Origin of the sequence: Pseudomonas sp. FP2335, assembly GCF_030687535.1 — a bacterium.
Taxonomy (GTDB): Bacteria; Pseudomonadota; Gammaproteobacteria; order Pseudomonadales; family Pseudomonadaceae; genus Aquipseudomonas.
The window spans coordinates 749,099-806,769 of sequence record NZ_CP117437.1 but is presented as its reverse complement, the minus strand read 5'-3'; the positions used below and the strand labels follow the sequence as shown (position 1 = coordinate 806,769).

At 63.0% G+C, this 57,671-nt stretch carries 48 protein-coding genes (2 of these 48 running past the window's edge); 30 read left to right on the top strand and 18 right to left on the bottom strand.

Annotated elements, in window-relative coordinates; translation table 11 throughout:
- On the top strand, nucleotides 1–2,137 hold the 3' portion of the coding sequence (locus PSH81_RS03330) for a cation-translocating P-type ATPase (protein WP_305392010.1). The gene continues 65 nt to the left of window position 1, outside the view; the window shows 2,137 of its 2,202 coding nt (coding positions 66–2,202); its start codon lies off the left edge, out of view; it ends in the stop codon at nucleotides 2,135–2,137.
- Nucleotides 2,134–2,535, top strand: coding sequence for a Cu(I)-responsive transcriptional regulator (gene cueR / locus PSH81_RS03325; RefSeq protein WP_192300160.1), 402 nt, complete (start codon nucleotides 2,134–2,136; stop codon nucleotides 2,533–2,535). The genes PSH81_RS03330 and cueR overlap by 4 nt, the downstream gene beginning before the upstream one ends.
- Before the next feature lie 163 nt (nucleotides 2,536–2,698).
- Here the strand turns inward: cueR and PSH81_RS03320 are convergent, their stop codons facing one another.
- Together PSH81_RS03320 and PSH81_RS03315 are read right to left on the bottom strand one after the other, a co-directional pair.
- On the bottom strand, nucleotides 2,699–3,598 hold the full coding sequence (locus PSH81_RS03320; RefSeq protein ID WP_014716761.1) for a PA4780 family RIO1-like protein kinase: 900 nt from the start codon (nucleotides 3,596–3,598) through the stop codon (nucleotides 2,699–2,701).
- Nucleotides 3,599–3,722: 124 nt separating this feature from the next.
- Nucleotides 3,723–5,000: an acetyl-CoA C-acetyltransferase gene (locus PSH81_RS03315; RefSeq protein WP_305392009.1), complete on the bottom strand. Its 1,278-nt coding sequence runs from the start codon at nucleotides 4,998–5,000 to the stop codon at nucleotides 3,723–3,725.
- A gap of 116 nt (nucleotides 5,001–5,116) precedes the next feature.
- Between PSH81_RS03315 and PSH81_RS03310 the strand changes: the two genes are divergently transcribed.
- The 4 genes from PSH81_RS03310 (at nucleotide 5,117) to PSH81_RS03295 (ending at nucleotide 11,028) form a co-directional block, all read left to right on the top strand.
- The gene (locus PSH81_RS03310; RefSeq protein WP_226455691.1) at nucleotides 5,117–6,460 is read left to right on the top strand and encodes a 3-oxoacyl-ACP reductase; all 1,344 of its coding nucleotides are present in this window, start codon (nucleotides 5,117–5,119) and stop codon (nucleotides 6,458–6,460) included.
- A 2-nt stretch (nucleotides 6,461–6,462) separates the two neighbouring features.
- Nucleotides 6,463–7,311: a MaoC/PaaZ C-terminal domain-containing protein gene (locus PSH81_RS03305; protein ID WP_226455690.1), complete on the top strand. Its 849-nt coding sequence runs from the start codon at nucleotides 6,463–6,465 to the stop codon at nucleotides 7,309–7,311.
- Between the two features lie 291 nt (nucleotides 7,312–7,602).
- A complete protein-coding gene (locus PSH81_RS03300) occupies nucleotides 7,603–9,168 on the top strand; it encodes a collagen-like triple helix repeat-containing protein (protein ID WP_305392008.1) in 1,566 nt (521 codons plus the stop codon).
- A gap of 174 nt (nucleotides 9,169–9,342) precedes the next feature.
- Nucleotides 9,343–11,028, top strand: coding sequence for a ShlB/FhaC/HecB family hemolysin secretion/activation protein (locus PSH81_RS03295; RefSeq protein WP_305392007.1), 1,686 nt, complete (start codon nucleotides 9,343–9,345; stop codon nucleotides 11,026–11,028).
- Nucleotides 11,029–11,080: 52 nt separating this feature from the next.
- Here PSH81_RS03295 and PSH81_RS03290 read toward each other — a convergent pair whose 3' ends face one another.
- Genes PSH81_RS03290 through PSH81_RS03280 form a run of 3 tightly spaced genes read right to left on the bottom strand, consistent with a single transcriptional unit; the run spans nucleotide 11,081 to nucleotide 11,979 of the window.
- Entirely contained in the window at nucleotides 11,081–11,488 is a 408-nt protein-coding gene (locus PSH81_RS03290) for a response regulator (protein WP_192300166.1), read from the bottom strand.
- Nucleotides 11,489–11,543: 55 nt separating this feature from the next.
- A complete protein-coding gene (locus tag PSH81_RS03285; RefSeq protein ID WP_192300167.1) occupies nucleotides 11,544–11,741 on the bottom strand; it encodes a Flp family type IVb pilin in 198 nt (65 codons plus the stop codon).
- A 46-nt stretch (nucleotides 11,742–11,787) separates the two neighbouring features.
- Nucleotides 11,788–11,979 (bottom strand): Flp family type IVb pilin, encoded by a 192-nt coding sequence (locus tag PSH81_RS03280; protein ID WP_192300282.1) that lies wholly within the window; start codon nucleotides 11,977–11,979, stop codon nucleotides 11,788–11,790.
- Between the two features lie 323 nt (nucleotides 11,980–12,302).
- Between PSH81_RS03280 and cpaB the strand changes: the two genes are divergently transcribed.
- Genes cpaB through PSH81_RS03240 form a run of 8 tightly spaced genes read left to right on the top strand, consistent with a single transcriptional unit; the run spans nucleotide 12,303 to nucleotide 19,744 of the window.
- The gene (cpaB, locus tag PSH81_RS03275) at nucleotides 12,303–13,244 is read left to right on the top strand and encodes a Flp pilus assembly protein CpaB (RefSeq protein ID WP_192300168.1); all 942 of its coding nucleotides are present in this window, start codon (nucleotides 12,303–12,305) and stop codon (nucleotides 13,242–13,244) included.
- Between the two features lie 20 nt (nucleotides 13,245–13,264).
- Complete coding sequence (locus tag PSH81_RS03270; RefSeq protein ID WP_305392006.1) at nucleotides 13,265–14,482, top strand: type II and III secretion system protein family protein; 1,218 nt, start codon at nucleotides 13,265–13,267, stop codon at nucleotides 14,480–14,482.
- Entirely contained in the window at nucleotides 14,479–15,669 is a 1,191-nt protein-coding gene (locus PSH81_RS03265; protein ID WP_226455686.1) for a pilus assembly protein, read from the top strand. The genes PSH81_RS03270 and PSH81_RS03265 overlap by 4 nt, the downstream gene beginning before the upstream one ends.
- Nucleotides 15,666–16,940, top strand: a complete 1,275-nt coding sequence (locus tag PSH81_RS03260; protein ID WP_226455685.1) for a CpaF family protein — start codon at nucleotides 15,666–15,668, stop codon at nucleotides 16,938–16,940. Before PSH81_RS03265 ends, PSH81_RS03260 begins: the two co-directional genes overlap by 4 nt.
- A 12-nt stretch (nucleotides 16,941–16,952) precedes the next feature.
- Nucleotides 16,953–17,837 carry a type II secretion system F family protein gene (locus PSH81_RS03255; protein ID WP_305392005.1) on the top strand — a complete coding sequence of 295 codons (885 nt, stop codon included), beginning with the start codon at nucleotides 16,953–16,955 and terminating at the stop codon, nucleotides 17,835–17,837.
- A 1-nt stretch (nucleotide 17,838) separates the two neighbouring features.
- Complete coding sequence (locus tag PSH81_RS03250) at nucleotides 17,839–18,723, top strand: type II secretion system F family protein (protein ID WP_305392004.1); 885 nt, start codon at nucleotides 17,839–17,841, stop codon at nucleotides 18,721–18,723.
- Between the two features lie 11 nt (nucleotides 18,724–18,734).
- On the top strand, nucleotides 18,735–19,448 hold the full coding sequence (locus tag PSH81_RS03245; RefSeq protein ID WP_305392003.1) for a tetratricopeptide repeat protein: 714 nt from the start codon (nucleotides 18,735–18,737) through the stop codon (nucleotides 19,446–19,448).
- Between the two features lie 20 nt (nucleotides 19,449–19,468).
- The gene (locus PSH81_RS03240; protein WP_305392002.1) at nucleotides 19,469–19,744 is read left to right on the top strand and encodes a DUF3613 domain-containing protein; all 276 of its coding nucleotides are present in this window, start codon (nucleotides 19,469–19,471) and stop codon (nucleotides 19,742–19,744) included.
- Here the strand turns inward: PSH81_RS03240 and PSH81_RS03235 are convergent.
- Together PSH81_RS03235 and PSH81_RS03230 are read right to left on the bottom strand one after the other, a co-directional pair.
- Complete coding sequence (locus PSH81_RS03235) at nucleotides 19,741–20,520, bottom strand: response regulator transcription factor (protein ID WP_305392001.1); 780 nt, start codon at nucleotides 20,518–20,520, stop codon at nucleotides 19,741–19,743. The genes PSH81_RS03240 and PSH81_RS03235 overlap by 4 nt on opposite strands.
- A gap of 116 nt (nucleotides 20,521–20,636) precedes the next feature.
- Nucleotides 20,637–21,122, bottom strand: a complete 486-nt coding sequence (locus tag PSH81_RS03230; protein WP_226455681.1) for a prepilin peptidase — start codon at nucleotides 21,120–21,122, stop codon at nucleotides 20,637–20,639.
- A gap of 72 nt (nucleotides 21,123–21,194) precedes the next feature.
- Between PSH81_RS03230 and PSH81_RS03225 the strand changes: the two genes are divergently transcribed.
- Nucleotides 21,195–21,635 carry a TadE/TadG family type IV pilus assembly protein gene (locus tag PSH81_RS03225; RefSeq protein WP_226455680.1) on the top strand — a complete coding sequence of 147 codons (441 nt, stop codon included), beginning with the start codon at nucleotides 21,195–21,197 and terminating at the stop codon, nucleotides 21,633–21,635.
- A complete protein-coding gene (locus tag PSH81_RS03220; protein ID WP_305392000.1) occupies nucleotides 21,632–24,364 on the top strand; it encodes a PAS domain-containing sensor histidine kinase in 2,733 nt (910 codons plus the stop codon). Before PSH81_RS03225 ends, PSH81_RS03220 begins: the two co-directional genes overlap by 4 nt.
- On the opposite strand, the gene PSH81_RS03215 is transcribed toward PSH81_RS03220, so the two are convergent.
- The 6 genes from PSH81_RS03215 to pbpC all read right to left on the bottom strand — a co-directional run bounded on the left by PSH81_RS03215 (nucleotide 24,361) and on the right by pbpC (nucleotide 31,261).
- A complete protein-coding gene (locus PSH81_RS03215; protein ID WP_226455678.1) occupies nucleotides 24,361–26,364 on the bottom strand; it encodes a pilus assembly protein TadG-related protein in 2,004 nt (667 codons plus the stop codon). The two genes, PSH81_RS03220 and PSH81_RS03215, sit on opposite strands and share 4 nt — an antisense overlap.
- 165 nt (nucleotides 26,365–26,529) lie before the next feature.
- The gene (locus PSH81_RS03210) at nucleotides 26,530–27,087 is read right to left on the bottom strand and encodes a DUF4136 domain-containing protein (RefSeq protein WP_192300181.1); all 558 of its coding nucleotides are present in this window, start codon (nucleotides 27,085–27,087) and stop codon (nucleotides 26,530–26,532) included.
- A gap of 45 nt (nucleotides 27,088–27,132) precedes the next feature.
- A complete protein-coding gene (locus PSH81_RS03205; protein WP_192300182.1) occupies nucleotides 27,133–27,735 on the bottom strand; it encodes a DUF4136 domain-containing protein in 603 nt (200 codons plus the stop codon).
- 24 nt (nucleotides 27,736–27,759) lie between these two features.
- The gene (locus tag PSH81_RS03200; protein ID WP_226455677.1) at nucleotides 27,760–28,509 is read right to left on the bottom strand and encodes a methyltransferase; all 750 of its coding nucleotides are present in this window, start codon (nucleotides 28,507–28,509) and stop codon (nucleotides 27,760–27,762) included.
- Nucleotides 28,502–28,810, bottom strand: a complete 309-nt coding sequence (locus PSH81_RS03195) for a MazG-like family protein (protein ID WP_305391999.1) — start codon at nucleotides 28,808–28,810, stop codon at nucleotides 28,502–28,504. The genes PSH81_RS03200 and PSH81_RS03195 overlap by 8 nt, the downstream gene beginning before the upstream one ends.
- Before the next feature lie 159 nt (nucleotides 28,811–28,969).
- On the bottom strand, nucleotides 28,970–31,261 hold the full coding sequence (gene pbpC, locus PSH81_RS03190; protein WP_305391998.1) for a peptidoglycan glycosyltransferase PbpC: 2,292 nt from the start codon (nucleotides 31,259–31,261) through the stop codon (nucleotides 28,970–28,972).
- A 245-nt stretch (nucleotides 31,262–31,506) separates the two neighbouring features.
- Between pbpC and PSH81_RS03185 the strand changes: the two genes are divergently transcribed.
- Nucleotides 31,507–31,800, top strand: a complete 294-nt coding sequence (locus tag PSH81_RS03185; protein ID WP_017738360.1) for a hypothetical protein — start codon at nucleotides 31,507–31,509, stop codon at nucleotides 31,798–31,800.
- Between the two features lie 135 nt (nucleotides 31,801–31,935).
- Here PSH81_RS03185 and PSH81_RS03180 read toward each other — a convergent pair whose 3' ends face one another.
- Nucleotides 31,936–36,831, bottom strand: coding sequence for an alpha-2-macroglobulin (locus tag PSH81_RS03180; protein WP_305391997.1), 4,896 nt, complete (start codon nucleotides 36,829–36,831; stop codon nucleotides 31,936–31,938).
- A gap of 313 nt (nucleotides 36,832–37,144) precedes the next feature.
- On the opposite strand from PSH81_RS03180, the gene PSH81_RS03175 reads away from it, so the two are divergent.
- A complete protein-coding gene (locus tag PSH81_RS03175) occupies nucleotides 37,145–38,482 on the top strand; it encodes an MATE family efflux transporter (protein ID WP_305391996.1) in 1,338 nt (445 codons plus the stop codon).
- Between the two features lie 57 nt (nucleotides 38,483–38,539).
- On the opposite strand, the gene speA is transcribed toward PSH81_RS03175, so the two are convergent.
- The 4 genes from speA to PSH81_RS03155 all read right to left on the bottom strand — a co-directional run bounded on the left by speA (nucleotide 38,540) and on the right by PSH81_RS03155 (nucleotide 42,771).
- Nucleotides 38,540–40,453: an arginine decarboxylase gene (speA, locus tag PSH81_RS03170; RefSeq protein ID WP_192300185.1), complete on the bottom strand. Its 1,914-nt coding sequence runs from the start codon at nucleotides 40,451–40,453 to the stop codon at nucleotides 38,540–38,542.
- Between the two features lie 144 nt (nucleotides 40,454–40,597).
- Nucleotides 40,598–40,969: a translation initiation factor Sui1 gene (locus PSH81_RS03165; protein WP_005784408.1), complete on the bottom strand. Its 372-nt coding sequence runs from the start codon at nucleotides 40,967–40,969 to the stop codon at nucleotides 40,598–40,600.
- A 195-nt stretch (nucleotides 40,970–41,164) separates the two neighbouring features.
- Entirely contained in the window at nucleotides 41,165–41,701 is a 537-nt protein-coding gene (locus PSH81_RS03160; RefSeq protein ID WP_226455674.1) for an NUDIX hydrolase, read from the bottom strand.
- A 2-nt stretch (nucleotides 41,702–41,703) separates the two neighbouring features.
- Nucleotides 41,704–42,771 carry a DUF2333 family protein gene (locus PSH81_RS03155; protein WP_192300187.1) on the bottom strand — a complete coding sequence of 356 codons (1,068 nt, stop codon included), beginning with the start codon at nucleotides 42,769–42,771 and terminating at the stop codon, nucleotides 41,704–41,706.
- A gap of 300 nt (nucleotides 42,772–43,071) precedes the next feature.
- On the opposite strand from PSH81_RS03155, the gene PSH81_RS03150 reads away from it, so the two are divergent.
- The 12 genes from PSH81_RS03150 to PSH81_RS03095 form a co-directional block, all read left to right on the top strand.
- A complete protein-coding gene (locus PSH81_RS03150; protein WP_192300188.1) occupies nucleotides 43,072–44,742 on the top strand; it encodes a PleD family two-component system response regulator in 1,671 nt (556 codons plus the stop codon).
- 53 nt (nucleotides 44,743–44,795) lie between these two features.
- Nucleotides 44,796–46,757: a methyl-accepting chemotaxis protein gene (locus PSH81_RS03145; protein ID WP_226455673.1), complete on the top strand. Its 1,962-nt coding sequence runs from the start codon at nucleotides 44,796–44,798 to the stop codon at nucleotides 46,755–46,757.
- Between the two features lie 175 nt (nucleotides 46,758–46,932).
- Entirely contained in the window at nucleotides 46,933–47,388 is a 456-nt protein-coding gene (aroQ, locus tag PSH81_RS03140; RefSeq protein ID WP_017738538.1) for a type II 3-dehydroquinate dehydratase, read from the top strand.
- 24 nt (nucleotides 47,389–47,412) lie between these two features.
- Nucleotides 47,413–47,880 (top strand): acetyl-CoA carboxylase biotin carboxyl carrier protein, encoded by a 468-nt coding sequence (gene accB, locus PSH81_RS03135; RefSeq protein ID WP_305391995.1) that lies wholly within the window; start codon nucleotides 47,413–47,415, stop codon nucleotides 47,878–47,880.
- Nucleotides 47,881–47,897: 17 nt separating this feature from the next.
- Nucleotides 47,898–49,259 (top strand): acetyl-CoA carboxylase biotin carboxylase subunit, encoded by a 1,362-nt coding sequence (gene accC, locus PSH81_RS03130; protein ID WP_010213490.1) that lies wholly within the window; start codon nucleotides 47,898–47,900, stop codon nucleotides 49,257–49,259.
- Nucleotides 49,260–49,522: 263 nt separating this feature from the next.
- Entirely contained in the window at nucleotides 49,523–50,401 is an 879-nt protein-coding gene (gene prmA, locus PSH81_RS03125; RefSeq protein ID WP_226455671.1) for a 50S ribosomal protein L11 methyltransferase, read from the top strand.
- 30 nt (nucleotides 50,402–50,431) lie between these two features.
- Nucleotides 50,432–51,679 (top strand): DUF3426 domain-containing protein, encoded by a 1,248-nt coding sequence (locus PSH81_RS03120; RefSeq protein ID WP_305391994.1) that lies wholly within the window; start codon nucleotides 50,432–50,434, stop codon nucleotides 51,677–51,679.
- Nucleotides 51,680–51,864: 185 nt separating this feature from the next.
- Entirely contained in the window at nucleotides 51,865–52,878 is a 1,014-nt protein-coding gene (gene dusB / locus PSH81_RS03115; RefSeq protein WP_192300193.1) for a tRNA dihydrouridine synthase DusB, read from the top strand.
- Nucleotides 52,875–53,195, top strand: a complete 321-nt coding sequence (gene fis, locus PSH81_RS03110; RefSeq protein WP_002555375.1) for a DNA-binding transcriptional regulator Fis — start codon at nucleotides 52,875–52,877, stop codon at nucleotides 53,193–53,195. The genes dusB and fis overlap by 4 nt, the downstream gene beginning before the upstream one ends.
- Nucleotides 53,196–53,277: 82 nt before the next feature.
- On the top strand, nucleotides 53,278–54,885 hold the full coding sequence (gene purH, locus PSH81_RS03105; protein ID WP_192300194.1) for a bifunctional phosphoribosylaminoimidazolecarboxamide formyltransferase/IMP cyclohydrolase: 1,608 nt from the start codon (nucleotides 53,278–53,280) through the stop codon (nucleotides 54,883–54,885).
- A 166-nt stretch (nucleotides 54,886–55,051) separates the two neighbouring features.
- Nucleotides 55,052–56,344, top strand: a complete 1,293-nt coding sequence (gene purD / locus PSH81_RS03100; protein WP_305391993.1) for a phosphoribosylamine--glycine ligase — start codon at nucleotides 55,052–55,054, stop codon at nucleotides 56,342–56,344.
- A 104-nt stretch (nucleotides 56,345–56,448) separates the two neighbouring features.
- Nucleotides 56,449–57,671: the 5' end (the start) of a hybrid sensor histidine kinase/response regulator gene (locus PSH81_RS03095; RefSeq protein ID WP_226455667.1), read on the top strand. 1,549 nt of this gene lie beyond the right edge of the window; the window shows 1,223 of its 2,772 coding nt (coding positions 1–1,223); it begins with the start codon at nucleotides 56,449–56,451; the stop codon falls past the right edge of the window.

Sequence of the window (57,671 nt, the reverse complement as noted above, 5' to 3'; positions counted from 1 at the left end):
CGTCGAGCGCGCGCTGGGCAAGGTGCCGGGGGTGCAAAGCGTCAGCGTCAACCTGGCCAACGAGCGTGCCCACGTCGAAGTGGCGGGCCAGATGGACCCCGGTGTGTTGATTGCCGCCGTCGACAAGGCCGGCTACACCGCCACCCTGCCGCAGAGTGAAACCGCTACCGAAGTCGATCAGGCCCAGCGCCTGCAGCGCGAACGCCTGTCGCTGCTGCTGGCGATTGCCCTGGCGCTGCCGCTGGTGCTGCCGATGCTGGTGGAACCCTTCGGCCTGCACTGGATGCTGCCCGCCTGGGTGCAGTTCGCCCTGGCCACCCCGGTGCAATTCATCTTTGGCGCACGCTTCTATATCGCCGCGTGGAAAGCCGTGCGCGCCGGTGCTGGCAATATGGATTTGCTCGTGGCCATCGGCACCAGCGCCGGTTACGGCCTGAGCATCTATGAATGGCTCGGCGCCCACCCCGGCATGGCGCCGCACCTGTATTTCGAAGCCTCGGCGGTGGTGATCGCCCTGGTGCTGCTGGGCAAATACCTCGAAAGCCGCGCCAAGCGTCAGACCGCCAGCGCCATCCGCGCCCTCGAAGCCTTGCGCCCGGAGCGGGCGATTCGGGTCAATGGCGGGCGTGAAGAAGACGTCGCCATCAACGCGCTGGCGCTCAATGACCTGGTGCTGGTCAAGCCCGGCGAACGCTTCCCGGTGGACGGTGAAGTGGTGGAAGGCCAGAGCCACGCCGACGAAGCGCTGATCAGCGGCGAAAGCCTGCCGGTGCCGAAGCAGCCAGGGGACAGCGTTACCGGCGGCGCCATCAACGGCGAAGGCCGCCTGCTGGTGCGCACCACCGCCCTGGGCGCCGAAAGCGTGCTGGCGCGGATCATCCGCCTGGTGGAAGACGCCCAGGCCGCCAAGGCGCCGATCCAGAAACTGGTGGATAAAGTCAGCCAAGTGTTCGTGCCCGCCGTGCTGGTGCTGGCGTTGGTCACGTTGGTGGGCTGGTGGCTGTACGGCGCATCACTGGAAACCGCGATCATCAACGCGGTCGCCGTGCTGGTGATTGCCTGCCCGTGCGCCCTGGGCCTGGCTACACCTACCGCAATCATGGCCGGCACCGGCGTGGCTGCGCGCCATGGCATCCTGATCAAAGACGCCGAAGCCCTGGAGCGCGCCCATGCAGTCAGCGCCGTGGTCTTCGACAAGACCGGCACCCTCACCTCCGGCACGCCAAAAATCGCTCATCTGAGCGCCGTGGATGGCAACGAAGCCCTGCTGCTGCAACAGGCCGGGGCGCTGCAACGTGGCAGCGAACACCCGCTGGCCAAGGCCGTGCTGGACGCCTGCAACGAACAAGGCCTGGTGGTGGCCGACGTGAGCGCCAGCCAATCCCTGACCGGGCGCGGCATCGCCGGTACTCTCGATGGTCGGCAGTTGGCCCTGGGCAACCGCCGCCTGCTCGAAGAAAGCGGCTTGAACGCCGGTGACCTGGCCGAGTCCGCCAAGGTCTGGGAGGCCGAAGGCCGCACCCTGTCCTGGCTTATCGAGCAAGGCGCGCAACCGCGTGTGCTGGGGCTGTTCGCCTTTGGCGACACGCTCAAGCCCGGCGCACTGGAAGCAGTCAACCAACTCAAGGCGCAACACATCAGCAGTCACCTGCTCACCGGCGACAACCGCGGCAGTGCGCGCGTGGTGGCCGAGGCGCTGGGCATCGACGACGTGCACGCCGAGGTGCTGCCCGCCGACAAAGCCGCCACCGTCACCGAACTGAAAAAAACCGGCGTGGTGGCCATGGTCGGCGACGGCATCAACGACGCCCCGGCCCTCGCCGCCGCCGATATCGGCATTGCTATGGGGGGCGGCACCGACGTGGCCATGCACGCGGCCGGCATCACCTTGATGCGCGGCGATCCACGCCTGGTGCCGGCCGCGCTGGAGATCAGCCGCAAGACCTACGCAAAAATCCGCCAGAACCTGTTCTGGGCCTTTGTGTATAACTTGATCGGCATTCCACTGGCAGCATTCGGCCTGCTCAACCCGGTGTTGGCCGGTGCGGCGATGGCGCTGTCGAGCGTCAGCGTGGTCAGTAATGCCCTGCTGCTGAAAACCTGGAAACCCAAGGACCTGGAGGATCACCGCCCATGAACATCGGCCAAGCCGCACGCCAGAGCGGGCTCAGCGCGAAGATGATTCGCTACTACGAATCCATCGGCTTGCTCAAGGCCGCCCACCGCACCGACAGCGGCTACCGTGTGTACGGTGCCGACGACCTGCACACCCTGGCGTTTATCAAACGCTCGCGGGACTTGGGGTTTTCTTTGGAGGAGGTCGGCAAACTGCTGACCCTGTGGCAAGACCGGCATCGGGCCAGCGCCGACGTAAAAGCCCTGGCGCGCCAACACATTGATGAGTTGAATCAGAAGATCATGGAACTGGGGCAGTTGCGCGATACCTTGCAGGACCTGGTGGAGCACTGCCATGGCGATCATCGGCCGGACTGTCCGATTCTCAAGGAGTTGGCTTCGGGCAGTTGCTGCACCTGATGGAATCTACCTGAATACATACAAAACCAAATGTGGGAGCGGGCTTGTGTGGGAGCGGGCTTGCTCGCGAAGACGGTGTGTCAGTCAACGATATATTCACTGATCCACCGCATTCGCGAGCAAGCCCGCTCCCACATTTTTTAGATCTACGCGGGCCTTGAGATCACTGCATCCAAGGCGGCGGCGGTGGCTCGTCCGGCACTTTGCTCGGTGGTGCATCGTCCGCCGCGCGGATCGCCTGCCGACGCTCTTCATCCAGCCGCGCCGCTTCGATCTCGCGGATCACGCCGCCCACGTCCGCCAGTTCTTCCGGCTCATCGAACTCGCCGGTCAACACACTGGCCGGGTGCAACGTGCCGGCTTCGTAAAGCGCCCACATTTCCTTGGCGTATTTGGTCTTTTTCAACTCCGGGGCAAAACGCCCGAAGTACGACGCCATGTTGCCCACATCCCGCTCCAGCATGCTGAACGCGTGGTTGTTGCCCGCCGCATCCACCGCCTGGGGCAGGTCGATGATCACCGGGCCGGTCGGCGTGAGCAGTACGTTGAACTCGGACAAGTCACCGTGCACCAGGCCGGTACACAGCATCAGCACGATCTGCGAGATCAGGAAGGCGTGGTATTCACGCGCCTGGTCCGGCTCCAGCACCACGTCATTCAGGCGCGGTGCCGCATCGCCGTACTCGTCGGCCACCAGTTCCATCAACAGCACGCCTTCCAGGAAGTCGAACGGCTGGGGCACGCGAACGCCCGCACCGGCCAGGCGGAACAACGCCGCCACTTCAGCGTTCTGCCAGGCATCTTCGGTTTCTTTCTTGCCGAATTTGGAGCCCTTGGCCATGGCCCGGGCCTGACGACTGTTGCGGACCTTGCGGCCTTCCTGGTATTCGGACGCCTGACGAAAACTTCGTTTGTTCGCCTCCTTGTAAACCTTGGCGCAACGCAATTCATTGCCGCAGCGCACCACATAAACAGCTGCTTCTTTACCACTCATGAGTGGGCGCAGCACTTCGTCGACCAGACCGTCTTCGATCAGGGGTTCAATGCGTTTAGGAGTCTTCATCAGCTTTTATTGTGGGTCCTTTATTACCAAATACGCGTATGGCACTCGTTATACGGCAATCGGCCCGCCGGTGGGAGAGGCGACTGACCGTTGATCACTTAAGAATGCATCAGATATGCCAGTTTCAGCGCTCAATGATCGCTGTAACCCCCTGCCCGCCCGCCGCACAGATTGAAATCAGCCCACGCCCCTTGCCCGCCGCGTCCAACAGTTTGGCCAGGTTGGCGACGATACGCCCACCCGTGGCAGCAAACGGGTGCCCGGCCGCCAATGAACTGCCCTTGACGTTGAGCCGGCTGCGGTCGATCGCGCCGAGGGGGGCATCAAGCCCGAGGCGCGTCTTGCAGTAGTGCGCATCCTCCCACGCCTTGAGCGTGCACAACACCTGGGCAGCGAAGGCTTCGTGGATCTCGTAGTAATCGAAGTCCTGCAGCGTCAGGCCATTCCTCGCCAGCAAACGCGGCACCGCATACACCGGCGCCATCAACAGGCCTTCGGCACCGTTGACGAAATCCACCGCCGCCGCTTCACCATCGCGCAAATACGCGAGGATCGGCAGCCCACGCTCTTTAGCCCAGGCCTCGCTGCCCAACAATACCAATGAGGCACCATCTGTCAGAGGCGTGGAGTTGCCCGCCGTGAGCGTAGCTTTTTCGCCACGTTCGAACGCCGGCTTGAGCGCGGCAAGTTTCTCTAGGGTCAGATCCGAGCGCAGGTTGTTATCGCGGGTCAGGCCGAGGAACGGCGTGAGCAAATCGTTGTGCCAGCCTTCGGCGTAGGCGGCCGCCATGTTCCGGTGACTCTCCAGCGCCAGCTGGTCTTGCTCGGCGCGGGGGATCTGCCAGGTCTGCGCCATCAGTTCGCAATGCTGGCCCATGGACAACCCTGTACGTGGCTCACCGTTGCGCGGCAGTTCCGGCTTGAGGTGATGGGGGCGCAGTTGCAACAGCACTTTAAGCTTGTCCGCCAGGGATTTGCTGCGGTTGGCTTGCAGCAGAATCTTGCGCAGCCCTTCGTTGACGCCGATGGGCGCGTCGGACGTGGTGTCGACCCCACCCGCAATCGCGCACTCGATCTGGCCCAGGGCGATTTTGTTGGCCACCAGCAACGCCGCCTCAAGCCCGGTGCCGCATGCTTGTTGAATGTCATAGGCCGGGGTTTGCGGCGACAGGCGCGAGCCGAGCACGCATTCGCGGGTCAGGTTGAAGTCCCGCGAATGCTTGAGCACCGCGCCGGCGGCCACCTCGCCGATACGCAAACCGTGCAGGTTGTAACGCTCGATCAGGCCTTCCAGCGCAGCGGTCAGCATCGCCTGATTGCTCGCCGTGGCGTAGGGACCATTGGAGCGGGCAAAAGGGATGCGGTTACCGCCAATGATCGCTACACGGCGCAATTGAGTCATGAAAATCTCCCTGCTGGAAATGGGTGTAATCCGTCAGCCTAGCCTAGGCTGATCGAACGACTAGCGCGTTTTGATGGTCAACTCTTCTTTGAACCACAGTTTCTGGAGAGCGTTCCATGCCTGACCGTTATATCGACTTCGCCAATTCAGGCCTCGGCCATCGTCTGGTCGCCGCCCTTGGCCTGCCGTCACCGGTACGCCTGGAACGCTGGCAGGCCGGGCGTCTGCGCCCGGTCGACGGCGCCTTGTTACTCGGCGGTGGCGGGTTGGTGGACAAGGTGCAGGCATTCGCGCACAAACTCACCGACGCCATTTACACCTACGGCACCGAAACCTCGACATGGATCCCCGGACATGGCCCGAAGATCAAGGCCGTGGTATTCGACGCCAGTGAGCTGCAACACACCGACCAACTCAAGCAACTGCGCGAATTTTTCCAGCCACTGCTGAAAAACCTCGATAACAGCGCGCACCTGGTGATCCTCGGTCGTGCGCCAGAGAGCTTTCTCAACCCATTCGCGGCCAGTGCCCAACGCGCCCTTGAAGGCTTCAGCCGGTCCCTGGCCAAAGAGTTGCGCAACGGTGGCGTGCTGCAATTGCTTTACGTCGGTGACGGCGCCGAAGACCAACTGGAAGGCGCGCTGCGATTCTTCCTCTCACCCAAAAGCGCATACATCTCGGGCCAGGTGATCCGCCTGGAAGCCTGCGCCACGCCGGTCGAGGACTGGACCCGCCCGCTGGCCGGGCGCACGGCGCTGGTCACCGGAGCCGCCCGAGGCATTGGCGCGGCCATCGCCGAGACTCTCGCCCGCGACGGCGCCGAGGTGGTCCTGCTCGATGTGCCCCAGGCCAAGACCGACCTCGACGCTCTGGCCGCACGCCTGGGCGCGCGTAGCGTCGCGCTGGACATCTGCGCCGACGCCGCCGCCGACCAGTTGGTCGAGCAACTTCCCACCGGCCTCGACATTCTGGTGCACAACGCCGGTATCACCCGCGACAAGACCTTGGCCAACATGACCCCGGACTTTTGGGACGCGGTGGTGGCGGTCAACCTGAACGCCCCGCAAGTGCTGACCAAGGCGCTGATCGACAGCGGCACCCTGCAAGACCACGCCCGCGTGGTGCTGCTCGCCTCCATCAGTGGCATCGCCGGCAACCGTGGGCAAACCAACTACGCCGCGAGCAAGGCCGGCTTGATCGGCCTCGCACAGGCCTGGGCGCCGCTGCTCAAGGGCCGTGGCATCAGCATCAATGCCGTGGCGCCGGGCTTCATTGAAACCCAGATGACCGCGCATATCCCGTTCGGCCTGCGTGAGGCCGGGCGTCGCATGAATTCGCTGGGCCAGGGCGGCCTGCCGCAAGACGTCGCCGAGGCCGTGGCCTGGCTTGGCCAACCGGGGTCCGGCGCGGTCAGCGGCCAGGCGCTGCGGGTGTGCGGGCAAAGTCTTCTGGGAGCGTAACCATGGATTGGCAAACCTTAGGCAGCACTCCGTTTCTGCCACCGCTGTACTGGCGTGCGGCGCTCAAGCGCAAAATCAGCGGCGACACCTTGCCCGCCCTGGGGCTGCGCTGCCGGGTCAGCGTCGACCCTACGCACGTGGCGGCCTATCGCAGGGTCTGCGGCTTTGCCGACAGCCCGATCCTGCCGGCGACGTACCCGCATATCCTGGCGTTCGGCCTGCAGATGCAGTTGCTCACCGACACAAGGTTCCCCTTCCCGTTGCTGGGCCTGATTCACCTGGGCAACTGCATCCGTATCCACAGGCCCTTGGGCGGCATCAGCGACCTGACCCTCAGCGTACACACGCAAAACCTCAAGCCTCACCCCAAGGGTGCGACCTTTGACGTGGTGACCACCGTCGAAGATGCCCTGGGCCTGCTGTGGGAAGCCGAAAGCCGCATGCTCTGCCGAGGCGTGAAGACTGACGGCAACGCGGCGGACGACGCCCTGCCCACGCCCACCCCCGTCAGCGAACTGACACGCTGGCCCGCCCCTGCCGACGTCGGTCGGCGTTATGCCAGGGTGTCCGGCGACTACAACCCGATCCACCTCAGCGCCCTGACCGCCAGGCTGTTCGGGTTCCCCCAGGCCATTGCCCACGGTCTGTGGAACAAGGCGCACGCCCTCGCCGCCCTCGGTGAGCATCTGCCCGCGGCCAATATCGAAATACACGTCGAGTTCAAAAAACCGGTGCGCTTGCCCAGTGAAGTGCGGTTATTCACCAGCGCAGCCGGTTCCAGCGGTGAATGGGTGTTGAAAGGCAGCGAAGAGATTGAGCACATGCTCGGCAAGTGGCAACCAATCGCCTGAAACAAACCGATAAATTGTATATATACACCTTAAGTGATAGCGGACTTCATAAAGTCCGCCCCTTCATTCAACCCCATGTTTTTTAATATATATACATCCTCCCCTTACACCCTTCGTATTAATCGCCAAGTACAGACTTGCCCTCCCTATATAAATCGTTAATACCAAGTTGAGCATTGCGCGAAAGTTGCCCCAGGCCTGTGATGATTCCACGGACAAACCCATCGCTATCCAAAGAAATAGCGAGTGTTTGAAGACAACTCAGGTTGTACAGGTGCAAGGAACTCAATCATGAAAACTCAAGTAGTGTTTTGGAAAGCAAGTACCGCACTCGCCCTCGCCGTAGCACTGACACTCGGCGGCTGCAGCAGCGGCGGTGGTGGGCATCACAGCGGCGGCTCGTCCTCCACCGACGATACGACTGCCGGCACAGGTGGCACTGGCGGTGGTACTGGCGGCGGCACTGGAGGTGGAACTGGTGGCGGCACTGGCGGAGGTACTGGAGGAGGCACAGGTGGCGGCACAGGCGGCGGCACCACCGGTCCTGGCACTGGCACCGGCGGCACGACCACGCCATTGGTTACCGCAACCGTCGTCGACACCGTGGGCACTACCGTGACCGGTGCCGGCACCGCTGTCGAAAGCCTCGGCACCCAACTGGGCAACCTGCCGATTGTCGGCGCTACCGCCGGCGGCCTGGTGACTGCCACCGGCACCGCAGTGGGCAGCATCGGCACCGGTTTGTCGGACGGCTTGGGCACGCTCGGCACTGACAGCAACGCACTGGGCACGACCCTCGCCGGGGTCGGCAACGGTGTCTCGGACCTGGGTGATGGCGTGAGCACGACCGGCACCAACGTTGCCACCTTGCTCGGGCGCGTGCCCGTGGTCAGCGGTGTCGCGCCGGTGGTCGGCGGGGCAGTCGACAATGTCGGCAACGTCGTGACCATGCTCGGCGACACCCTGAGTACCGCCAGCACCACCGGCCCACTGGGTTCGGTCACCAACGCCGTCGGCGCCAGAGTGCTGGTGCCCGTGGTCTCGCTGGTGGAAAAAACCACCGGCCAAGTCGGCACCGCGACCGGCCTGAACAGCCCTGTCAGCGGCCTGCTGAATAAAGTCGGGAGTACCGTCGACGGTCTCGGCAATCAAGTCGCCAGTGCGGGCGGCACTGGCAACCCAGTCACCGGCGCGGTGGGCAGCGTGCTCAATGGCGCAGGTACCGTCGTCGCCAGCGCCGGGGGCTACGTCAACCCAACCGGCGGCACGGGTGGCGGCACGGGGACAACCAACCTCGGCCTGCCGGAACTCATCGGCGGCGTGATCGCCGGCGCCGGCAACGGCCTCAATGCCGGCAACACCAATGGCCTGGTCAGTGCGGCGGGCATCACGGGCGGCAACGCAGGCGGCAGCGTGGCATCCCTGGGCACGCTGCTCGGCGGCAGCGGCGTACCGAACAGCGCAGCGGGTGCGCCAGTGGCGGCACTCACCACCAGCGTGGGTGGCGCGCTCAACCCGGTCACCAGCGGCGTCACCAGCCTCACGCAGAACGTCGGTAGCGCCACTGGGCTCGGTGCTCCGGTCAATGGCCTGGTCACCAACGTCGGCGGGGCTGTGAGCAACCTGGGCGGCGCCATCGTCGGCACCAATGCCAACCCGGTCACCAATGCCTTGGGCGGCACCGTGAACGCCGTCGGCAACACCGTGGCCTCGGTGGGCGGCGTGGTCACAGGTGGCACCAGCGGCGGTGGGTTGCTCGGTGGCGGCCTGAACCTGGGCGGCAGCGCATCTGCCAGCGCCAGCGCCGGTACGAGCAGCAACGGCGGCCTGCTCGGAGGCCTGATTGGCAAGAAATAGAATTGCACCTGGCCGATTAGACGGCCTCCCCTACAGCGCCTACGCTTGGTTGAGACGAGAGACCCAGTAAGTCTCTCGTCTTTTTTAGCGCCAATGAAAGGCACCCGAACCGCGCCCCCAGAGCCCGGCGGGAATCTGCGAAACGCTGCAGCAGTTTTGACCATGGAGTGTCCTATGCGCGCTTTCACGCCGTTGTTGTTGCTCACCCTCAGTGCCTACGCCCACGCCGATACCCTGCCCAGCTTCCTCAATAGCAACGACACCATCCGCAACCTGCCCGTGCCCAACCTTCCCGCCGATGCCTATCGACCGAACACCCCGCAGACCCAGTTGCCGACGCCCGCAGCCAGCGAAGCAAAACCCTTATTGATGGACACCAAAGTGACCATCCGCAAACTGCAGATCGACGGTGGCACGGTCTACCCGCTCAAGGAACTGGCCCAGGCGTTCGAGCCGCTGATTGGCCACGAAACAGACCTGGCCCACCTGATCGAAGCCACCCGCAGCATCACCCGGCGCTACCAGGCGGACGGCTACCTGCTGTCCTACGCGTTCCTGCCGGAACAACATTTCGAAGGCGGCCTGGTGCACGTGGTGCTGGTGGAGGGCTATATCCGCGATTACCAAGTGCAGGGCGACATCGGCTCGGTGTCGGCCTACGTCACCAAACTCGCGGACAAACTCAAGGCCGAACGCCCCCTCACACGCAAGACCTTCGAGCGTTACACCACGCTGATGGGCGCGATACCGGGCGTGACGCTCCAGGCGCAAGTGCCGCCACCGGGCACCACCGACGGCGGCACCCGCATGCAGATCACCGCCAGCCGCAAGCCGTTCACCACCAGCATGAGCCTCAACCAGGCCAGCCGTGGCGGCCTGCAAGCGCTGCTCAGCGCCACCAGCAACTCCCAGACGTCCATGGGCGAGCAGTTGACCGTCAGTGGCCTGTTCCCGCCGGGCGACGACAACGAACACTACTACCGCGCCGCCTACAGCCAATTCATCAACGCCGAGGGCACCCAACTGGCACTTTCGGGCGAACGCTACCGCGCCGACCCAGGCACCAACCTGCAACTGGGCGGCGGTTTCGAGCTCAAGCCGCACCAGGCCATCGACCGATTCTCCATTGGTTTGAGCCACCCGCTGATCGCCTCGCCGACCGAGTCGTTGAGCCTGGGTACACGCTTGTACGGCGTCGACCAGAAAACCCGCTATCAACTGGTGGGTTTCCCCAATCGCTTCGATGTCGAAACAGACCTGCGTGCCCTGGCCTTCGAAGGCGACTGGCGCAAGGCCGACAGCGACCAACTGCGCATCCTCAGCGCCGGTTTGTACCAAGGCATCAACGGCATGGGCGCCAAGACCCGCAGCGATCTGCAAGGGCTAAAACCCGACCTCGACTTCTTCCGCCTGCGCCTGTCCGGCGTGCAAAGCAACAAGCTGTTCGCCAGCAACTTCCAGGGCGTGCTGTCGGGGGCGTTCTACTGGAGCGACGACACCCTGCCCGACAGCGAACGCGCCACGTTCGGCGGGCAGAATTTCGGCCGAGGTTACCCGGATGACCAGGGTTCCGGCGACAAGGGCTGGGGCGTGGCCTACGAGGTCAACTACAGCTACAACCGCGCCGGCGACTGGGTGCGCATCCTGCAACCCTACGTGGTGTTCGACCGCGCCAAAACGTGGTTCAACGAAGTGCCGGTCAAGGGCAATAACCTGTCCTCGGCGGCCGTCGGCCTGCGCTTTGGCGACAGCAAGTACTACAACATTGCGTTGGAAGCGGCCAAGCCGATGTCGGACGTCGCGCTGGACAGCTTTGATCGGCGGCCGCGCTATACCTTGAGCTTCAGCTATCAACTCTGAACGGCAGGGTTGTAAACCTGTGGCGAGGACGCTTGTTCCCTCGCCATTGAGGTCAGAGATGGCGTTTCTGGAGAGGAAACAGATTGTTGAGGGTATCGATCAAGCGCACCAGATAGATCGGCTTGCGAAACAAATCCAGCACTTGCAGGCGCAGCATGTCACTGACGTCATCCATTTCGGCATGACCCGACATCACGATCACCGGCAGGTGCTGACGGTCGGTGTGTTCGCGCAGGCGCTTGATCAGGGAGATGCCACTTTCCTCGGGCATGCGCAGGTCGGTGATGATCAGCGCGATGTCGGGGTTGAGGGTCAGTTCCTGTAGCGCGAAGGTCACGGAGGTGGCGGTGAAACAGACAAAGCCCTCATTTGCGAGGGATTCGGCGAGTTCGATCAGGGCGTCTTCTTCGTCGTCCACCAAGAGGATTTGTTGCCTGGAAGACGAGGCAGGGAGGCTCATGGAAAAAGATCCTGACACTAAGAATGTACTCAGGTTAGTCGCGTCAATAAAATGATCAAGTCGACAGCAGGCTCGTTTCGATCAGGTTGAACAATACCTTCACACGGTCGCTGATCGGGGTCATGAAAATACCGATCACCGCCGCGCACATCGCCGCCACAATGGCGTACTCGATGCCGGAGGCGCCGTCCCTGGCGCTCACCATTACTTGCACTTTCACGTACGCGCTGCGAATGCTGTCTTCGATGTGCATGTAGAGCTCCGTCAAACTAAAGAGGAGAACGCAACGCATTAAAATATCAAGTACCGATCCCGGTTTGTATGGAAGTAAAGATAGCCTTCACCTTGGTGCTGATCGGTGACATGAACGCCCCGATGACCGCCGCACACATCGCTGCAACAATCGCATATTCAATACCGGAGGCCCCTTCCCTGCCATACGACAGGATCTGGATTTTGATGAACACCTTGCGAATACCGTCAAGGAACATATTGAACATATGACTTCTCCTTTGCGCAGGAAGCGCGATGTAGCGGGCTTGCAACATGATCTTGCTATGCCTCAAGAGCATTGTCGGCAAATCCACTCCCAACAACTGTAACAAGCGACTAATCACAAAGTATTAGTCAGTTTCATGGCGCCAAACCCCCTGTATTTGTGTGGCGACGCATAATATTCAGACGGATTAATGGCGTTTTGTCCTAGCTCTACTACCTTCAAATAGCGAAATAGTCAGAAGCCCAGAATGCACTGATTGCGTAGTCGCTGGACGGACCCGATGGCAGGCCCGGCAGCAGGAAAGGGAGAGCCTTTATGAGCAGTCGTATCAGCATGATTCTGGCCGTGATATTGCTGCTCGGCGCGCTGATCGCCGGGTATTGGGGCCTCGTCCTGAGCCGGCCGGAGCCCATCACCGCCGTCGCGCCACCTGTCATTAACAACGCCCCCGTGGCTCCCGTCGAAGACCCGACCCGCCTACCCGTGGTCGTACTGATCCATGACGTGCCGCCCTTCGTCGCGCTGACCGCCGCCGACCTGAGCGTGGAAAAACTCAAGACCGTGCCCGCCGGCAGCCTGACCCGCCTGGACCAAGCCGTCGGCCGCGCCCCATGGCGCGCCCTGGAAGCCGGCACCTGGCTGACCGAAGAGAGCTTCAGCGCCGGCGGCAACCTGTCCCGCATGATCCGCCCCGATGAGCGCGCACTGGCGGTCGCCGTGGATGAAGTGACCGGCGCCGGCGGCCAACTCAACCCGGGTGACTACGTTGACGTGATGCTCTATCTGCGCCAGGAAAACGGCAACCCGCAACCCTCCGCACAAACCATCATCCCGGCCCTGCGCCTGCTGGGCGTGGGTGATCAGCTGGGGCTGACCAACGACGGCAAACCCGGCTCCCCGGTACCCGTCACCCAGGAAGACAAGGCCAGGCAACAACAAAACCGCGCCAGTGCGCGCACGGTGTTGCTGGCGGTGCCTGAACAGTTGATGACCCGCCTGGTCCTGGCCATACAAGCCGGCAACCTGCGCCTGGCCGTACGCAGCGCCGACGAGCAGCGCCTGAGCCACTACTGGAGCGGCGGCACCGACGCCATGGCCAACCTCGACAGCGCCAAGCGCGATCTCTACCAATTCAACCAACTGGCGCTCACCACGCCGCCCCTCGGCAACTTCAACCGGCCCGCCACCACGGGCGCCCCGCGGCGCTCTGGGGTCGAAGTCATACGCGGCAACCAGATCACTCAACAAACGCCCTGATAGCGCTAAGGATGCCTTGAATGAGCAGTCGTTCCATGCCGAAGTTTTCGCGAGTGTTCTGGGCCGTCATCACCCTCAGCCTGCCCGTCGCGGCCGCCCAGGCGGCTTCCGCCAACTGCGCCAGCCTGGGGCAGTTGCCCGCCACGCTGGAGGTGGGTGAAGGGCTGCAACAGGCCATACAGTCGCCGGTCGCCATTACCCGGCTGGCCGTCGGCGATCCGAAAATCGCCGACGTACACGTCAACGGCAACCAGGCCTTCCTGCTCACCGGCGTCGCGCCCGGCGCCACCACCCTGATGATCTGGACCGCCTGCTCGCCCAACCCGCGCCAGACCATGGTGTTCGTCAAAGGCAAGGCCACTTCGGCGTTGACCAGCCAGTCGCTGTCGCCGTCGGATGACCCTTCGTTGCCCAGCCAGGTGCAGACCGACATCCGCTTCGTTGAAGTCAGCCGCACCAAGCTCAAGGAGGCGAGCACCAAGTTCCTGGGGATCGGCACCAACTTCTTCGTCAGCAGCCCGAGCATCGTCTCGCCCTCGGAGAGCGTGTTCAAACTGCCGGTGAGTACCGACAATTTCAACGTCGGCTTCGGCGGGGGTCGAGTCAAGGCGATGATCAATGCCCTGGAAAGCAGCGGCTTCGCCTACACCCTCGCACGCCCCAGCCTGGTGGCCCTGAGCGGCCAGAGCGCGACCTTCCTGGCCGGCGGCGAAGTGCCGATCCCGGTGCCCAGTTCCGGCAGCGACAGCATCTCCATCGAGTACAAGGAATTCGGCATCCGCTTGACCCTCACCCCCACGGTGATCGACCGCAACCGCATCACCCTCAAGGTGGCGCCGGAAGTCAGCGAACTGGACTACAGCAACGCCATCGCGATCCAGGGCATCCAGGTGCCCGCGCTTACCGTGCGCCGCACCGACACCAGCGTGTCCCTGGCCGATGGCGAAAGCTTCGTGATCAGCGGGCTGATCAGCACCAACAACCGTTCGACCATCGCCAAGTTTCCCGGCCTGGGTGACATCCCGATCCTGGGTGCATTTTTCCGTGACTCCAACATCAGCCGCGAAGAAAAAGAGCTGCTGATGATCGTCACCCCGCACCTGGTCCAACCCCTGGCCGCCAACGCGCAACTGCCTTCGCTGCCAGGGGAAAAACTGCGCAGCTATGACCCGAACTGGTATCGCCTGTTCTTCCTCGAAAACGGTAATTTCGACCGACGCACGGGACTGTCCCAATGAGTGAAAGCCTGAGCCAGACCTTCCTTGCAATCACCCGCAACGGCACCGACCTGGAATGGCTGCAGGGTGCCCTCGCGCCCCTCGGCCAAGTGGTCAGCGCCGGCAGCGGCAGCCTCGACGAATTGCTGGCGTTGGTAGACGTGACCTTCGCCAACCTGGTGTTCATCGGCCTGGACCGGGAAAACGTCAGCAACCAGTGCGCTCTGATCGAAGGCGCCCTGGAGGCCAAGCCCATGCTGGCCATCGTGGCCCTGGGCGACGGCATGGACAACCAACTGGTGCTGAACGCCATGCGCGCCGGGGCCCGGGACTTTGTCGCCTACGGCTCGCGTTCCAGCGAAGTGGCGGGGCTGGTCCGGCGCCTGGGCAAACGCCTGCCCGCCGTGGCCCACACCAGCCACCTGGGCGGCCTGACCGTGCTGTACGGCACCCAGTGCGGCACCGACGGCGCCATGCTGGCCGACCACCTGGCCCATGTGGTGCAGAAAAGTGGCCAGCAAACCCTGGTGCTCGACCTGGGCTTGCCACGGGGCGACAGCCTGGCGTTGCTCGGCCTGGAAAGCTCGTTCCACTTTGGCGATGCCCTGCGTCACCTGCGCCGCCTCGACGCCACGCTGATCAACAGCGCCTTTACCCAGGCCGAGGATGGGTTGCGGATCCTCGCCTACACCGACGGCGACGATCCCCTGGAACAGACCAGTGCCGCCGAGCTGTACATGCTGCTCAGCGCCCTGCGCCAACACTTCCAGCACATCGTGGTGAACCTCACCGGGCAGCCGGACAGCGACGCCCTGCGCACCGTTGTCAGCCACTGCGACAAGCTCTTGTGGTGCACCGACCAGAGTGTGCTCGACTGCCGTCGCAACCTGGCGGTGCTCAATCGCTGGCGCGAAAAGGGCATGAAACTCGAACACGGGCGGCTGCTGATCGACCGCTACATCAAAGGCGCCGCGCCCGAGGCCGAAGCCTTGGGCAAAACCTTCGGCCTGGAGGTGATGGCCATATTGCCGCTGAGTGCAGAGATCCGCCTCAACGCCAAGAATCAGGGCCAAAGCCTGTTCACCCTGGCCCCGCGCGAACCCTTGACCCAAGGCTTGCGCAACCTCGGCGAGCGCTTGGCCAAGCGCTCCGAAGGCCTTGAGAAACCCACCGCCAACTGGCTGACCCGTCTTTGGAGCACCAAATGAGCGGCGACAAACTGTTCGGCGGGCCGGGCGGGCGCAGCGCCGTCGGCAACACCGACCATGACGGCCTCAAGCTGGTACTGCACCGCTACATCATCGATGCCATCGAGGAGTCGGGGCGCAACCTGCTGGAAGGCACACGCCAGTCCCTCGCGCAGTTTGTGATCGACAAGGTCAGCGAATACATCACCCGCATGCACCTGGCGATTTCCCGCTACGAGATGGAACGCCTGGCCGAAGAGATCGTCGACGAACTCACCGGCTTCGGCCCGCTGGAAGTGCTGCTGCGCGATGCCTCCGTCACTGAAATCCTGGTCAACGGCCCCCATCGGGTGTTCGTTGAGCGCGAGGGGTTGCTGCACCAGAGTGACCTGCGGTTTATCGATGACCATCACGTGGAACGCGTCATGCAGCGCATCCTCGCGCCGTTGGGGCGGCGCCTGGATGAGTCCTCGCCGATGGTCGATGCGCGGCTGCCCGACGGCAGCCGGGTCAACGCGATCATCCCGCCGATTGCCCTGGATGGGCCGTGCCTGTCGATCCGGAAATTCCGCAAGGACATGCTCAAAAGCAGCGACCTGGTGGCGATGCAAACCATCGACCAGCCGATTTTCGAGTTCTTTCAGGGCGCGGTGGGCAAGCGCTGCAACATCCTGATCAGTGGCGGTACCGGCACCGGCAAGACCACCTTGCTGAACATCCTCAGCCAACTGATCAACCCCCATGAACGGCTGGTCACCATCGAAGACGTGGCTGAACTGCAACTGGGCCACCCCCACGTGGTACGCCTGGAAACCCGCCCGCCGAATGCCGAAGGCCACGGCGAAGTAAAGGCCAGCGACCTGATCCGCAACGCCCTGCGGATGCGCCCGGACCGCATCATCCTTGGCGAGATCCGTGGCGTCGAAGTGCTCGATGTGCTCACCGCAATGAACACCGGCCACGACGGCTCGATGAGCACCGTGCACGCCAACAATGCCCAGGACGCACTGCTGCGCCTGGAGACGCTGGTGGGCCTGACCGGGCGCCTGATCGCGGAAAAAACCTTGCGCCAGATGATCTGCGCGGCACTCGACGTGATCATCCAATTGTCACGCCTGCCCGACGGCCGCCGCTGCGTCACCGAAGTGGTGGAAGTGGTCGGCGTGCGCGATGACATCTACGTCACCAATACCTTGTTCCGCCTCGACAAGCGCACCGGCTACGGATTCTTGCGCGAGGCCATCAACCCCGCCGGCGACAAGCTGCGCCGCGAGAGCCACCTGCCGCACTAGGAGGCGTGCCCCATGCTTGGTCCGATACTGCTCGCGCTGACCTCCCTGGCCATGTTGTTGCTCGGCGTGCAGTTGATGCGTCGCGGGGTACGTCAGGCCCAGACCGACCGCGTATTGGAGCGTCTGGCCCACGGGCAGCCGCAAACCCAGGAAAGTAACCCACTGCTCAACAGCCTGGAGCGCGCCTTTATGCGTGCCGGCCTGGGCAAGCCGACCGAACGCCTGGGGCTGTGGCTGAGCTTGTGGGCGCTGGGCGTAGTGCTGGGGTTGCTCGCCTTCGAATGGCTGGGATTGCTGGTGATGCTACTGGGGCCGCCGCTGATCCTGCGCTTCTACATCTCACTGCGCTATCAACGGCGCTTGCAGCGCATGATCGAACAGCTACCGCAGTTGCTCGATCACGCGGTGCGCAGTCTCAAATCCGGGCGCACCCTGGCCGATGCGGTGCTCAACGCTATCGACGCCAGCGATGACCCACTGCGCACCGCCATGGGCCGCATCAAGCGCAATGTGCTGCTGGGCGTCAGCCTGCCGGAGGCCACCCACGATTTCGCCGAGCTGTATGAACAGGATGAATTGCGCCTGTTTGCCCTCGGTTTGAAGGTCAACCATCGGTATGGCGGCAACGCCAGCGAGCTGCTGGAAAACCTGATCAAGATGATCCGCGAGCGCGACCAGGGTGCGCGCCAACTGCGCGCAATGACCGGCGAAACCCGGGTCACCGCGGTGGTCCTGGCGTTGTTGCCGGTCAGCGTGGCGGGCTATTTCCTGCTGACCAACCCGACGTATCTGGTGGGCATGTGGGCCGATGACAGCGGCCAATGGTTGCTGATCGGCGCCTTCAGCATGCAGGTCATCGGGTGCGTGGCGCTGTGGCGCATGCTGAGGAGCGTCTGAGATGGCCGTGATGATCAGCATCGCCCTGTTTTTCGCGGCACTCGCGCTGCTGGTCATCAACCTGCTCGCCCATCGTCGCCAGCAGCGGCTGGTCAGCCAGCGGCTACAGGGCAACACCGTACGCGATGACAAGATGGGCCAGTTGCTGCGTCAGTTGGGCAATACGCGCATCGGCCAGCGCACCATCAGCCTGGACAACGAAACCCAGACCCTGCTCAACCGCATCGGCTGGAGAAAGGCCAGCCAGCGCTCGATGTTCGCCGCCTGCCAGGTGGGCGCGCCGATTCTGTTGCTGGGCCTGACGATCCTGGTGCAAAGCCTGTTTTTCCCGGACGTCGCCCATGTCTGGCCGGTGCCGTTTCTCGGGTTTGCCGCCGGTTACCTGCTGCCCAAACGTGTGCTGGCCTCCGTCGCCAAACGGCGCCAGGAGCAGATCGCCCAGGAGATTTCGACCTTTATCCCACTGCTGCGCATCCTGTTCGAGTCCGGCATGGCGGTGGAGCAAACCTTGCGGGTCATGTCCAACGACTCCCAGACCTTGATGCCGGTGCTGACCGCCGAGTTGCGCCTGGTGCTGGCACGGGTGGACTCGGGCCTGGAGCTGGGCGAAGAACTGAGCAAAACCAGTCTGATGCTCAGCGTGGATGAGTTCACCGACACCTGCACCATCCTGCAACAGCTGCTGTATCAGGGCGGCGGTGCGATGAAATCGTTGCAGGCGCTCAAGCAACTGCTCGATGACCGGCGCCTGACGCGCATGCAGGAATTCATTTCCAAGATGTCGGCCAAGATGTCGGTGGTGATGATGGTTTTTCTGTTTCCCGCGCTGCTGATCGTACTGGCCGGCCCGGGGTTTATCGCCATATCCAAGGCCATCGGCACTTGAGAGGACGCACCATGAAATTACTGTTTGCCGCCTGCAGCCTGCTACTGATCAGTGGTTGCGCGAACATGGGCCAGGCTCCCTGGGCCGGGTTCGCCGGCACCGGCAGTTGCACCAAGCCCAACGCCGACCAGGAGCTGTCGCTGAACCTCGCCGACGACATGGCCAACGACGGCAAGCTGCACGCCAGCCTGGCCAATCTGCAGAACCTGTCGGACAACCTGCCGCAGGTGCGCCTGCGCAAAGCCAAGGTCTACCGCTTGCTGGGGCGCAGCGAGGCCGAAGGGTTATATCGCGGCCTGCTCGGCACGTGCCTGGCGGCCGAGGGCGAGCACGGGCTGGGCCAACTGGCGGTGGCCAAAGGGGATAACGGCCAGGCCATGGAGCATTTGCAGCGGGCAGCCAGGTTGTCGCCCATCGACGAGAAAATCCGCAATGACCTCGGCGTGGTCTACCTCAACCAGTTGCGCCTGGAGGACGCGCGCTTCGAATTCCTCACCGCCATGGAACTCAACCAGAGCAGCTCACTGGCGGCAGTCAACCTGGTCACCCTGCTGATCTATCAGGACAACTGGACGCAGGCGTCGCAGTTGGTCAGCCGCTTTGGCTTGAGCCCGGAGCAATTCACCCAGGCCCAGCTCCGCGCCGAACAACTCAGGCGCTCGGCGCCCCGCGCCAGGGATCAAGTGGCAACCGTCAGCGACGCACGGCAAGTGCCCGTCAAATAAGTATCCGAGGGAGTATTCAGATGACACTCAAACCGTTCGCCCACCTGCTGCTGGCCACCCTGCCCCTGAGCGCACTGGCCATCGAGCCCGGCCCGTCATCGCCTTATCAACAGCAGACCGAAGGCTGGCTGCAGATGCAGGTCACCGGGCAATTGGCTTCGTCCACAGCGCAAAAAGCCTCCCCGGCGGAACGCGAGCAGGCCATGCAACGTTTGATCGAAAGCTACAAGCACCCCATTCCCGAGTACTACGACCAGAACCAGGGTGGCGCCGCGAAGAGTGGCAGCAGTAACTAGTGGGCGCTCACGCGCTGGCGGATCGACGCGCTGGCGGGTGACAGCGCGAGCGCCAGTTGCGTGCGGTTGTGCATGTGGGTCAGGCGCAGCACCTGGGACACGTAGAGCTTCACCGTGTTTTCGGTGATGCCCAGTTCGCAGGCGATCTGGTAGTTGGTCTGGCCCTTGCCGACCAGGCGCGCCACATCCAATTGGCGCGGCGACAGTTGCTTGAAGATCACCGGCATTTCGGCGCCTTCGACGTCGTCGCCCAGGGCTTCATCAGTGGCGGGTTGCGGGCCGCTGCGCACCTTGTCGAGGTCGTGGTAAAGGTCGTCGATCGACGCGGACAGGAACTGCAATTTCTGATTCAACTGCCCCAGTTCCAGATCCTTCTGGCGCTCATGCAGCGCGGCCTCCTGGCGTTGCAGGCCTTCAAGCAGTTCTTCGAGGTTGATCGGTTTCTGATAGTAATCGGCGATGCCCGCCCGCAGCGCCTTGATCACGTCCTGTTTGTCGGCACGCCCGGTCAGCATGATCGCCTCGAAGGCGCGGCGTTTGCCGGCAAGGCGTTGCAGTTCCTTGACCAGCTCGATGCCATCCATTTCCGGCATGTGCAGGTCGCACAGTACCAGGGCGATTTCAGCGTCTTCACGGAACCGCGCGATGGCCTGCCGCCTTGAATCGCAAGGCACGCAACGGTAACCGCTGCTTTCGAGGTATTCGCACAACTCTTCCACGATCAAGGGCTGATCGTCGACCACGAGGACTTTCATCTGAGAGATAAGCTTGTTCACGCGCTACTCCATGCCTGGCCAAGCAAAAATCGGTTCAAAACGGTACAACCGCGTCTATTTCGCACATCCTGGCTATAAACGTAGACGCACTTTCCGACTATGTACATAGAGCTACGCTACGTTGCGATCAGTGGGTTCCAAAGCCAGGCGAGGGTAAATCCGGCCAACAAAAATGGCGCGAAGGGCTGTTTTTTTGACTGGTGCGGGCCGAGGTACTCAAGGGCATTTCTAAGCCCTTGATTCATCAGCGGCCACAATTTTGGCGCCAACAGCAGCCACACCACGCTGGCCAGGCCGGCACCGACAAACGTGCCGAGCAAGTACGTGCAATTGCTCGCCAGGCCCAGGGCCGCCAGCAGTTTTACATCCGCAGCGCCAAGACGCCCCAGGGCATAACCGGGCAAGGTGAACACCACGGCAAGGGCAAATGCCCAGGCACCCTCGGCCGGCGTCGCGCCCAGCCAGGTGGAACCGCTCCACACCAGGTAAACCAGTGCCAGCACGAAACCGCCGAGGGTCAGGCGGTTGGCGATCTGGCGTTGACGGGTATCTTGCACGGCGCACAGCGCCAGCCAGGCAAACACGATGAGGCTGTGAATCACGTAAAAAAAATCCCTTTTTACTGAATGACTCTATGCTGATATCAGGTAGTCGTTGTCAGGGTAGACGCAGTCATGAGAAAGGGCCTCCCCAGAAAACAGAAAGGTGCCGCCGCGCTTGAGTTCGCGATGGTGTTCATGATCTTTTTTGCCGTGTTTTACGGTTTGGTCAGCTACAGCCTGCCGTTGCTGTTGCTGCAATCGTTCAACCAGGCCACGGCCGAGGGTGTCAGGCGCAGCGTTGCACTGGACCCCACCACCCCCGGTTACTCCAGCGCCGTCACCGCACGTGCAGTGGCGACCGCCCAGGCTCAATTGCAGTGGCTGCCTGCCGCGTTCAAATTCGTCCCGGGCTATGTAACCGCCACCTACTCGGCCGGCAACCTGTTGACCGTGCAAATCAACTACCCCTCCGACAACCTCAAAAGCGTCCTGCCATTCCTGGTGCTGCCGGGCTTCGGCACCGTGCCCAACCTGCCCACCACGCTGTCGGCCCAAGCGAGCCTGCAATTTTGACCTCGGGGGAAAAGTTCTTCGACCGCCTGCTCGGCCGCCCGCCCGAGTCACACCTGCCCACGGCGCACGTCCCCGTCAACGCCGGTTTGCAGATTGACCTGGACAACCTCGGCCGCGTCCTGCAAACCCACGGTCCGCTGCGTCATCGCCTGGTCAAACACACCGCCGAGCAACATCCCGAACCGCTGGTGGACTACCTGTGTGCCCACAGCGCCGTGGTGATCGAGGGCAGCCCCGCCGATTGGCAGGGCCAAAACCTCGACCTGGATTTCAATGGCTTCGCTGGACGCCCCCTGCAAACCCGTGGCTGGATCCAGCCCAGCGGCGACGGCTGGGTTTTGCAGCTGTTGGACATCGGCGACTTGATCGGCCACCGCGAGCACGCCGAAGCCCGCGAGCAACACCAGTTGCTCAGCGCCCAGGTCAGCGAACGCTTGCGCGTGTGCAGCCTGACCCGGCTGCCGGAAGTGGTGCAGGACAACCTGCAAAGCATCGCCCAACACTTTCAGATTCCCTGTGTCGCCATCGCCCTGCTCGACGAACAGGACCTGGGCTGGCGGGTCCACAGCCAATACCGCACGTTTGACGCCCCGGTGCTGTGGCACGATGGCCAGGCACTCGGCGCGGCCCTGGACAGTTTGGGCGGCACCGCGCCGTTGAGCCTGACCCTCACCCACGGCCACAGCGAGCATCCGCGCCTGCAAGGCATCTTTGCGAATGCCGAGGGGTTCCTGGTGCCCTATCGCGATGACCATGGCGTCGCCGCCTGGCTGCTGTGCGGTTTCTACCACGCCCAAGACACCTTCGAGCGCGACTGGCTGCAACTCACCGCAGCCCTCGCCGCGCCCCTGCTCAGCCGCCTGCGCGAACAGCGCCATCAACAGCAACTGGATCGCCTCGAAGCCCTGCAAGGCCTGCTCGGCACTGGTTGGTGGGAACTGCCCAACCTCAGCGACGACATCCAACTGGCGCCCCAGCTGCAACAGCACCTGAACCCCGACGAAGCCACCACACGCCACACCTTGAGCGACTGGCTGCGGCTGTTTCACCCCGCCGACCGCGAGGAACTCGCCAGCCGCCTGCACGACTTGCAGACCCTGAGCAAACCGCTGTCGACCAGCGTGCGCCTGCATCGTCTCGACGCCGCGCAAAACCCCATCTGGTATCGCGTCCAGGGCCAGGCCCTGGGAGTCGGCAACCATCGGCGGCTGGTCGGCTTCATGCTCGACATCAGCGACATCAAAAACCAGCAACAGCAAGCCGCTGCCGCCCACGCCCGGCTGGACAACCTGATCGCCAGCTCACCGGCAATCATCTATGTACAGCGCTACGTCGAAGGCACCCTGCAACCGCTGTTTTTCAGCGACAGCCTGCTGCCGTTGCTCGGCCGTACGCTCGCCGAATGCACGGCCGCCAGCCTGATCGAATGGCTGCACCCCGACGACCGCGACCTGTATTTCGAACGCACCCGCCAACTGCTGCGCGAAGGCAATGTGCGCAGCCGCTATCGCGTGCAGGACAAGCAAGGCAACTATCACTGGCTGCTCGACGAAGCCAGGCTGCTGCGCGACGACCTGGGCCTGCCGGTCGAAGCCGTGGGCCTGTGGCTGGATGTGACCGAGGCAACCCTGGCGGCGGAGCACGTCAAGCAAAGCGAGGAACGCTATCGCATCCTGGTAGAGGACTCACCGGCGATGATCTGCCGCTACCGCCCCGACCTGACCCTGACGTTCGGCAACACCCCGCTGGCCAACTATCTGGAGTGCCGCCCGGAACAATTGCCGGGGCTGAACCTGGCGGATTGGCTGTCGGCCGAACAACGCGACAGCTTTGTGCAGCGCATTGGCCGACTGACGCCGGAGTTCCCGGTCAGCACCGCCGAAATCAGCCTGCAACTGCCGGGGCGCGAACATGCCTGGTGGGTATGGTCAGACCGCGGCGTGTTCGATGAGCAGGGCGCGCTGGTGGAAGTGCAGGCTGTGGGCCGCGACAACACCGAAGTGCGCCGCTCCCAGCAACAACTGACCCAGAGCGCCAAAATGGCCACCCTCGGCGAAATGGCCACGGGCCTGGCCCACGAGATCAACCAACCGTTGAACGTGATGCGCATGGCCATCGTCAATGTGCTCAAGCGCGTGCGCGATGGCGATGCACAAATCGACTACCTGACCGAAAAACTGCAACGCATCGACACCCAGGTGCAGCGCGCGGCGCGGGTGGTCGACCATATGCGCGTGTTCGGCCGCCGCTCGGAAGTCGAGCAGCACCCCTTCGACCCGGCACAGGCGGTGGAGGGCACGCTGTCGCTGCTCAGCGAAGGCTTGCGCGGCAAGGGTGTGGAGCTGCGCCTGACACCGCCGGACTTCACGGTGCAGGTCAAAGGCCACGTCGACCAGTTGGAACAGGTGCTGATCAACCTGATCGTCAACGCCCGCGACGCGTTGCTCGGCCAGCGTGAAAAACAGCCGGAGCTGCGCCCCTGGATCGCCATGCACAGCGAGCATGACGGCCGCCACGTGCGCATCTGGGTCGAGGACAACGGCGGCGGCATCGACCCGCGCCTGCTGGAGCGGATCTTCGAACCCTTCTTCACCACCAAGCCGATTGGCGTAGGCACCGGCCTCGGGTTGTCGGTGAGCTACGGGATTGTGGAAAACATGGGCGGACGCCTGAGCGTCAGCAACGGCGAGCACGGCGCCCGGTTTTGCGTGGAGTTGCCGCTGGCCTAGTTCACCAGCGCCGCCTGGCCATGGGGGCGGCAACTGAGGTTGGCACCGACTTCGACCTGGTTGAGGTTGATGCCAAGGGTGTTCAGCAGGCCGTTGACCAGTGGGTCGACGACTGGGCTCAACACATTGCCGATCAGCCCTCCCAGCGTGGTATTCAAATCATTGAGCAACGTTGCGCTGGTCACCAGCAAGCCACCCAGCAGGTTGAAGCCGGTGGGTTTGTAAACCTGGAACTGAATGCCCGCCAATGTCGTCTTGAGCGAGCCCACCAGACCGGTGGTCGAGAATGCGTAGTAGAGCGCCGGCTGCTTGATTTCCGGCGGTTGATTATAGGTGTGAGCACCGAGGGCCGCAGTGGTCGTCCCCACAGTACTGTTGATACTCAGCCCGATCCCGCCGCCATAAAACGCCTTGCGTGTCGCGGGGTCACACGTGGTCGGCCCGAGCCCCAGCAGCGGTTTGAAGCAGGTGATCGCGCCGATGTCGACCACCGGTAACGGCGGCACAGGACTCAACGGCGGGCTGGAGGCCAGTGAGTTGATCAACGTGGGAGTCTGGCCGATCTTGACGGTGACTACCGAGGCGTTGGATTGGGTAGTCAAGGTTTTGGTCGCGTCGCTCACGCAGGTGAACCCGGTGACATAACTTTCAGCACTGCCCAATTCCAGAATCACATCCACGCCAGTGATAGGGGGGTTGGAGGCAGAGGACAGCACTTTCAGGTCTGTACGCTCGCAGTAACCACCCAATACACACAACAACGATGACACGGTCCCGCCCAGGTTCAGGCTCAACAAATTATTCAAAACGTCAGAAAGCGGACCGAGCAACCCGTTCAAGACCAGGTTCACTGGCGCCGTGTCGAGGAGTGGCAGCCCCACCGTCAGCCCAACGCTGACTTGCGCCGTGCGCACATAAATCCGCGTCGTCGCATCGGTTTTGTTCTTGGCGTACGTGGGATCGCCAATCGCCGACAACTGCGGCGGCTGGATCACTTTGATCTTGAGATTCGTCGTGACCCCGGGCAGCGTCACCGGCACGTCGGCAACCACGGCACTTGTCTTGTTGGCCAACTGCACAAACGCCTCGATCAACTGGAAGGCATTCACCGTGGTATTGAGCCCCGCGGACACCGCGCCGGTCTGCACTTGCATCAAGCTGCCCAACGTCACGTCCAGGTTGCCCACCAGCGCACTGATCTTCGCCGCTCCCGCCGCAGCCGCCACCGAGGCGGTGCTGCCTCCGGCCTGCAACACCGTGACCGCTGCATCCACCAACTGACCGAGCTTGAGGTTCTTGGCCAACAACTCATCGTAATTGCCTGCCTGCACCCCCACGTTCAGCGCCAGTTGGTTCAGGTAACTGAGCAGGTTTATATCGGTGCCCACCAACCCTTGCCAGCCCGCCAGGCCCACTGACAGGTTGCCGCCCAGCAGCTTGCCGAACAGCAGGTCCAGGGCGTCCGACTTGCTGGAGTCGACCGTCAGCACCGTCGACTTGATCGTCAACTGCGCCTGCGGCGGCAGAATCTTCGGCGCGGCGACGGCCCTGGCGGTCAATTGGGTCATCACGTTGTAGGCGTTGCCATTGACCAGCGTCCAGACGCCACCCGCAACGCTGGTCAACACCGGGCGGGAGGCGGTCACCTGGATGGCATCGGTCTTGGTGGAGTCCTGGCTGAACACGCGCAGGTTGCTGGCATTGGTGCTCAGCACGCCGCAGCGCACGTCCAGCGCACTGCCGGGGGGAATGACATAGCCGTTGCGCGTGGCGCTGGCGCCGGCAAAGGTCGGCGCGGTGTTGGTGGCCGGTATGCAATTGCCGTTGCGCTGCACCGCTTCCAGCGCGGCCATGTCGGCGATGCCTTGCAGCTTGCGCTTCTCCAGGTACAGCCGCCCGCTATCGACGACCAGCAACAGAAAGACCAGCGCCAGCCCCAGGGTCAGGGCCGCCATCAAGCCAATCGCACCACGCTGCCTGGAACGAAGTCGGGGAGACATCGAGCACTCCTTTAGCGCTTACTCTCCGTAGTGCAGTGGAGTGTAGACAAGGCGTTGCGGCCGCGCCGGCCAGTCGCCACATTGGCGACTGACGGAGATTGTGGGGGCGTGCACAAAGCTAGGTGTGGGAGCGGGCTTGCTCCCACAGGGGGATTGCGGTGTTGGTTAGTGCGGCGGGTAGTTGGAGAGAATTTTAGTCACCGTCGCGCGGATGGCATTGCTGCGATCCTGGGGATTCGGCGTGCTGCTCATCATCTGCTCGTCGCTGCCGCGCCACACCAGCTTGCCGTCCTTGCCGTCGAGCAGGTCGATCTGGAGGGTTGCCACTTTGTAGGTGATGTTGCGCGTTTCGTTGTACATCGGCGCGCCCCAGTAGCCGTTCCACGGGCCGCCCCAGGCGCCGCCGTAGTTGGTGGTGACTTGTTGCTGGCGGTCTTCGACGATCAGGTAGGCCTGCACCTTCAAGTCAGCCTTGGCGCCAGCCGCCGCCGGACGCAGGCCGCGCTGGTCGAGTTGTTCGCCGACGGCCTGGCGGATGCGTTGTTCGGTGAGGTCGCTCTTGATCCGCGGGTCATCCGGACGGTATTGCAGTGCCGGGTCTTTCCAGGCCCAGCTGCGGTACGCGCCGAAATCACGGCTGGCGTCAAAATCGTGGTTGACCTGGCTGGTCTGGCAACCGCCCAGCAGCACTACAAAAGCGAGCGTTGCGATACGACGAAACATGAGTGTTCTCCAAAATAGACCGGGGCCTGTCATTGAGCTTAGCGCTTAACGTGGCGGATAAGCGCTCATCGCCTTCTGCACCGCCTTGCGCAGCCCATCGGCGCGTTCGCTGAGGCTACCCTGGCTGGCGGTTTCCGCGCTGGTGCTCCACACCGGCTGGCCGCTGCGGGCGTCGAACAGGTTGACGCGCACCACCGCCACCGTCACTTCATAGGTGCGCACGATCGGTGCCGAGTTGTACATGCCGTAGCCATTGCCATAGCGGTTGTAGCCACCATAGCCGTAACCATAGTCATCCTGGACTTGCTTGAGGCGCTTCTCCAGGCGCACGTCGGCGCTGACCAGCAGGTCCGGCGGGCGATTGTCGTGCAGGGGGCGCAAGCCGCGCTGGTCGAGGGCGCCGCTGACCGCTTCGGCAATCTGCGCCGAATCGGCCCAGGCCGTGCCCGCCGGCAGCTGGCCGTTGCGCCAGGCCCAGTTGCGGTAGGCGCCATAGTCGCGCACCGGCGCCGGGTAGGCACTGGCATCAAAGGTATTGGCCGCCTGGGCCGGGGCCGGCGGCATCGGGGCCGAGGCGGCCACGTAGGGATTGGGGCTGGAACAGGCGCCCAGCCCCAAAGACAACAGGATCAAACAGAGACGACGCATTTCGACCTCCGCAGACTGGGCCGCTTAAACCGGACGGCAGATCCAGTGCAAATAACGCCCAAGTCCGGCAAAGCTTGGGTGACGACGGTGAGCGAGTTCCATCTCCAACAAGTCCTGCAGATTCGCGCGGGCCTGGAATTCCACCGGCATGTAGTCGTGGAACACCCGCACGCCACTTTGGCTTTCGACCTGCCAAAGGCCTTCGAGTTGCGCCGCCAGTTCACGCGGGTCGAGCGGCTGTTGCGGGGTGAGGCTCTGCTTTTCCCCGGCCATGTCGTTCTTGCGCATCTTGCGGAAGTGGCCTTTGAGCAGGTTGCGGTAAATCAGCGCATCACGGTTGTAGAACGCCAGGGACAACCAGCCGCCGGGCACCGTGAGTTGGTGCAGCACCGGCAGGATCGCGTGGGGCTCGGCCAGCCATTCCAGCACGGCGTGGCACAGCACCAGGTCATAGGGTTCGGTGAGTTGGCCAAGCAAATCCTGCCACGGCGCGTGAATGAACGTTGCGCTCTGCCCGGCCTCGGCGAAGCGTTGGCGCGCGCCTTCGAGCATCGGCTCGGCGGGTTCGGCCAGGGTCACTTGATGGCCCTGCTCGGCCAGCCACAACGACATATGGCCCAGGCCCGCGCCGATGTCCAGCACGCGCAATGGGCGCTTGGGCAGCGCTTCGGTCAGGTCGGCCTGGAGCACCGCCAGACGGATGGCCCCCTTGGCGCCACCGTAGATTTTCTCGGCAAAACGCGTGGCCAATTGGTCGAAATGTCGGTCACTCATGGGCAAACCGCCGTTCGCTGTCGGCCAGTTTGGCGCGCACCACCTCGTTCATGTCCAGGCCCAACTCGCTGCACAGCAACAGCAGGTACAACACGATATCGCCGACTTCCTGCCCTGCATGGGCGAGTTTGTCGGCAGGCAGCTGGCGGGATTGCTCTTCGCTCAGCCATTGGAAGATCTCCACCAGCTCGGCCATTTCCACGCTGGCGGCCATGGCCAGGTTTTTCGGGCTGTGGAACTGCTTCCAGTCGTTGGTATCGCGGATGCGGTGCAGGCGTTCGGTGAGGTGTTCGAGGTTCATGCGTGAGGCTCCTGAAGGTGAGTAGCTTCGGGGGGATTGGCCTTGAAGGCAAGTGAATCTCCGGGTGTTCTTGAGGACGCCTTCACGAGCAAGCCCGCTCCCACACTTGAAGGTATTCACAGATCAAAATGTGGGCGCGGGCTTGCTCGCGAAGGCGATTTAGTCGACGACACTGAACTCAAGCCGGGCAGTCTGCCCCGCCTCATCCAGCACACTCAACTGATACCGCCCCAACCGCTCAAAGCTGGCATTGATAAAGTCCTGGTTGGCACTGTCCCCCAACGGCTCGCCATTGAGAAACCACCAACGCCGCCCACTGCCGCCCAACGCCGAGATTTTCAGACGCAGCGCCTGCTGGCTGGCAGCCGGCAAGCGCAGTTGATCACCCTCGCGCACGCCTACAATCGACAACGGCGACGACGCGGCCAATACCGGCGGCGGGCAATCGGGATCGGCGGCCGGGATGCGTGCTTCGCGGCGCTCGACCCGTGGCAACCATGGCTCCAGCGGCGCCGGCCACAAGGCGATGCTTTTCGCCTCGGCACCAGGGCAATGGGCGTCGACCCGCAGGCCCTTGGCGTTGACCCACACGCTCTCCATCAACCCCACGCTCAACGGTTGATCCAATGCCTGCAAGGTCGGCGGTGTGGTGTTGTCCAACGTCCAGGCAAAACGCTGGCGCCGGCAATTGGGATCGCTGCGGCCCAGCGGCTGGCCCAGCGGCCAACAGATCGCAGCCACGCCAACATTCGCCGGCACCGGTTTGACGGGCGCACTGATGCCGCGCTGGCTGTCGCGGTTGGTCAGCACATCGTGCACCTGCAGCATCAACGGCGCCGCCGAGGCCAGGCCGAACTGCCCGGGCACTGGCGTGCCGTCCGGTCGGCCGATCCACACACCAATCAAGTAACGCGGCCCCACACCAATCGCCCAGGCATCACGAAAGCCATAGCTGGTGCCGGTTTTCCAGGCCAGCACCGGGCGCTGCACCAACTCGGCACGCGGGTCGCGGTCGGGGCGTGCCTGGCCACTGAGGATACGTCGCACAATCCACGCCGCACCAGGGGACAACATCGGCCGCTCCCTGAGAACGTCGCCTGGCTGCAAGCGGATGGTCGCGCTCTTGCCATCCCGGGCGAAGGCGCTGTAACCGCTGACCAGATCCTCCAGACGACTGCCCGCGCCGCCAAGAATCAACGCCAGATTGGGCTCGGCCAGCGCCGGCAACGCCAAGGGCACGCCGCCGATACGCATTTGGGCGGCGAAGCGCTTGGGCCCGTAGGCTTCCAGCAACTGCACCGCCGGCAGGTTCAGCGAACTGGACAACGCCGTACTCGCAGGCACCGCGCCGGTAAAGCCCATGGAAAAATTGCCCGGCCGGTAATCGCCGTAACGGCGGGGGACGTCTTGCAACAGCGACTCGGAGTGGATCAAGCCGTCATCCAACGCCATGCCATACAGAAACGGTTTCAACGTGGAGCCTGGCGAACGCAACGCGCTGATCATGTCCACATGGCCAAAGCGCTTGGCATCGTTGATGTCCACCGAGCCGACGTAGGCGCGCACGGCCATGCTTTCTTCTTCCACCACCAGGATCGCGGCGGAGGTGTACTCCGGCAAACGGGCGCGCCAGCCCAGCAGCAGGTCTTCGAGACGGCGTTGCAAGGTGGCATCCACGGTGGTGCGGATCAGCGGCGGGCTGTCCGGACGGTTCAGGCGGCGCGCGAGCAAGGGTGCCAGGCTCGGCTCCAGGCGCGGGGCGAGCAGCAGCGGTTCCTCCAGGGCTTCGTCGACAGCGGTCTGCGGCCACACCTGAAACTCGGCGAGGCGGCGCAGCACCTTGTCGCGGGCTTGCTGGGCGCGTTGCGGGTGACGGTCCGGGCGCAAGCGGCTGGGGGCCTGGGGCAGTACGGCAAGCAAGGCCGCTTCGGCATGGGTCAAGTGCGCCGGGGATTTTCCCAGGTAGGCCCAACTGGCCGCCGCCACGCCTTGCAACGTCCCGCCAAACGGGGCGCGGTTCAGGTAGAGGTTGAGGATTTCGTCCTTGGAAAGGTGCCACTCCAACTGCGCCGTGCGCCACAACTGGCGCAACTTGCCGTGGAAGGTGCGCGAATGCGGATCGAGCAGGCGTGCGACCTGCATCGACAAGGTGCTGCCGCCGGACACTACCCGTGTGCCGCTGAGGTTCTGCCAGGAGGCCCGCACCAGCGCCAGCGGGTTGACGCCGGGGTGTCGGTAGAACCAGCGGTCTTCGTAGGTGAGCAGTGCGTCGAGGTAATACGGCGAGACTTCGCCGGTTTGCACCGGGTAGCGCCACACGCCGTTGGCATCGGCGAAGCGCCACAAGGGCGTACCGTCTTCGGCGAGTACGACGCGTGCCAGGTCATCCTGAGGGAGCGGCAAGGGCCAGATACGGTCGGCCAGCCACAACAGCGCGATCACCAACACCACAACCCCCAAGCTCCAGCGCAGTAACCGTGGGAGCGGGCTTGCCTGCGATAGCGGTGGGGCGGTTGGTAAATTTTTCACTGACCCACCGCTATCGCAGGCAAGCCAGCTCCCACATGGGATTGTGGGTATCCGATACTAAGCAAACCCATTATTTAACCTGCAAACCTCTATGCTTATAGGGAACTAGCCTGGCGCAATCACAACCAAAGGCACAGATACGCCCACCTTCTCATCAGGACACACACATGCAGGTAGAAAGCTTCTTCGAATGGCTGGGCCAAGCGCTCGGTTCGGTCATCCGCTTTATCGTCGATGGGCTCAGCGGATTGTTCGGGGCCTTGACCAACGCTGGCGGCAACTTTGTCGAAGGCCTCTCACGTACGCTGGGCATGGACACTTCGATCATCAGCATCCTCACGCTGATCATTGGCCTGCTGTTCCTGTATTCGGCGGTGCGGGCGTTTATGCGTGCGTCGATCATCTTCGGGATTATCTGGTTGCTGCTGGGGCTGTGGCTGCTCAGCTGGGTCGTGCACTGATCCCCCAAACAACCAGCCCCCCTGTGGCAGCGGGCTTGCTCGCGAATGCGGTATGTCAGTATCAGATGTACTGGCTGACACTCCGTCTTCGCGAGCAAGCCCGCACACATTCAGGCCCCATTTCAAGTTGAGATCTCAGCGGCCCTTGATCACCAAGTCCGCCGGGGTCTCGCCCACCGCCTGCCAGTTCGGCCGGTACATCGACTCCACTTGCGGCGGCGGTACGCGGTACGTGCCCGGCGTCACCGCTCGTGCCAGATACAGCAAGTGCGTGGTGCCGGAACCGTCCAGGTTCAGCGCGGCCACATAACGGTCATCGCGGAACTCCTGATGCTTGAGCGACGCGTTCTGCATCGACTCACGCCATTCCTTCACCTGGCTGCTGGCGTTTTCCAGGCTGGCAGCGCTCTGTGCCAGGTTCTGGTTTTCCAGTTCCAGGCCGGCGGGCAGCAGGTCCACCACCAGGGCGTCCGGCACACGTTGCTTGGCGCTGACGGCCAAGTGCACCAGCACCAGGTCGCCGCTGTTGAGGCTGCGCAGGTTCAGCGGCTGGCCGTTCATGCCCAGGTATTCACGGCGGATGCTCAAGTTGTCGCCACCTGGCGCCGGTGGCACCTGTGGGTAACCTGAAATCGTCAGTTGCTGGTAAACCGGCACATCGCCCTGATTGGTCAGGCTCAGGTTGCTTGAAAGCAGCTTGCCCTCCAGATCCAGGGTCGACTGCTGGTTATTCAACTCGTGGCGTCCAGCACTGCCATCCAGTAGCACTTTCCAGTCCGACTCCGGCTTGGCAAACCCCAGGCGCCCGGCGAGGAACAGCGAATTACGCTCCTGGGTCGACAAGTACGGGCTCGCTGCCAACTGATCCGACAGCGTGAACAAGCGCTCCTCACGCTTGCCCTTGGCCAGGTCGTTCTCCTCCAGCAGCGCCAGGATCATCGCTTGATCACGCAACGGGCTGCCGTAGTCGGCCAGCCATTCATTGGCATTGCGCTGCGCCGCCAGACCGGCCAGCAACGCCTGGTCCGCCCGTGGCTGGTCGCCCATTTTCTGCAACGCAATCGCCAGTTGCACCAGCGGCAACCCGGAGCGCGCATCGCTGCGACGCTCGAAGATGCTGCGCAACGCGCCCAACGGCGCCTGCTGGCTGCGCGCCAGGACCATGCCGGCGTAGGCCTGCACGGCGAAGCGGGTGTGGTCGGCGTTGTCGCTGTAATCGACGTCGATCAGGTTGCGTTCCTGCACATAACGCAGCAGTCGCTCGCTGGCCTTTTTCAAGGCCTCCTGCGGCACCGCGAAACCCTGATCGCGGGCGCGCAGGAGGAAGTCGGTGACGTAGGCTGTCAGCCAATATTCTTCTTCGCCGTCAGCCCCCCACAATCCGAAGCTGCCGTTATAGCGCTGCATGCCCAGCAAGCGCTCGATGCCGATTTCGATCTTGCGCTTGCGCTCGGCATCCGGCTCGCCCTTGATCGCCAGGCGCTTGAGCAACGTATCGTCGGCGTACAGCGACGGGTACAGGCCGCTGGCGGTCTGCTCCAGGCAGCCATAAGGGTAGGCCTTGAGCGCGCTGATCTGCGCGCCAAGGTTCAACGGCGGCCGGCTCGACAGGCTCAACAGCGCCTCGCGCCCCGACGCATCGAACTGATCCAGGGTGCCCGCTGGCAGGCTCCACGGCTGATCCTTGAGTACCGCGCGGTAATGCTTGAGCAATGCCGGATACGCCGGACGCACGCCCAGGGTCCATTCGCGAGTGAACGGCGGTAGATTTTCACCCGGCAGGTCGAGGCCATTCACGGTGACCTTGACCTTGCCCTGCCCCAAGCCGCCCCAGGCTTTTACCGGGATGCGCAGGGTGGTGCGCTGGCCTTGTTTGAGTTCGACGTTTTGTGCGCCAGGGTTGACCAATTCCAGCTGCCCCTCGACGCTCAATTGCACATCGAGCTTCTGCGCCCGGCCCGACAGGTTGGACAGGTCCAGCGCCAAGGTGGTCTGGTCGCCCCCGGCAAGGAAACGCGGCGCCGACAGCTCGGCGATCAGCGGCGCGGCAATCACTGTCTTGGCTTCGGCCATGCCATAGCGATCATCGCTCCAGGCCTGGGCCATCAGGCGCAGTTCGCCGTTGAAGTCGGGGATGTTGACGCTGACTTCGCCCTCGCCCCGCTCATTCAAGGTCACGGGTGCGCTTTGCAGGGCGACGATGGTGAGGCTGGTGTCCGGGCGCTTGCCGCCCTTGGCCAGCGCAGCGTCACCACCAAAGGCCAGGCTGGCCAGGCGGCCCTGGCCAGCCTCGATCAACTGGCCGTAGATGTCGAACTGGTCCACGCCGTAAGCCTTGCGACCGAACAGGCTGGCATACGGGTCCGGCGTCGGGTATTCGGTGATATTGAGGATGCCCACATCCACCGCCGCGACCAGCACGTGCACCTGTTTCGGCACGCTGCCATCGGCATTCTTGGCGGCGACTTTTACCGTCAGCGCTTGCTTGGGACGCATTTTTTCCGGCGCGCTGAGGGTCACGCCGAGTTTGCGCTGGGTGCGATCCAGCGGCAGGTGCAGCAGGCCCACGGCCCGTTTGGGGGTGATATTGGCTTTGCGCTCGCCGGGACGAATCACCAGGGCACTGACGTACAAATCATGGCGCGACCATTTCGGGTCGAGCTTCACGGCGAAGCTTTTGCCTTCGGCCGGCACGTCGATTTCCTGCCACCACAACGGCCCTTCGGCGGACTCCACCAGCAGGTAGCCCTTGCCGGCGGCAGGCGGGGTCACGGTGACGTTGGCGGTATCGCCGTCGCCATACGCCGGTTTATCCAGCGCCAGCTTGACCTGATCGGGGCGTACGGCGCCGCCTTCGGTGTTGTCCTGGGCCTGGTAGCCGGCCCAGAAGCGCAGGCTGCTGACCAGCCCGGTCTGCGGGTCTTCGACCTCGACGCGGTAAGGGCCCCACTCGACCTGGAAGCTGACCTTGGCGGTGTCGCCCGCCTGGATGTTCAAGGTCTGTTCGTCGAGGTTGAGGAATTTTTCGTTGAAGTGGTAACTCCAGCCATCGTTGTCGGAGTAGTTCCAGTAGTAATCGCGACGCTCACGCACCAGGCGCACTTTGAGGTTTTGCGCGGCGAGCTTCTGCCCTTGCGGGTTGGCCAGCAGTACTTCGAATTCTGCCGGGCCATCGCCGTTGGTTTCCTTGCCGTCAAACAACCCGCGCAGGCCCGGCAGTTGTTCGGCCGGCCAGATCGGCTGCACCAGGCGCCGGGTGATCGGGCGCCCGCCGGACTCGTGCAGGCTGGCTTGCACGATCAGTTGCAGCGGCGACTTGGCGTCGGCCCATTTGCTTTCCAGGGTCAGTTCTTCCTGACCCTTGGCGTCGAGCACGCTTTCGTCGAGTTCGAAATCCTGGCTCAGTTCTTCTTCGGTGACAGAGCCAAACTGATAGCCCGGCAGCGCCTTGACCGCTTCGCGCAACGGCCGCACATAGATTTGCCCGCTGACGCGGTTGCCCGATGCCGGGGCGCCGTAGAGGTAGCGGCCACTGACCTGGATGACCGGGTTATCGGCCGGGCTCAACGCCGTGTCGCTGCCCTTGAGTTCCAGCGCCAGGCGCTCGGGCAGGAAGTCTTCGACGAGGAATTCATACAACTGCGGCTTGCCGTCCCCCAGGTCGAACACCAGCTGCCAGCGCCCGGTCGGCGCTTCGCCAGCCAGTTGCAGTGGGTATTGATAGAGGCCGGACGCGTCGGCATCCCACACGAACTTACGGCTGACCTGCTCATCCGGGCGACGGACCTCGACGCTCACGGGTTGCGGCTTGACCGCGTTGCCGTCCTTGTCGCGCAACAGGGCGTTGAGCAGCACGGTTTCGCCGGGGCGATACAGGTCACGCGGGCCGAACACAAAGAACTGCAACGGATGGGACGGCTGGCCGCCGATGTCGAACTCGGCCAGGTCCAGCGCCGCGCTGTCGAGGCGTAACAGGCTGGTTTGCTCGCCCTGCTTGGCCAGCAACACCTGGGCTTTTTTCGGCAACGGCAGCTCGGCGTGGCCGCCCTTCTCGGTCTTGCCCTGGCCCAGCACGCGGCCGTCGGCATCGAGCACTTCAAGGTCGACGCCATCCAGCGCCTTGCCGCCTTCGAGGGCCTGGGTAAACACGTCCAGGCGATTGGCGTAGCGGTGCACCGACAAGCCGATGTCACTCAAGGTAAACAGCGTCGCCGGCTGGGAATAGTTGTAGGTGCCGGAAGCGCGCATCACCGCCAGGTACACGCCTGGCTGCTGCAATTGCTTGAGGCCGGCAATCGGCAGCAGCAGGGTTTCACGGGTGTTGCGTGCCGGGTTCAGGTCGAAACGGCCGCCGTAGACCAGGTCGGCCATCGGCAGCAGTTCGCGGGCCTCATAACTTTGCAGGCTGCTATTGCGGCCCCATTGCGCTAGGAAGGTGGGCAGGGATTCGGGCTTGATGCGAAAGAATTCGACGTCGATCTTGTCGACGTTCAACGCAATCACCGGCAGGCCTTCGGCCAGGCGTGTCGGCAGCAAGGTGCCACGGCTGGCGAAACCGACGGTGGCTTGTAGGTCGCGGGTTTCCAGGCGGGCGCTGTATTCGGCGGCGAGCTTGGCGTCGTTGACCGCTTTCACGCCGGCGTCGATGGTCAGCACCAGCTTGCGCTGTGGCTCCAGATGGCGCAGGCGCAGCTCCATCAGGTTGTCGGAAATTTCCCAGGCACCATCGACCTTGCCGGACTTGCTGTCCACCAGGTGAAGTTTGTCGGCGAATTTCTGATCGGGGTCCAGGGGAATGGAAAAGCTCACGGAGAGCGTGCTGGCCCCATCGAGCTGCACCTCGGACACATCCACCACGCTTAACTCACGCCCGGCATAACGCTGCTTCAGCGCTGCCACGTCCACCACCGCCTTGGCCGGCTTAGGTGCTGCCGTCACGGTTGGCGCAGGAGGCGCCGCCGGTTTTTCGGAAGAATCGCAGGCGCTCAGCAGGGCCAGCGCGCAGGCCAGGAACAATCCTTTGTTAAGCATGGGGCACTCGTTGTTAGGGGGCCGAGGGATGAACTATATATCAGCCCGCGTGGGGCTGATGAGGTGCTGCTCACATTGACCGACGGAGGGTGGTTTGGTTCTTGAAAGGAAGTGTTGCCAAGCCAAATCCCACAAACACTGAAGATCAAAATGTGGGAGCGGGCTTGTGTGGGAGCGGGTTTGCTTGCGAAGGCGGTGTGTCAGTCGACACATCTATTACTGAACCACCGCATTCGCGAGCAAGCCCGCTCCCACATTGGTCCTGCGATGACAAGGAGTGCCGGTTACAATGCCGCTCTCCCGAGGAGCCTGCATGTCCACCTTACTGACCGACTGGCGCGACCGCCCTACTCATCGCCGTGTATGGGCCTTAGCTGCGCCGATGATTCTTTCTAACATCTCGGTGCCGTTGGTGGCCCTGGTAGACAGCATGGTCATCGGCCACTTGCCCCACGCCCATCAGTTGGGCGCCGTGGCCGTCGGCGCCAGCCTGTACACCTTCCTGGCCTGGGCCATGGGCTTCCTGCGCATGGGCTCCACCGGTTTCGCTGCCCAGGCCGCTGGGCGCAATGATGGTGCGGCGTTGCGGCAAATCCTCCTGCAAGGGTTACTGTTGGCGCTGGGGCTGGCGATGTTGCTGGGCACGGTAGGTATTCCCTTCAGCCATCTGGCGCTGGAATGGATGCAGCCCTCCCCCGAACTCAATCAGTTGACCCAGGATTTTTTCCACACCCGCCTGTTCGGCTTGCCCGCCGCCCTCGCCAGTTATGCGCTGGTCGGCTGGTTCCTCGGCACCCAAAACGCCCGCGCGCCGTTGGCGATTCTGCTGACGACCAACCTGGTAAACATCGCCCTGAACCTGTGGTTTGTGCTTGGCCTGGATTGGGGCGTGGTCGGCTCGGCTCGCGCCTCGGTGATCGCCGAATGGACCGGCGCCCTGCTCGGCCTGGCCCTCACGCAAAAAGCCCTGCGTGCCTACCCCGGGCATATCGCTTGGGCTGCGTTGCAACGATGGAAGAGCTGGCGCCCGCTGCTGGCGGTGAACCGCGACATTTTTATCCGCAGCCTGGCGCTGCAGTCGGTGTTTTTCATGATCACCGTGCAAGGTGCACGCCTGGGCGATGCCACCGTGGCGGCCAACGCGTTGCTGCTCAACGGCCTGTTGCTGACCGCCCACGCATTGGACGGATTGGCCCACGCGGTCGAAGCCCTGTGCGGCCATGCCATCGGTGCCCACGACCGTCAGGCGCTAAGGCGTTCACTGGTGGTCGCCGGCGGTTGGTCGCTGATCGCCAGCGTCGGTTTTGCCTTGCTGTTCACGGTCGGCGGGCACTTGTTTATCGCCATGCAGACCGACATCCCCAACGTGCGCGAAACGGCTGACCGTTACCTGCCGTATCTGGCGGTATTGCCGTTGATTGCGGTGTGGAGTTATTTGCTCGATGGCCTGTTTATCGGCGCTACCCGTGCGCGGGAGATGCGCAATGGCATGTTGCTGACGGTGCTGTTGACGCTGCCGTTCGCCTGGCTGTTGCAGGGGTTGGGCAACCACGGGCTGTGGCTGACCTTCCTGCTGTTCATGGCGCTGCGCAGCCTGACTTTGTGGGCGATTGCGTGGCGACTGAACCGGCAGGACCAGTGGCTTGGATAAAAAAATGTGGGAGGGGGGCAAGCCCCTTCCCACATCTTGGATCGCCGTCGACTGTGCTTATGAGGACAGGTACGACGAACGGGTCAGGCCCAGGCGCAAGGCGTCGAGGAACTGGGTACGCTCAGACGCAGAGATCTTCGCGCTCGCACACTTGTCGCGGTAGTGGGTCATCAACTCCTCCGGCGACAAGTGCACATAACGCAGCATGTCTTCGATGGTGTCATGGGTCTCGATCCCGGCGCTGTACACCGAACCGTCTTCACGCTGGTAGATGTTCACCGAATCGGTATCACCGAACAGGTTGTGCATGTCGCCCAGGATCTCTTGGTAAGCACCAACCAGGAAGATGCCCAGCAAGTAATCCTCACCTTCGTTCAACGCATGCACCGGCAGGCTGGTCTCGATGGACTGCTCGTCGACGTACTGCTTGATCTTGCCGTCGGAGTCGCAGGTCAGGTCCTGCAACACCGCACGGCGCAACGGCTCTTCGTCGAGGCGGTGCAGCGGCAGGATCGGCAGGACCTGGCCGATGGCCCAGGTGTCCGGCAGGCTCTGGAATACCGAGAAGTTGCAGATGTACTTGTCGGCCAGCTTGTCGTTGAGTTCGTCCAGCACCTGGCGGTGCGAGCGCTGGCGGGCCTTGAGCGAGTTATGCAGGCGGCGGCACACGGCGAAGTAGCACTGTTCGGCCAGGGCCTTTTCCGCCAGGGTCAGTTTGCCGTCGGCGTACTGGGCGGCCACGTCGCTCATGTAGTGGGTGGCGCGCCAGTAGGTTTCGGTGACCATTTCAATGTCGGTCGGACCGAGCAGGTCCACCAGCCACTGCACGGTTTCCGGCAGGCTTTCCTTGTTTTCGATCAGCGGGATTTCGTCGTTGTGTTTCTCGACGTCGGTGACCTGCACCACCAGCATGGCGTGGTGGGCAGTCAGGGAGCGACCGCTTTCGGAGAAGATATGCGGGTGCGGCAGGCTCTGGGCGTCGCAGAACTCCTTGAGCATGCCCACCACCACGCCGGCGTAGTCGTCCATGTCGTAGTTGATCGAACTGGCGTTACGCGAGTGGGTACCGTCGTAGTCCACGCCCAGGCCGCCGCCGACGTCGATGTGATCCACCGGCAGGCCGAGGTTGCGCAGTTCGCCGTAGTAACGAATGGCTTCCTTGAACCCGTGCTGGTAGTCCGCCAGGTTGGCGATCTGCGAGCCCATGTGAAAGTGCAGCAGGCGGATGCCCTGGTCCAGGCCGGCGGCGCGGAAGCGCTCGACCACCGACAGCAGCTGCGCCGCCGACAGACCGAACTTGGATTTCTCGCCGCCGGTGTCCGCCCACTTGCTCGACGCCAGGGACGACAGGCGCACGCGCAGGCCGACCTGTGGCTTGACCTTGAGGCTGGCGGCCTCTTCGATCACCAGGCCGACTTCGGATTCTTTCTCGATCACGATGAACACGTTGTGGCCGAGTTTCTGCCCCATCAGCGCGAGGCGGATGAACTCACGGTCCTTGTAACCGTTGCAGACGATGGTGCCGCCCTTCGGCGCCAGGGCCAGCACGGCCAGCAGCTCAGGCTTGGAACCGGCTTCGAGGCCGATGGACACGTTCTGGGTGGCGATGATGTTCTCGATCACCGCTTCCTGCTGGTTCACCTTGATCGGGTACAGCGCGGTGTACTTGCTCTGGTACTCCAGGCGCTCGATGTTCGCATCGAAGGCGCCGGTCAGCTGGCGTACACGGTCTTGCAGGATGTCGGGAAAGCGCACCAGCAGCGGCAAGGACAGGCCGCTCTTGCGCAGCTCGTCGACTTGCTCGTAAAGGTCGACAGGCGTGCTGTTCGGGCCGTTCGGACGGACTTCAACGCGACCGGCATCATTGATCGCGAAATACCCGGCCCCCCAATGGCGAATCCCGTAAACACTGCGGCTGTCCGCAACTGTCCATTGGCTGCCATCGTCTTTGCGTGTGCGTCGTACGGACATCGAAGTCCCCTATAAATGAAGTCGAAGGCGCAGCCCCCTATCAGAGGCTGGCGCAGTCTAAAGAATGAAAATGACGATTTGCCTGCGCGAGAGGTAGGACCCCACTTGCAGGACAGAGTTTAGACACAGGTCGGGAAGAGGCTTTCAGCCGCCGGACTTCTTGGCCTTGTACCCGAGCTTGATCAGCTCGGCCAACAGCAACTCGACGTGATCGCCCTGGATCTCGATGACGCCGTCTTTCAACGCGCCACCGGTGCCACAACGCTTTTTCAGCGTGGTGGCGAGTTCTTTCAGGGCATCCTCGGCCAACGGCACGCCGGTGATGGTGGTCACCGTCTTGCCGCCACGGCCCTTGCTCTCGCGTCGCACGCGGGCAATACCGTCGCCTTCAGGGATCAGGGTCTGTTTGCAGGTGCACGAATCCACGGGCTGACGACAGTCCGGGCAGTGTCGACCTGCGTCGGTGGAAAATACCAGGCCACCAAGGGCGGCGAAGGATGCGGCTTTTTTGGCCACCGGCAATCCTCTTGGGAGGACAAAGACAGATCGGTGCCCGCAACGGGACTACCGACCGCGAAGCCCCACTCAGGCAGGGGCAGCGCTACCGAACCGCCCCACTCCTAATAGCAGGAAGGCTCGGGTGAAAAGTCGCGCAGTGTAACGGCAAAAAGCCGACTTGCTAAGGGCCAAATCGCGCCAATTTATGCAAGTTTAGCGACGCAGGGCCAGATAGCGACGCAGGCCCTCCTGGGCGTCCGGGCAATAGGGCTTTTGTTCAGCTTCCTGAAGGATAACGTCGAGGGGCAGAAAGTGCGCTTCCATGACCTCTTCGGGCTGCAAACGCAGCGCCCCGTCCCACACGGCAGAGTAGGACTTGCACCAGAGCCGGCTGTCGCCGTCGGCGAAATAGAAGTGATCATGCTCGACCAGTGCTACCCCGGCCACACCGAGTTCTTCTTCCAGCTCGCGGGCCGCCGAATCGGCGTAGCTCTCCCCCGCCGCGACCATCCCACCCGCCGCCGTATCCCAGAAACCGGGGTACAAGGCTTTGCTCAGGGTGCGTCGATGCACACACAGCTCGCCCTTGGAGTTGAACAGGAAGATAAAGGTGCAACGGCCGATAAGACCGCGCTGGCGCAGGTCGGACCTGACCAGGTGACCGAGGAGCCTGTCCTCTTCGTCAACCCAGCAGATCAGTTCAGCATCAGAGGCCGCACGGTGTGCGGCCTCGTTTTGAGTAGCGTCCATCATCAACCCTGGTTGAGGAGCTGACGCAAGTCGATCACTGCAGCGTTGGCCCGGGAAATGTAGTTGGCCATCACCAGCGAATGGTTCGCCAGTACGCCGAAGCCACTGCCGTTAAGAATCATAGGACTCCAGACCGGTTCCTGCGAGGCTTCCAGCTCACGGATGATCTGGCGCACGCTGACCGTGGCGTTTTTCTTGGCCAGTACATCGGCAAAGTCGACCTCGATGGCGCGCAGCAGGTGGGACAGCGCCCAGGCCTGGCCACGGGCTTCATAGAACACGTTGTCGATCTGCATCCATGGGGTTTCCACCACTTCTTCATCGACCTGCGGCACTTCACCCGGCGCCAGGGCTTCGGTTTTCAGCGCGGTGTTCAGTTTCACCCGGCCGACGCTGGCCGACAGGCGCTGCGACAGCGAACCCAGGCGGGTCGCCACGTCACCCAGCCAGTTGTTCAGGTTGTCGGCACGTGCATAGAACAAGGCGCCGCGCTGGTTCGGGTCGGACAGGCGCGCTTCATAGCGGCTCAGGGAATTGATGCCTTCCTGGTACTCGGACTCGCTGGAAGGCAGCACCCAGCTCTTGTTGTCGAAGTTGAAGCGCGGTTCGGCCTTGGCCAGGTCCGCGTCTTCGGCCGACTGCGACTGGGAACGCGCGAAATCTTTGCGCAGGGCGCGGGTCAGGTCACGCACCTGGACCAGCACGCCGTATTCCCAGCTGGGCATGTTGTCCATCCACAGGCCAGGCGGGAAACGGTCGTTGGAGATATAGCCACCGGGCTTGTCCAGCAAAGTGCCGACCACGGTCTTGAGGGTTTCGACGGTGGTATAGCCCACCACCATCTGCTTGCCTTCCTTCTCGGCGGCAATCTGCGCATTTTGCTGGACCGGGAACAGCGCCGGCTCTGCGCTCCAATACCACCCCAGGGCACCCGTGACCAACAGGTACAAGCCCAGCAGGCTGAGCACGGCGCGGCTCATCAGCAGGCTGCGAAAGTAGCTGCGGTTGGCCGACTTGGGTTCGGGGGCGGGGCCTTTGGTACTGTCTGCGCGGTTTTTCCAGTCCAGCATGGCGGGATCCTTTCAATCACTTGAGTTCATGCACGTCTATTGTCCGGGTGCGTTCAAACACTCCGACCACAACCCTACCCCATCGTGCCCGTCAGCGCGGGGCTTTTAAACGAAAGTGGCGCATACGGGGCGTTCGACTATAAAGGATGCACGCTTTTTACGCTGCGCGACCGATGAGTCGAAAATTGAATGCGTAAGTCTCGCAGTTAATTGACGTATGACACTCATGCAACAGAAAAGAGGTGCTAGCATAGAGCCATCAGTTCGACCTCAGCATGCAGCCTTACTAGTAGTCAGGATATGACCGAGCCAGAAGACCCCAGCCGTGAGCGTCTCAAGCACCATTTTGCCCAGCGGGTAATTCATCAGGCACGTCAAATTCTTGAGATCTGGCAGCGCCTGCAACGCAGTGAATGGTCCAACGCTGACCTCTCCGAACTCAGCGAAGCCAACCTGCGCCTGCAGCGTTTTGCCGAGCGCTTCGAGCAGCCGGAGCACGGCCAGTTGGCGCGGCATATCGGCGAATCGCTCAAGCAAGTCGACGAAAACCGTGGCCGCCTCAGCAGCCACCTGATCACCGAACTCAATCGCCTGATGCAGCGCCTGTCGCGCACCGGGCTGCGCCAGGGCGACCAGCTCGAACAAACCTTCCTGCCACCGATGCGCAAGCCGATCTACGTGATGCTCGCCGATCACGACCGCGCCGAGCGCCTGGCCAAGCAGCTGGAATTTTTTGGCATGAGCGCGCAGTCCCTGGACAGCGTGCCGGCGTTCCGAGCGTCGATGGCCGAGCGCTTGCCGTCGGCCATCGTCATGGACGTGGACTTTTGCGGCGCCGGCCTGGGCCTCAAGCTGGCCGCCGAAGCCCAGGAAGGCCTGGAGCAAAAACTGCCACTGCTTTTTTTCAGCCTGCACGAAACCGACACCCCGACCCGTCTCGCCGCCGTGCGCGCCGGTGGCCAGGAGTTCCTCACCGGCACCCTGGAAGCCTCCAGCCTGCTGGAGAAGATCGAAGTGCTCACCTGCGTCGCCCAGTACGAGCCGTATAAAGTGCTGATCATCGACGACTCGCGCGCCCAGGCCCTGCACACCGAACGCCTGCTCAACAGTGCCGGCATCGTCACCCGCACCTTGATCGAGCCGATCCAGGCCATGGCCGAGCTGGCGGACTTCCAGCCCGACCTGATCATCCTCGACATGTACATGCCCGCCTGCACCGGCACCGAACTGGCCAAGGTGATCCGCCATAACGACCGCTATGTCAGCGTGCCGATCATCTACCTGTCGGCTGAAGATGACCTGGACAAACAGCTGGACGCGATGAGCGAGGGCGGCGACGACTTCCTGACCAAGCCGATCAAGCCGCGCCACCTGATCACCACCGTGCGCAACCGCGCCGCCCGCGCCCGCCACCTCAAGGCGCGCATGGTGCGCGACAGCCTGACCGGCCTGTACAACCACACCCACATCCTGCAATTGCTCGAAGACTGCAGCTTCCGTGCGCGCCGCGAGAACAAGCCGCTGAGCTTTGCCATGCTCGACATTGACCACTTCAAGCGGGTCAACGACAGCCACGGCCACCCCATGGGCGACCGCGTGATCAAGAGCCTGGCGCTGTTTCTCAAGCAGCGCCTGCGCAAGACGGACTACATCGGGCGCTACGGCGGCGAGGAATTCGCCATCGTGATGCCCGACACCGACCTGGAATCGGCCTGCAAGGTGCTGGACGAAATCCGTGGGCGCTTTGCCGAAATTCACTACCCGGCCCAGCCGCAGGACTTGTGGTGCACCTTCAGCGCAGGGGTTGTGGAGCTGTGCGACGGTTCCGACAGCCTGATGATGGCGGCCCAGGCCGACGAGGCGCTGTACCGCGCGAAGAACGCCGGACGCAACCGAGTACAAGCGGCGCGCACATCAAAGCAAAGTGCCACCTTTTCACCGGAATCCACTGATTCCGTCATAACCTTGTAATGAAAGCGCAATAACTTCAGGTACTTACCTTTTGCTGTCGGTTGAAATCCCGCATGCGCCTGAAGCTGCTGACCAATCTCAATACCCTTCTGCTCGTGGCTGTGTGCCTGGCGCTCGGTGCGACACTCTGGTGGTCGCAGCGGGCACTGGAGCGTCCGTATTTGCTGATGGAACGCTACCTGGGCCTGTCCCAGACCTTCCAGAACCAGGCCGCGCGCAATATCGACGACTACCTCGCCAGCGGCGACGCCCTGCGTTTGAGCAGCGCCAGCCAGAGCCTGGAAAACCTGCTGCAACATCTGGATGAACTGCCTGCCGACCTCGCGCAAAATCTGCGCCCGAGCCTTGTGGACCTGGACGCCTTCAGCAAGACCGACCTGCTCGCTGCCGGCAAGCTGGCCGGCGACCCGCAAGCCCTGCTGCTGCAAGCCGAGCGCGAATTGGGCGCAAACCTGGAGCAACTGAGCCAATACGCCATCGGCGTGAATTCCCCCCAGGCCGCGCGCTACCTGCCGCCGCTGCTGGCCGCGTCGCAACACCTGGGCAAACTGTCCCTGGCCCGCGACAAGCTGGTGAGCAGCGGCCGTGCGGAACTCGCCGATGATGTGGAGCGCGAAGTCGGCAACATCCGCAGCCAGGCGGACCTGCTGGAACAGCTGCCGCTGCTGGGCGTGACGGCCAGCGCCGAATCCAGCGCCGACGACTTCTCCGCCCTGATGGGCCTGGAAAACAGCGAAAAAACCGAAGCCCAGGACACCGGCGTCGACCTCAAGCGCGAACTCAACAGCCTGCTGACCCGCTACCCCGCCGAACTCAAGCGCACTCGCGAGCAGATCCAGCAGCGGGCCGACCTGGCCAACGCCACTCACCTGAAAATCAACGCCGTGCAACAAGCCATCGCCAGCCTGGAGCCGGTGGTGCGCGCGCAGCACGGCAAGATCCAGGGCGAAGTGCGGGTGATGCAAGGCGTGATGATCGGTCTGATCCTGCTGATCGCATTGCTGATCGACACCCTGCAACGCCGCTTGGCGCGAGTCCTGACCAACCTGGCACCGGCCCTGTCGACCTGGGCCGAAGGCGACTTCAGCCAGTCGATTGCCTTGGGCAAGACCAACCGCGAACTGCACGACATTGAAGCGTCGCTGAACCGCCTGCGCGCCTATTTGGTGGCGTTGGTCGGCACCATTCGCGGCAATGCCGAGGAAGTCGCCGGCAGCAGCCGTGCATTGGCCGAACTGAGCAGCGGCCTGCATGACGGCGCCGAGCGCCAGGCCGGCGACACCGCGCAGATCCGCGACTCCCTGGGCGAACTCGAAGCGACCATTCAACAAGTCGCCGGCGACGCCAGCCAGGCCGCGGGGGCCAGCCGCAGCGCCGGTGACGCGGTGGAACAGGGCCAACGGGTGATCGGCCTGAGCCTGACCGGGCTACATGCGCTGGTGGGTGAAGTGCAGCAAAATGCGCAAATGATCGAGAAACTCGCTGAAGAGTCCGCGACCATCGGCGGCGTGCTGACGGTGATCCGCTCGATCGCCGACCAGACCAACCTGCTCGCGCTCAACGCGGCGATTGAGGCCGCCCGGGCCGGTGAAGCCGGACGCGGGTTTGCCGTGGTCGCCGACGAAGTGCGCTCCCTGGCGCAGCGCACCGCCGGCGCCACCGCCGAAATCCAGACCCTGATCGCCGGCCTGCAAGCCGCTGCGCACCAATCGGTGCAAGGCATGCGCGCCCAGGTCGAACACGCCGAAGCCACCGCCCAGCAGGCCCAGGCGGCCGACGGTGCACTGGATGAAATCGTCGGGGCGATCCAGACCATTTCCGCCACAGCAGTGCGCATTGCCGATGTGACCGCACAGCAGAGCAGCGCGGTCAGCGAAATCCGTGACAACAGCGAGCGGATTCACCAATTGGGTGAGGACAATTTGCTGCGCATCGGCCAGGGCCGCAGCCAGGGCGAGCATCTGCTGGTGCTCGGCGGGCAGCTCAACACCGCTGTCCAGGCGTTCCGCGTTTAACCCGGTCTCAGCCTGGATGCCGCTCCCACACTGACCGGATCCAGGCTCGCGGTCACAAATTTTGCGCTATCCTCGCTAATCGTGCTGCCTACTGCATAGAACTGGACAGTCACAAAGGCTTTGCGGCATAGTCGCCGGGTTCTGCCGTACCCACATCAATAACAAGGAACAGCCGATGGCGACCTTTCTGGTTCTACACGGACCCAACCTGAACCTGCTCGGCACCCGCGAACCGGGCGTCTACGGGGCAGTCACCCTGGAACAGATCAACCTCGATCTGGAACGCAGGGCCCGTGAAGCCGGCCACCATCTGCTCTACCTGCAAAGCAATGCCGAGTATGAATTGATTGATCGCATCCATGCCGCGCGCGGCGAAGGCGTGGACTTTATCCTGATCAATCCCGCCGCTTTTACGCATACAAGTGTTGCATTACGTGACGCGCTGCTGGCGGTGAGCATCCCATTCATCGAAGTGCATTTGTCCAACGTGCACAAACGCGAAGCTTTCCGCCATCACTCTTACTTCTCCGACGTAGCGGTAGGAGTGATCTGCGGCCTTGGCGCCAGCGGTTACCGACTGGCCCTGGAGGCCGCCCTGGAACACATTGAACAACCGGCCAAGCGCCCCTGACCGACCCTTGGGAGTTGATGATTCATGGATATCCGTAAAGTTAAGAAACTGATCGAGCTGCTGGAAGAGTCCGGCATCGACGAGCTGGAAATCAAGGAAGGCGAAGAGTCCGTACGGATCAGCCGCCACAGCAAGACCCCGGCCCAACAGTTCTACGCACCGCAAATGCAAGCACCGGCTCCTGCCGCCGCTCCTGCTGCTGCTGCTGCGCCAGCCGCTGCCGCCGCTCCTGCAGCGCCAGCCGCTCCAGTGCTGAACGGTTTCGTGGTCAAGTCGCCAATGGTCGGTACTTTCTACCGCACCCCGGCGCCAACCTCGCCAGCCTTCGTTGAAGTGGGCCAGACCGTGAAAGTGGGCGACACCATCTGCATCGTTGAAGCGATGAAGATGATGAACCACATCACCGCTGAAAAAGCCGGCGTCATCGAATCCATCCTGGTAGAAAACGGTCAGCCGGTTGAGTACGACCAGCCGCTGTTCACCATCGTTTGAACCGCGGAGCGCCTTCGATGTTGAAACCTGCGAAGAAACTGCAAAAAGTCCTGATCGCCAACCGCGGCGAGATCGCGCTGCGTATCCTGCGCGCCTGTAAGGAAGAGGGCATCAAGACCGTCGCTGTTTACTCGACGGCCGATACCGAATTGATGCACGTGAAACTGGCGGACGAAAGCATCTGCATCGGCCCGCCACTGGCCACGAACTCGTACCTGAAAGTCTCGAACATCATCGCGGCCGCGGAAGTGACCGGCGCTGATGGCATCCACCCTGGCTACGGCTTCCTCGCGGAAAACGCCGACTTCGCCGAACAGGTGGAAAAATCCGGGTTTGCCTTCATCGGCCCGAAAGCCGAAACCATTCGCCTGATGGGTGACAAGGTTTCGGCCAAGGACGCCATGATCGCGGCCGGCGTGCCAACCGTTCCAGGTTCCGACGGCCCGCTGCCGGAAGACGAGGAAACCGCCCTGCGCATTGGTCGCGAAGTCGGCTACCCGGTGATCATCAAGGCCGCCGGTGGCGGTGGTGGTCGCGGCATGCGCGTGGTGCACAAGGAAGAAGACCTGATCGAAGCGGCCAAGCAAACCCGCTCCGAAGCCGGTGCCTGGTTTGGCAACCCGATGGTCTACCTGGAAAAGTACCTGACCAACCCACGTCACGTGGAAGTGCAAGTACTCTCCGACGGCCAAGGCCACGCCATCCACCTGGGCGACCGCGATTGCTCGCTGCAACGTCGTCACCAGAAGGTCCTGGAAGAAGCACCGGCACCGGGCCTGGACGAAAAAGCGCGTCAGGAAGTACTGGCTCGTTGCGTCAAGGCGTGCATCGACATCAACTACCGTGGCGCCGGTACCTTTGAGTTCCTCTACGAGAACGGCCGTTTCTACTTCATCGAGATGAACACTCGCGTGCAAGTAGAGCACCCGGTTTCGGAGATGGTCACCGGTATCGACATCGTCAAGGAGATGCTGAGCATCGCCGCCGGCAACCCGCTGTCCTTCACCCAGGACGACGTGAAGATGCACGGCCACTCCCTGGAGTGCCGCATCAACGCCGAAGACCCGAAAACCTTTATCCCAAGCCCTGGCCTGGTCAAGCATTTCCACGCGCCCGGCGGCAACGGCGTACGTGTGGATTCGCACCTGTACAGCGGCTACAAGGTTCCGTCCAACTACGACTCGCTGATCGGCAAGCTGATCACCTGGGGCGCGACCCGCGACGAGGCCATGGCCCGCATGCGCAATGCCCTGGACGAGATCGTGGTTGACGGCATCAAGACCAACATCCCGTTGCACCGGGACCTGGTCCGCGATGAAGGCTTCTGCGAAGGTGGTGTGAACATTCACTACCTGGAACACAAGCTGGCCAACCAGTAAGCGCTCCACCAGACAAAGCCGCCTTCGGGCGGTTTTGTTGTTTCTGGCCCCCGGATTTTACTGGCGGGATACATTCCCCCTGTGGGAGCGGGCTTGCTCGCGAATGCGGTGCATCAGCCAAGATATTATCCACTGACCCACCGCATTCGCGAGCAAGCCCGCTCCCACATTTGTTATGTGTACACCCCTCCCGCCGCTCGCGTAAACTTGCGCCCTTTCGCGACCCACCCGTCGCACATTCAATTTTTTCAAAGGTGCCCGCCATGCCTTGGCTGCAAGTCCGTCTCGCCATCAGCCCAGAACAAGCCGAAACCTATGAAGACGCGTTCCTCGAAGTCGGCGCCGTTTCGGTCACCTTCATGGACGCCGAAGACCAGCCGATCTTCGAACCCGAACTCAACACCACCCCGCTGTGGTCGCACACCCATCTGCTCGCCCTGTTCGAAGACGGCACCGATGCCGCCAGCGTGCTGGCCCATATGGAACTGCTCACCGGCGCACCGCTGCCGGAGCATCACAGCGAAGTCATCGAAGACCAGGACTGGGAACGCAGCTGGATGGACAACTTCCAGCCGATGCGTTTCGGCCAGCGCCTGTGGATCGTACCGAGCTGGCACGCCGCGCCAGAACCTGACGCCGTGAACCTGCTGCTGGACCCGGGCCTCGCATTCGGCACCGGCACCCACCCCACCACTGCACTGTGCCTGGAATGGCTGGACGGCCAGGACCTGCACGACTGCAATGTGCTGGACTTCGGCTGCGGCTCGGGGATTCTGGCGATCGCTGCCCTGTTGCTGGGCGCCAAGGAGGCCGTCGGCACCGATATCGACGTGCAAGCCCTGGAAGCCTCCCGCGACAACGCCGGGCGCAACAACATCGCTGAAGGCAAATTCCCCCTCTACCTGCCGGAGCAATTGCCCCAGGTGCAGGCCGACGTACTGGTCGCCAATATCCTCGCCGGTCCGCTGGTGTCGCTGGCGCCGCAGCTGTCGAGCCTGGTCAGGCCCGGTGGCCGCCTGGCCCTGTCGGGCATCCTGGCCGAGCAAGGTGAAGATGTTGCCGCCGCCTATGCCCAGGATTTCGAGCTGGACCCCATCGCCAACCGTGATGGCTGGGTACGCATCAGCGGCCGTCGGCGCTAGAATGAGCGCTTGCCTGAATCGGATGGCCGCATGACCGACAGTTTCGTCACCCAGTGCCCGCATTGCCAATCGCGTTTTCGCGTCAACCACGCTCAATTGAGTGTGGCCCGCGGCGTGGTGCGTTGCGGCTCGTGCCTGCAAGTGTTCAACGCGGTGCGCCAGTTGCTGGAGCAGCGCGCAGCCGCGGCCGCCTCGCAAGCCGAGCAACCGGCCAGCGTCGAGCCGCCCCCAGCGGCCCCGCGCGCCATCAGCCAGAAGCAATGGAGCGCCGAAGAGCTGGACCTGGACAACCTGGACCTGGACCAGGAACTGGCCAAGCTGGAACGCCGCGAGATTCAGCACACCCAGCCGCTGGGTGCGGATCGCCGCCAACCCGGCAGCGATCGTCGGCAAAAAGACGAACCTCTCAGCGCCAGCCGCGACACCATCAAGGCCGAGGAAGAAAAGTGGGCCGCCAGCCTGTTCAGCGAACCGCCGCAAGAACGCCTGCCGGCTGAAGAAGACGAAGACGACGCCGAACCGACGAACGCACCTGCGACCAAGCAGCGCACCGAACCGTCCATGTCGTTCCACACCGACGACCTGGATGAAGAACCGCCACTGCGCGCGCCGCCGGACGAGGACGACATCGACCCGCCGTTCACGCCACTGACCCATGCCGCCGGCCAGCCGGAAGCCGAAGAACGTCTCGGCACCCGCCGCAAGCGCCCGCGCACCGAAGCCGGCGTGCACGACGATGTGCTTCAGGACCTGGAAGACGACCCGCTGCACCTCTACGCGCAAAAACGCCCGGCCAGCCTGGGCAGCCGCCTGATCTGGATCTTGCTGGTGCTGATCGCCGCCGGCGGCCTCGCCGCCCAGTACATCGCCTACCAGTTCGACGACCTGGCCCGCCAGGACGCCTACCGCCCGTGGTTCCAGCAACTGTGCCCGACACTCGGCTGCACCGTGCCATCACGGGTCGACATCGCCCACATCAAGAGCAGCAACCTGGTGGTGCGCAGCCACCCAGAGTTCGCCGGGGCGCTGGTGGTCGATGCCATCATCTATAACCGCGCGACCTTCTCCCAGCCCTTCCCCTTGCTGGAACTGCGCTTTGCCGACCTCAACGGCAACCTGATCGCCAGTCGTCGCTTCAAACCCGCCGAATACCTCAGCGGCGAATTGGCCGGTGTCAGCGAAATGCCTTCGCAGACGCCGATCCACATCTCCCTGGACATCCTCGACCCGGGCAACAAAGCCGTGAATTACAGCCTGAGCTTCCACTCGCCCGAGTGAATCGGCCTATGCATTGAGGTTTGACGGCGGATTCTTGACTGGACCCCGCGCATCCAAACCGGCGGCGATAAACAAATAACTGTTCAGATTTTATCCAATTCAGCCTTTATCCAGTCATCGAGAGCGGGTATCATGCCAACCCTTTTTCGAACTCTAATGATCCGGCCCCACAACAGGGAAGTCCTATGTCGGCGGTACGCATCGGCCCATATACATTGCACAACGGTTTGATTCTCGCCCCGATGGCGGGCGTCACCGACCAGCCCTTTCGTCAGCTGTGCAAGCGTTTGGGCGCGGGTCTAGTAGTCTCGGAAATGGTCACCAGCGACATGAGCTTGTGGAACACCCGCAAATCGCGGATGCGCATGATCCACGAAGGTGATCCCGAGCCCCGCTCGGTACAGATCGCCGGTGGGGATGCACAGATGCTGGCGGATGCGGCCCGGGCCAACGTGGAGTTGGGGGCGCAGATCATCGACATCAACATGGGCTGCCCGGCCAAGAAGGTCTGCAACAAGGCCGCCGGTTCCGCGCTGTTGAAAGATGAGCAGTTGGTTGCCGAGATCCTGCAGGCCGTTGTCGCCGCAGTCGAGGTGCCGGTGACGCTGAAGATCCGTACCGGTTGGGACCGGGAGAACAAGAACGGCCTGACGGTGGCGAAAATCGCCGAACAGGCAGGAATTACAGCGCTGGCGGTGCATGGCCGCACCCGCGCCGACCTTTACACAGGTGAAGCCGAGTACGACACCATTGCCGCGATCAAGCAGGCGGTGTCGATACCGGTATTTGCCAATGGCGACATCGATTCAGCCGAGAAAGCCCGGCGCGTGTTGCACGCCACTGGCGCCGACGGCTTGTTGATTGGCCGGGCTGCCCAGGGGCGGCCCTGGATTTTCCGTGAGATCGACCATTTTCTGCGTACCGGCGAAGTCTTGCCGGCACCGGAGCTGATCGAGGTGGAACGTATTCTGCTAGAGCATCTGGCCGCCCTGCACGCCTTCTACGGAGACGTGATGGGAGTACGCATTGCTCGCAAGCATGTCGGCTGGTATCTCGCAACCCTGCCGGGCGCCAGGGAGTTTCGCGCCCACTTCAATCGTTTGGATGATACGGAAGCACAGTGCGCCAACGTTCGTGAGTTCTTCGGCGAGCGTTACAAGAGCCTGGGGACAGGGGACGGAGAGGGGGTGGCCGCATGACGATGATGACCGAGACTTTAGTGAGTGGAACGACACCCGTGAGCGACAACGTCAATTTGAAACAGCACCTGAACACGCCGAGCGAAGAAGGCCAGACCCTTCGCGGGAGTGTCGAGAAGGCGCTGCACAATTATTTCGCCCACCTTGAGGGCGCATCCGTCACGGACGTGTACAACCTGGTGCTCTCCGAAGTCGAAGCGCCCTTGCTCGAAAGCGTGATGAACTACGTCAAGGGCAACCAGACCAAAGCCAGTGAGCTGCTCGGCCTCAACCGTGGCACCTTGCGCAAAAAGCTCAAGCAGTACGATTTGTTGTAAGCATTCAATCAAACCAGAAAGGCGCCCGCGTAAAAAACGGTCGCCTTTTTTGCTGACTCCTTTGCTTTTGATGGAAATTGAAATGACCGACCAGACTACCCGCCTGCCGATCCGCCGCGCCTTGATCAGCGTTTCCGACAAGACCGGCATCCTCGAATTTGCCCGGGAGCTGGAAGCCCTGGGCGTGGAAATCCTCTCCACGGGCGGGACCTTCAAACTGCTGCAGGACAACGGCGTGGCCGCAGTAGAAGTTGCGGACTACACCGGTTTCGCAGAAATGATGGACGGTCGGGTCAAGACCCTGCACCCGAAAATCCACGGCGGCATCCTTGGCCGTCGCGGCACCGACGACGCCATCATGGCCGAGCACGGCATCAAGCCGATCGACCTGGTAGCCGTCAACCTGTACCCGTTCGAAGCCACCATCAACAAGCCAGGCTGCGACCTGCCGACCGCCATCGAAAACATCGATATCGGCGGCCCGACCATGGTGCGTTCGGCGGCCAAGAACCACAAAGACGTGGCCATCGTGGTCAACGCCAGCGACTACAGCCAAGTGCTCGAAAGCCTGAAAGCCGGTGGCCTGACCTACGCCCAGCGTTTCGACCTGATGCTCAAGGCGTTCGAACACACGGCAGCCTACGACGGCATGATCGCCAACTACATGGGCACGGTTGACCAGGCCGCTGAAACTCTGTCGACCGAAGGCCGCAGCCAATTCCCGCGCACCTTCAACAGCCAGTTCATCAAGGCCCAGGAAATGCGCTACGGCGAGAACCCGCACCAGAGCGCGGCGTTCTACGTGGAAGCCAAGCCTGCCGAAGTCGGCATCGCCACCGCGACCCAGCTACAAGGCAAGGAACTGTCCTACAACAACGTGGCCGATACCGACGCCGCGCTGGAATGTGTGAAGAGCTTCGTCAAGCCCGCCTGCGTGATCGTCAAGCACGCCAACCCGTGCGGCGTGGCCGTGAGCCCGGACGCTGAAGGCGGTATCCGCCAGGCCTACGAACTGGCCTACGCCACCGACACCGAATCGGCATTTGGCGGCATCATCGCCTTCAACCGTGAACTGGATGCCGAGACCGCCAAGGCGATCGTCGAGCGTCAGTTCGTGGAAGTGATCATCGCCCCAAGCGTCAGCGATGAGGCCCGCGCCATCGTGGCGGCCAAAGCCAACGTGCGCCTGCTGGCCTGCGGCGAGTGGTCGGCTGACCGCGCTGCGGCCTGGGACTACAAGCGCGTCAACGGCGGCCTGCTGGTACAGAGCCGCGACATCGGCATGATCGGCAGCGACGACCTGAAAGTCGTGACCAAGCGCGCGCCAACCGAGCAAGAGATCAACGACCTGATCTTCGCCTGGAAAGTGGCCAAGTACGTCAAGTCCAACGCCATCGTCTACGCCAAGAACCGCCAGACCATCGGTGTCGGCGCCGGCCAGATGAGCCGCGTGAACTCGGCGCGTATCGCTGCGATCAAGGCTGAACACGCTGGTTTGCAGGTGGTCGGTTCGGTGATGGCATCCGACGCGTTCTTCCCGTTCCGTGACGGCCTGGACAACGCCGCGAAAGCGGGCGTCACCGCCGTGATTCAACCCGGTGGCTCGATGCGCGATGCCGAAGTGATCGCTGCGGCTGATGAAGCCGGCATCGCCATGGTCTTTACCGGCATGCGCCACTTCCGTCACTGATCCAACTCGATAGAGATGTGAGAGCGGGCTTGTGTGGGAGCGGGCTTGCTCGCGAATGCGGTGTATCAGCTACATATCCTGCGACTGACACACTGCTTTCGCGAGCAAGCCCGCTCCCACATTTAAAGGCGCTTCTGCAGCGTCCACAGAATTTGAGGTTTTTGAAATGAATGTTTTGATCATTGGCAGCGGTGGCCGTGAACACGCCCTGGCCTGGAAAGTAGCCCAGGACCCACGCGTCCAGAAGGTTTTCGTCGCCCCCGGCAACGCCGGCACCGCCATTGAAGCCAAGTGCGAAAACGTCGCTATCGACGTGCTGGCCCTTGGGCAACTGGCCGATTTTGCTGAAAAGAACGTGTCCCTGACCATCGTTGGTCCGGAAGTCCCTCTGGTTGCCGGCGTCGTGGACCTGTTCCGCAGCCGTGGCCTGGACTGCTTCGGCCCTACCGCCGGTGCAGCCCAGCTGGAAGGCTCCAAGGCGTTCACCAAGGACTTCCTGGCACGCCACAAGATCCCGACCGCCGACTACCAGAACTTCACCGAGATCGAGCCGGCCCTGGCTTACCTGCGTGAAAAAGGCGCACCGATCGTGATCAAGGCCGACGGCCTGGCCGCCGGTAAAGGCGTGATCGTCGCCATGACCCTGCAAGAAGCCGAAGACGCCGTGCGCGACATGCTCGCCGGCAACGCGTTCGGCGACGCCGGTTCCCGCGTGGTGATCGAAGAGTTCCTCGACGGCGAAGAAGCCAGCTTCATCGTGATGGTCGACGGCAAGAACGTGCTGCCGATGGCCACCAGCCAGGACCACAAGCGCGTCGGCGACGGCGACAGCGGCCCGAACACCGGCGGCATGGGTGCTTACTCCCCGGCCCCGGTGGTGACCGCCGACGTGCACCAGCGCGTGATGGACCTGGTCATCTGGCCAACCGTGCGCGGCATGGCCGCCGAAGGCAACGTGTACACCGGCTTCCTGTATGCCGGCCTGATGATCGACAAGGCCGGCAACCCGAAAGTCATCGAGTTCAACTGCCGCTTTGGCGACCCGGAAACCCAACCAGTGATGCTGCGCCTGCAGTCGAGCCTGGTGTTGCTGGTAGAAGCCGCCCTCGCCCAGGCCCTGGACAAGGTTGAAGCACAGTGGGACCCACGCCCAAGCGTCGGTGTCGTACTGGCCGCCGGCGGTTACCCTGCCGACTACGCCAAGGGCGATGTGATTGAAGGCCTGGACGCAGCTGCTACGCTGGAGGGCAAGGTGTTTCATGCGGGCACCGCGCTCAAGGATGGCAAGGTTGTAACCGCAGGTGGCCGCGTGCTGTGTGCCACCGCAATGGGTGCCAGTGTCGACGCCGCGCAACAACAGGCGTACAAGCTGGCCGCGAAGATCGACTGGAAAGGCTGCTTCTACCGCAAGGACATCGGCTATCGCGCGATTGCCCGTGAACGTGGCGAGAGCAACTGAGTCGTAGCTATCCGTTCGGTTAGGCAAGGGCCCGCGGCCCTTGCCGTACACATGTCGCCCCGCGCATAGTTAACCCGTGCATCAACCTACGAAGGGATTTCGCCGTGCGCTGGCTCAGGATCGCCATAGGTTTCACAGTCAGTCTGCTGACACTGCTCTGCTTGTTCCCGGCCCAGGCCGCGGCGCAAGGCAGTGGTTGGGCAGTATTGCTTGATGAACAGGCCGACCTGCAACTGAGCGACATCCGTTCAGCCCGCTACACCAATCAATTCAGCCCCATCGAACTCGACCGGATCACGGCTGCGCCGCCCGACGGTGCGTTGTGGGTACGCTTCAAGCTGCAACCCGGCGCGCACGAACAAGTGCTGCGGGTGTTTGCCCCGGACCTGTCCCACCTGAGCCTCTACGTACTGGACGGCGACACCCTGGTGGAACAACAGAGCACCGGTACGCGCCAGCCCCAGGCCGAGCGCCCACTGCCCAGCAGCGATTTCATGCTGGCGATGCCCCAGAGCCAGAAAACCCTCGATGTGTACCTGCGCATGGTCTCGGAACACGAGCTGCGCCCGTACATCACCCTGGAGGCGGCCGTCCTCGTCGCCGCCAACCAGACCCAGACGCTGATCTACGGCCTGTTGTTCGGCTGCCTGCTGATGCTGATCCTGCACAACCTCACGCGCTTTGCCTACCACCGCTCGCGCAGCAGCCTGTGGCTGGCCGCCTGCGAAGTGCTGTTGATGCTGAGCCTGGCGTTGCTGCTCAATGTGGTCGGCCCCTGGCTGCCAAACTGGCACGCGATCCAGACACCTGGCGCCTACCTCGCCCTGCTGCTCACCGCGCCGTGCGGGCTGATGTTTGCCTACCGCTTCTTCATGCCGCTGGGCCCGCACCCGCTGAACAAGCTGCTGATGGCCGACATCCTGTTTATCGTGCTGTGCGGCCTGCTGCTGTTATTCGTCAACACCCTGCCACTGAACATCATCACCTACGCCCTGGTCGCCCTCGCCGGGCTGAGCATGCTGTTTGTCTCGGCCTATCACTGGCAGAAAGGCTACCGCCCGGCGCGCCTGTTCGTGGCGGCGATGGTGGTATTCAACACGGGCACGCTGATCATCCTGCCCGCCCTGCTCGGCCTCACGCTGCTGGCGCCGCAAGGCTTGATCATCACCCTGCTCGCCTTTATCTGCATCAGCGGCTTGTTGATGAGCCTTGCGCTGGGTGAACGCCAGCGCGCCATTGTCGAAACCCGCTTCAGCCTCAGCCGCGACCTTGCTGCGAGCAACGCCGAAATCGCGGCCAAGGCCGAGTTCCTGGCGAAGATCAGCCA

Coding starts and splice junctions, on each gene's coding strand:
- PSH81_RS03265 (WP_226455686.1), top strand. CDS start 14,479: ATGAGTGAAAGCCTGAGCCAGACCTTCCTTGCAATCACCCGCAACGGC.
- PSH81_RS03195 (WP_305391999.1), bottom strand. CDS start 28,810: ATGAACCTCGAACACCTCACCGAACGCCTGCACCGCATCCGCGATACC.
- PSH81_RS03280 (WP_192300282.1), bottom strand. CDS start 11,979: ATGTTCCTTGACGGTATTCGCAAGGTGTTCATCAAAATCCAGATCCTG.
- prmA (WP_226455671.1), top strand. CDS start 49,523: ATGCCTTGGCTGCAAGTCCGTCTCGCCATCAGCCCAGAACAAGCCGAA.
- aroQ (WP_017738538.1), top strand. CDS start 46,933: ATGGCGACCTTTCTGGTTCTACACGGACCCAACCTGAACCTGCTCGGC.
- PSH81_RS03300 (WP_305392008.1), top strand. CDS start 7,603: ATGAAAACTCAAGTAGTGTTTTGGAAAGCAAGTACCGCACTCGCCCTC.
- accC (WP_010213490.1), top strand. CDS start 47,898: ATGTTGAAACCTGCGAAGAAACTGCAAAAAGTCCTGATCGCCAACCGC.
- PSH81_RS03245 (WP_305392003.1), top strand. CDS start 18,735: ATGAAATTACTGTTTGCCGCCTGCAGCCTGCTACTGATCAGTGGTTGC.
- PSH81_RS03255 (WP_305392005.1), top strand. CDS start 16,953: ATGCTTGGTCCGATACTGCTCGCGCTGACCTCCCTGGCCATGTTGTTG.
- PSH81_RS03285 (WP_192300167.1), bottom strand. CDS start 11,741: ATGCACATCGAAGACAGCATTCGCAGCGCGTACGTGAAAGTGCAAGTA.
- PSH81_RS03225 (WP_226455680.1), top strand. CDS start 21,195: ATGAGAAAGGGCCTCCCCAGAAAACAGAAAGGTGCCGCCGCGCTTGAG.
- PSH81_RS03205 (WP_192300182.1), bottom strand. CDS start 27,735: ATGCGTCGTCTCTGTTTGATCCTGTTGTCTTTGGGGCTGGGCGCCTGT.
- dusB (WP_192300193.1), top strand. CDS start 51,865: ATGTCGGCGGTACGCATCGGCCCATATACATTGCACAACGGTTTGATT.
- PSH81_RS03210 (WP_192300181.1), bottom strand. CDS start 27,087: ATGTTTCGTCGTATCGCAACGCTCGCTTTTGTAGTGCTGCTGGGCGGT.
- PSH81_RS03310 (WP_226455691.1), top strand. CDS start 5,117: ATGCCTGACCGTTATATCGACTTCGCCAATTCAGGCCTCGGCCATCGT.
- PSH81_RS03290 (WP_192300166.1), bottom strand. CDS start 11,488: ATGAGCCTCCCTGCCTCGTCTTCCAGGCAACAAATCCTCTTGGTGGAC.
- speA (WP_192300185.1), bottom strand. CDS start 40,453: ATGTCCGTACGACGCACACGCAAAGACGATGGCAGCCAATGGACAGTT.
- PSH81_RS03155 (WP_192300187.1), bottom strand. CDS start 42,771: ATGCTGGACTGGAAAAACCGCGCAGACAGTACCAAAGGCCCCGCCCCC.
- PSH81_RS03240 (WP_305392002.1), top strand. CDS start 19,469: ATGACACTCAAACCGTTCGCCCACCTGCTGCTGGCCACCCTGCCCCTG.
- purH (WP_192300194.1), top strand. CDS start 53,278: ATGACCGACCAGACTACCCGCCTGCCGATCCGCCGCGCCTTGATCAGC.
- PSH81_RS03180 (WP_305391997.1), bottom strand. CDS start 36,831: ATGCTTAACAAAGGATTGTTCCTGGCCTGCGCGCTGGCCCTGCTGAGC.
- PSH81_RS03160 (WP_226455674.1), bottom strand. CDS start 41,701: ATGGACGCTACTCAAAACGAGGCCGCACACCGTGCGGCCTCTGATGCT.
- fis (WP_002555375.1), top strand. CDS start 52,875: ATGACGATGATGACCGAGACTTTAGTGAGTGGAACGACACCCGTGAGC.
- PSH81_RS03120 (WP_305391994.1), top strand. CDS start 50,432: ATGACCGACAGTTTCGTCACCCAGTGCCCGCATTGCCAATCGCGTTTT.
- PSH81_RS03215 (WP_226455678.1), bottom strand. CDS start 26,364: ATGTCTCCCCGACTTCGTTCCAGGCAGCGTGGTGCGATTGGCTTGATG.
- PSH81_RS03315 (WP_305392009.1), bottom strand. CDS start 5,000: ATGACTCAATTGCGCCGTGTAGCGATCATTGGCGGTAACCGCATCCCT.
- PSH81_RS03150 (WP_192300188.1), top strand. CDS start 43,072: ATGACCGAGCCAGAAGACCCCAGCCGTGAGCGTCTCAAGCACCATTTT.
- accB (WP_305391995.1), top strand. CDS start 47,413: ATGGATATCCGTAAAGTTAAGAAACTGATCGAGCTGCTGGAAGAGTCC.
- PSH81_RS03305 (WP_226455690.1), top strand. CDS start 6,463: ATGGATTGGCAAACCTTAGGCAGCACTCCGTTTCTGCCACCGCTGTAC.
- PSH81_RS03295 (WP_305392007.1), top strand. CDS start 9,343: ATGCGCGCTTTCACGCCGTTGTTGTTGCTCACCCTCAGTGCCTACGCC.
- purD (WP_305391993.1), top strand. CDS start 55,052: ATGAATGTTTTGATCATTGGCAGCGGTGGCCGTGAACACGCCCTGGCC.
- PSH81_RS03175 (WP_305391996.1), top strand. CDS start 37,145: ATGTCCACCTTACTGACCGACTGGCGCGACCGCCCTACTCATCGCCGT.
- PSH81_RS03185 (WP_017738360.1), top strand. CDS start 31,507: ATGCAGGTAGAAAGCTTCTTCGAATGGCTGGGCCAAGCGCTCGGTTCG.
- PSH81_RS03260 (WP_226455685.1), top strand. CDS start 15,666: ATGAGCGGCGACAAACTGTTCGGCGGGCCGGGCGGGCGCAGCGCCGTC.
- PSH81_RS03320 (WP_014716761.1), bottom strand. CDS start 3,598: ATGAAGACTCCTAAACGCATTGAACCCCTGATCGAAGACGGTCTGGTC.
- cpaB (WP_192300168.1), top strand. CDS start 12,303: ATGAGCAGTCGTATCAGCATGATTCTGGCCGTGATATTGCTGCTCGGC.
- cueR (WP_192300160.1), top strand. CDS start 2,134: ATGAACATCGGCCAAGCCGCACGCCAGAGCGGGCTCAGCGCGAAGATG.
- PSH81_RS03250 (WP_305392004.1), top strand. CDS start 17,839: ATGGCCGTGATGATCAGCATCGCCCTGTTTTTCGCGGCACTCGCGCTG.
- PSH81_RS03270 (WP_305392006.1), top strand. CDS start 13,265: ATGAGCAGTCGTTCCATGCCGAAGTTTTCGCGAGTGTTCTGGGCCGTC.
- PSH81_RS03200 (WP_226455677.1), bottom strand. CDS start 28,509: ATGAGTGACCGACATTTCGACCAATTGGCCACGCGTTTTGCCGAGAAA.
- PSH81_RS03145 (WP_226455673.1), top strand. CDS start 44,796: ATGCGCCTGAAGCTGCTGACCAATCTCAATACCCTTCTGCTCGTGGCT.